The following is a 56,318-nucleotide window of genomic DNA, read 5'->3' as shown; positions in this document are numbered from 1 at the left end:
TCGTGGCCGGGGGTCACCCCGGCCCGGTGCACCGGCAGATCGCCCTCGGTGACGTGCAGATCGGTCCGGCACACCCCGCAGGCACGCACCCGCACCAGCAGCTCGTCACCCCCCGGCACCGGCACGGGCCGCTCCACCAGCTGCAGCGGATGCCCCTCGACCGGCCCCGGCCGTACCACCGACCACGCCCGCATCGTGCTCGTCGTCATCGCACCGTCGCCTCCACTCCCATTGTCCGGACGGCTCCCCGGTTCGGCGCGCGGGCCGACGGCGGGATGGCTAGCGTGAGCTTCGGGACGTAAGCCTCACAGGCGGGGGACCAATCCGTACGGGACCGAAGACCAGGAGGGCCGCCAGCATGGCCGTGCAACCCGAGGGAACGCCCTGTTGGGCCGATGCGATGTTCAGCGACGTCGAGGGAGCCAAACGGTTCTACGGCGACGTCCTCGGCTGGACCTTCGGCGAGTCGTCGTCGGAGTACGGCAACTACACGCAGGCCTACGCGGAGGGCAAGGCGGTGGCGGCCGTGGTCCCGCCCATGCCGGGCCAGGAGGGCCAGTCGCAGTGGTGCCTGTACTTCGCCTCGCCGGACGCCGCCGCCACCGCGGAGAAGATCCGGGACAACGGCGGCGAGGTGCTGATGGAGCCGATGCAGGTCGGAGACTTCGGCACGATGTGCCTGGCCCGCGAGCCCAGCGGGGCGGTCTTCGGCGTCTGGCAGGCCGGCACCCACGAGGGTTTCGAGGCGACCGCCACCCCGGGTGCCTACTGCTGGGCCGAGGTCTTCACCCGTGAGCCCGAGAAGGCCGACGCCTTCCTCTCCGCCGTCTTCCCGTACCGGATGAAGGACATCGTGGACGACGCGGTGGACTTCCGGATGTTCGACGTCGGCGAGGAGACCGTCCTCGGCCGGATGCGGATGACCGACGACTTCCCGCCCGAGGTGCCCTCGTACATCAACGTCTACTTCACCGTCGACGACTGCGACGAGGCGGTGTCCCGTGCCACCAAGCTCGGCGGTGTGCTCCGCTTCGGGCCGATGAGCAGCCCCTTCGGCAGGTTCGCGGCGCTCAGCGACCCGCAGGGCGCGAACTTCTCCGTGATCGACATCACGACCACGGAGGGTGAGATGCCCAAGGTCAAGGAGGTCTGACCGGCACGTGACGGCGTCCGGCGCGGCCGTGGCATGATCGTGCGTATGCATGAACGTGTGGTGGCCGCGTGCGACGGGGCTTCGAAGGGAAACCCCGGACCGGCCGGATGGGCGTGGGTGGTCTCGGACGGCGACGAGCGGACCCCCGCCCGCTGGGAGGCCGGCCCGCTCGGCCGGGCCACGAACAACGTCGCGGAACTCACCGCCCTGGAGCGGCTGCTTGCGGCCGTCGAGCCGGATGTGCCGCTGGAGATCCGCATGGACTCCCAGTACGCGATGAAGGCCGTCACCACCTGGCTGCCCGGCTGGAAGCGCAACGGCTGGAAGACCGCAGCGGGCAAGCCCGTCGCCAACCAGGAGCTGGTCGTCCGCATCGACGCGCTGCTCGACGGCCGCACGGTCGAGTTCCGCTATGTCCCGGCCCACCAGGTCGACGGCGACCCGCTGAACGACTTCGCCGACCGCGCCGCCAGCCAGGCCGCCTCCATGCAGGAGGCGGCCGGCAGCGCGCTCGGCTCCCCGGAGCCGCCGCCCTCGCCCGACACCCCGAAGGCGGCCGCCCCGCGCAGGAAGGCGCCCCGCCGCACCGGCGGGGCAGCCTCCTCCCGCACCATCAAGGCGAAGTTCCCCGGCCGCTGCCTGTGCGGCCGCTCCTACGCGGCCGGCGAGTCCATCGCGAAGAACGCGCAGGGCTGGGGCCACCCGGAGTGCCGTACCGCCGAGGCCTGAGGACCGGATCCGGTCAGTTGTCGAAGGTGTAGTACCGCGTGTGGTCCAGCAGGTCCGCCGGACGCACGTCGTTCCACGGCTTCATCGTCTCGTTCAGATCGACGACGTCGGGCGTGCCGTCCGTGGGCAGGTAGCCCGCGTCCGGATGCCGCCGCTGCCACTCCGCCCACAGCTTGTCGACGTAGGCGTGGTGCAGCCAGAACACCGGGTCGTTGGGGGAGACCCCGGTGCCCATCTGCCCGCCGACCCAGACGTGGACCCGGTTGTGCAGGTTGACCCCGCGCCATCCCTCCAGGTTGTTGCGGAAGCCGTCCGAGGCGCTGTTGTACGGAGCCATGTCGTACGTCGATATCGACAGCACCGACTCCACCTCCGCGCGCGTCGGCAGCTCGCGCACGGCCGTGCCGAGCGAGCGGCGCAGGAACGTACGGCCGTCCACCCGTATGTTCATCGGCCAGTTGCCGGCCGAGGCGGCGAACGGCCCGTCCATCACCCGGCCGTCCGTGCTGCGCCCGGTGCCGCCGAGGAAGTCCGGCGCCCACAGTGAGGCACGCACCGTGCGGTCGGTGCTCCAGTCCCAGTACGGCAGCGCGACCGAGGAGTCCACCGACTGCAGCGCCTGCTCGAAGTCGAGCAGGAATCTGCGGTGCCAGGGCAGGAACGACGGTGAGCGGTGGCCGGTCCGCTCACCGGTGTCGGTGTCCGACATGATGAACCCGTTGTGCGTGCGGACGAACTCGTCGTAGCGCCCGGTGCGCTTGAGTTCGAGGACGGCGGACACGAACCGCTTCTTCTCGTCGGCGGTCAAGGTGGCCTGGTTCTTGCGTACGGTCATGGTGCGCGATGCTCCGGTAAGTCCTTGCGGGGGCGGTCAGTTGGCGGGGAAGGGCAGCAGCGGGGCGCCCTGCAGCTCGTCCACCGCGGCCCGGGCGGCGGCGCGCGGGGTGGACACCGGGTCGTAATGGCTGACGACGCTGATCCAGCTGCCGTCGGCGTTGCGCATCACATGCAGCTGTACGCCGTCGATCAACACCTCGTAGCCACCGCCGTGTTCGTGGTGGTGACCGCCGGAGCCCGGGGTCATCGGCCGGCCCTGTATCCGACGGCCCTTGTAGACCTCGTCGAAGGTCTGCGGCATCGGCATGGGGTGGTCGTGGCCGGCGGCCGAGGCGGTGGGTGCCGCGAGGGTGGTGACGGTGGCCGTCGCGGCGAGGGCCGCGGTCGCGGTGAGCGCGCGGCGCCGGGTGATGTCGGGCATACGGGTCCTCCTGGAGGCAGTTCCGGTGGTGACGACGTATGCCTATCGGGGGCTCCGGGGCGGGTGGAAATCGCCCGGAACCGGTTGGCTGCGATCAGGACAATTGGCCACATGTCGTACAGCGTTGAACCAAGATGATCTTGCTGTGCGGAGTGGGTGACGCACCCCGGAACGGGGAATTCCTTGCCCCGTGCGCCCCGTTTCCGGTGATCCTTCTCGGTCGCCGACCGTCCGAGTGGCCCGGCTCACCACGGCAGACTGACGCGATCGGGTGGACCGACCGCTCTGCTACCCTGCGAATCCGGCCGACCGCACAGGGTGACTGTCAGGCTCGACCCCAGGCGGCGCGCGCCTGCACGCCCGGTCCTCGGTCGACCGCGGCCAGGTTCCCGCCGCTACCGGCGCCCCCGGTTTTCCCCCACTCCGGTTTCCCCCACACCCGAGGAGTCCCGTCCATGGCCGTACCCGTCTCGTTCGACCAGACCTCGACCGGCTACAGCCTGCAACGCGCCTACTGGCTGGCCCGCGCCGCCGACCTGGCCTACAAGGACCGCACCGTCATCGAGGACCAGGCCGCCCAGTGGGGCTTCGACCACGTGCGCCACCACGAGACTCGCTTCACCCCGCCGTTCCCGCTGCAGGACACCCAGGCGTACACCGTGGCCAGCGACCGGATGATCGTCACCGCGTTCCGAGGCACCGAACCCACCCGGATCAAGGACTGGCTGACCGACGCCACGACCCCGCCGAGGCCCGGGCCCGGCGGCAACGGATACGTCCACCACGGATTCGCCGAGGCCCTGGAATCGGTCTATCCGGCCGTCCACCGCACCCTCGCCGAACTGCGCACCGACGGCCAGAGCGTGTACTTCACCGGGCACAGCCTGGGCGGCGCCCTGGCGATGCTGGCCGGCGCCCGGATGTATCTGGAGGACCCGCACCTGGCCGCGGACGGCGTATACACCTACGGCCAGCCGCGCACCTGCGACCGGCTGCTCGCCGAGGCGTTCCACAGGGGGTTCGGCGGCCGTATGTACCGCTTCGTCAACAACAACGACATCGTTCCCCAGCTGCCGCCCGAGCCCGCCTTCACCCATGTCCGCGCCCTGCGCTACATCGACTCCCGCGGCCGGCTGCACGAGAGCATGCCCATGCTGTCGGCGCTCACCGACCGCGCGGCCGGACTGACCGCCGATGCCTTCGCGCCCGCCTCCGACGGTATCCGCGACCACTTCATGCACAACTATCTGACGGCCCTCGAAAAGAACCTCGACTGAGCGCCCCCGTGGTGCCGCGGGGTTGGTGAATGGCAATTCACCAGATAGGGTGAATGACCATTCACCGAGCAGTCGTGCCGTCCGTAGGAGCGCCGCATGGACCAGCCCGCATCGATACCCCAGCCGCCCGGCCCGGCCGTGCCGCTCCCGCTGAGGGACCGGCTCACCATCCCGGTGCTGGCGTCGGGCGGCATCCTCATGGCGGTCATGCAGACCGTCGTCGTCCCCCTGCTGCCGGACCTGCCCCGGCTCACCCGAGCGTCCGCCGCGACCGTCTCCTGGACGGTCACCGCGACGCTGCTCTCCGGCGCCGTCCTCACCCCGGTGCTCGGCCGGGCCGGCGACATGTACGGCAAGCGCCGGGTGCTCACCTGTGCGCTCGCCCTGATGACCCTCGGCTCGGTGCTGTGCGCGCTGTCCTCCGACATCGGCGTGCTCATCGCCGCCCGCGCCCTCCAGGGCGCCGCCGCCTCCGTCGTACCGCTGTCGATCAGCATCCTGCGCGACGAACTCCCGCCGGAGCGGCGGGGCTCGGCTGTGGCGCTGATGAGTTCCACCGTCGGCATCGGCGCCGCCCTCGGCCTGCCGCTCGCCGCGCTGGTCGTCCAGTACGCCGACTGGCACACCATGTTCTGGCTGACCAGTGCCCTGGGCGCGCTGGGCGTCGCGGCGACCTGGTGGGCGGTCAAGGAGTCGCCCGTGCGCGAGCCCGGCCGGTTCGACGTGCTCGGCGCGCTGGGCCTCGCCGCCGGGCTGGTGTGCCTGCTGATCGGCGTCTCGCAGGGCGGCACCTGGGGCTGGGGGAGCGCCCGGGTCCTCGGGCTGTTCCTCGGTGCCGCCGCCGTCCTCGCCCTGTGGTGGTGGCAGCAACTGCGCGCCGAACGGCCGCTGGTCGACCTGCGGTTGGTCAGCCGGCCGCGGGTGGGCCTGTCCCATGTGGCCGCCCTGCTGACCGGCTTCGCCTTCTACGCCAACTCGCTGGTCACCGCCCAGCTGGTACAGGCGCCCAAGGCCACCGGCTACGGCCTCGGCCTGTCGATCGTCGCCACCGGTCTGTGCCTGCTGCCCGGCGGCGTGACCATGCTGCTGCTTTCGCCGCTGTCGGCCCGTATCTCGGCCGCCCGCGGCCCGCGGATCACCCTCGCGCTGGGCGCCGCCGTCATCGCCTGCGGCTACGCGGTCCGCATCGCCGACAGCCGCGACCTGTGGATGATCATCCTGGGGGCCACGGTCGTGGCGACCGGGACCACGCTGGCCTACTCGGCGCTGCCGACCCTCATCCTGCGGGCCGTTCCCGCCGGGCAGACCGCCTCCTCCAACGGCGTCAACGTCCTCATGCGCACCATCGGCCAGGCCACCTCCAGCGCCGCCGTCGCCGCCGTCCTCGTGCACCACAGCAGCCCGGTGGGCGGTGTCCCGGTCCCCACCCTGCACGGCTATCTGCTCGCGTTCGCGATGGCGGGCGCCGTCGCCCTCGCCGCCTGCGCCGCCGCCCTGTCCATCCCCGGCGACGGCACCCCGGACGGCCCCCGGCGTGCCGCGGGCGCCACCCGAGGCGCCCGCGACCAGGCCATGGAGGGAGCATGAGAGGTGTGAGTACCCGATCCGCACCGAGCCTGTCCGCCCGCCGCGACGCCGAGGCCACCAAGGCGGCCATCCTCCAAGCGGCCCGCCACCTCCTCGCCCGGCACGCGCACGCCGACATCACGCTCAAGGCGGTCGCCGAACGCGCCGGGGTGAGCCCGCCGTTGATCGTGAAGTACTTCGGCAACAAGGACGCCCTGTTCGCCCGCGTGATGTCCTTCGACACCGATGCGGACGCCCTGCTGGACGCACCGCTGCCCGAGCTCGGCCGGCACATGGCCCGGCATGTCCTCGCGAGCCAGCGCGAGCGCGGCGCCGACCCGCTGCTGCGCATCGCCTTCGCGCCGCTGCACGGCGACCACGGCGACATCCTGCGCGCCAACTTCCGCACCCAGGTGACCGAACGCCTCGCCACCCGGCTCACCGGCCCCGACCCGGGCCTGCGCGCCGAGCTCGCCGTCGCCGCGCTCGTCGGCCTCGGCGTGATGTACGGCATCGCACGCGGCCCGCACCTGCGCGAGAGCGACGTCGACTCCATCGCCGACCGCTACGGGCCGCTCGTCCAGGCCCAGTTGACCCCCGGGCGGCTGATGTCAGCGAGCCTCGTCCGGCCCGGTGAGCAGGGCCTGCGCCGACTTGCGGAAGGCCGCGAGCAGCCGGCCGCTGTCACCGAGGCGACGAGTTCGAACTCGTCCTCGAAGTCGTGACGTACGGGCCGTCGGGAGCCGGGCACCCGTCGGGGCGCCGCACCTCGCCCGTCGGAGCGGCTCGCTCCGCGCGCCCCGGTGCCGGATGACACACTGGCGCCATGGACGAACGTGTAATCGGCAGGTCGGGTCAGTGGGCATCGGTGATCGGTCTCGGCACGTGGCAGCTGGGTGCCGACTGGGGCGATGTGGACGACAAGGAGGCGCTGTCCGTCCTCGAGGCCGCGGCCGAGGCGGGCGTCACCTTCTTCGACACGGCCGACGTGTACGGCGACGGACGCAGCGAGGAGACCATCTCCTCCTTCCTGCGCGGCCGGCCCGATCTGCATGTCCTGGTGGCGACCAAGATGGGCCGCCGGGTCGAGCAGATCCCCGAGAACTACGTCCTGGACAACTTCCGTGCCTGGAACGACCGCTCCCGCCGCAACCTCGGCGTCGACCGCATCGACCTGGTTCAGCTGCACTGCCCGCCGACGCCCGTCTGCTCCTCCGACGCGGTGTTCGACGCCCTGGACACCCTGGTCGAGGAGGAGCGCGTGGCGGCGTACGGGGTGAGCGTGGAGACCTGCGCCGAGGCGCTGACCGCGATCGCCCGGCCGAACGTGGCGAGCGTGCAGATCATCCTCAACCCGTTCCGTATGAAGCCCCTGTACGAGGTGCTCCCCGCCGCCCGGGAGGCCGGCGTCGGCATCATCGCGCGGGTGCCCCTCGCCTCCGGCCTGCTGTCCGGCAAGTACACCAAGGACACGGTGTTCGCCGCCAACGACCACCGCACCTTCAACCGGCACGGCGAGGCCTTCGACCAGGGCGAGACCTTCTCCGGCGTCGACTACGAGAGCGGTGTCGAGGCCGCCGCCGAGTTCGCCGCGCTCGCCCCCGAGGGGTACACCCCGGCCCAGCTGGCGCTGCGCTGGATCACCGAGCAGGACGGCGTGACCACGGTCATCCCGGGCGCCCGTAACCCGGAGCAGGCCCGGGCGAACGCGGCCGCCGCCAAGCTGCCACCGCTGCCCGAGGAGACGTTCACCGCGATCCGGGAGCTGTACGATCGGCGGATCAAGGACCAGGTCGAGCACCGCTGGTAGTGGCCGTGTCACCCGTCGTTTGAACGGACGGCCGGGCGGTTACACGCAAGCCCATGAAGGAGGAAGGGCCGCGCAGGGGGCGGCACGAGACCGAGGAGGAGCGGGCCGACCGGATGTGGGTCGAGCTCATCCAGGAGGTCCGCGTCGCCCAGACCGGCGTGCAGATCCTGTTCGGCTTCCTGCTGACCGTCGTCTTCCAGCCGAAGTACGCGACGCTGTCCCCCGCCGACCAGGTCATCTACATCGTGACCGTCGTCCTGGGCGCCTGCGCGACCGGCGCCCTGATCGGCCCGGTGTCGCTGCACCGGCTGGTGTCCGGCCGCCGGATCAAGCCGCAGACCGTGCGGCTGGCGGCCCGGATGACCTTCGTGGGCCTGCTCCTGCTCCTCGCGACGATGGCGTCCGCCCTGCTGCTGATCCTCCGGGTGGCCACGCAGGGCGGCTATGTGCCGTATCTGCTGGCGGCCGTCGTCCTGTGGTACCTGATCTGCTGGTACGGCCTGCCGCTGTGGGCCCGGCACCGGCACACGACCGGGTCGGCCACCGACCACCCCGGGCCGGGGCAGTCCCCTCCAGCACCTGGAGCCGACGCTCGTGGACGCGGCTGAGCGGCGAGGTACGGCTGAGCACCTCGCGCTCACTCGTAACGGCGCCGTCTCCGTGCGTCAGCCGAAGGCCTCCCGCAGCGCGGGCAGCAGTGTCTTCGCCGACCAGTCCAGATACTCCACTTGCGCGTCGCCGCCGATCTGCACGAGGGCGATCTCGCCGAACCCGGCCTCGGCGTACGGCCGTACGGCCGCCACGAAGGCGTCCGGGTCGTCGCCGCACGGGATGGCGGCGGCGACGTCGTCCTCGTCCACGAACCGGGTCGCGGACTCGAAGGAGTCCGGGTGCGGCAGTTCGGCGTTCACCTTCCAGCCCAGCCCGAACCAGCGGAACTGGGAGTGGGCTCGCTTGACCGCCGTGTCCCGGTCGGGGCCGTAGCACACCGGCAGCTGGCCGACCCGGGGTTTGCCGCTGCCGCCGTGCCGGTCGAAGGCCTCCAGCAGTCCCGGCTTCGGTTCGGTCGCGATGACCAGGTCGGCGAGGTGTCCGGCGAGTGTGCAGGACTGGTCGCCGGAGACGGCGATGCCGATCGGCGGGGGCTCGTCCGGCAGATCCCACAGCCGGGCCGACTCCACGTCGTAGTGCGGCCCGTGGTGGGTGACATGGCCGCCCTCGAACAGCGCGCGGATGATCCCCACGGCCTCCTCCAGCATCTCGTGGCGCACGTCCACCGGAGGCCAGCCGCCGCCCACCACATGCTCGTTCAGGTTCTCGCCGGCGCCCAGCCCGAGCCGGAACCTGCCCTCGGACAGCAACTGCACGGTGGCCGCCTGCTGCGCCACGATCGCCGGGTGGTAGCGGAGGATGGGACAGGTCACATAGGTCATCAGCGGAATCCGCGAGGTGGCCTGGGCGGCGGCCCCGAGCACGCTCCACGCGTACGGGGAGTGGCCCTGCGAGGGCAGCCAGGGAAAGTAGTGGTCGGAGATCACCGAGAAGTCGAACCCGGTCTCCTCGGCCCGGACGACGTGGTCCACAAGGTCCCTGGGCCCTGCCTGCTCGGTCATCATCGTGTATCCGATTTGCACCATACGTGGCGAGTCCCCGAGGTGGCCGCTCGAAAACGAGGCACGGGCACCGGTCAGTGCTCCGGCACCCGGAACGTCTGCAGGAACGTCCTCAGCGCCAGCCGGTTCGCGGCGTCACCCCAGGTCGCGGCCGGGGTCGTGAAGCGCAGCGAGAAGCCGTCGCCGCCGCCCGTCAGAAAGCCCCGCCCGAAGGTGTGCACCCGCGCGTCTCCCGTCCCCGCCAGCCACTCGAGGTCGGCGGCCTTGTATCCCTGGTACGTCGTGGCCCGGACGGTGCCGACGCCGTGGTAACCGGGAAGCCGCTCGAGACCGGGCTCGACGTCCTCCCGCCACACGGCCACGGGATCCGGGCCGACGTGCTCGCTGTGCGTGACGGCGAGGGTGGGGGAGGTGCCGTCCCGGCCGAAGGTGACGCGGTAGGCGCCGGTGACGCGGGAGGTGGTCAGCCGCTGCCAGCCGTCCGGCAGGGCGACGGAGAAGCCCTCGGGGGCGGTGTAGCGGTGGTAGCCGGCCGGCAGGGCGGGCGAGGCACTCGGCGCCGGGACCGGTGAGGAGGGCGCGGTGCCCGCGGTGTGCCGGCCGGCCGAGGTGGTGGGGTGGGCCGGTGCCTGCGCGTTGCCGGCGTCCGGCGACTTGTGGGTCGCGGCCAGGACGGCAGCGGCCACGGTGACCACGGCCAGCGCGGTACCGGCCGCCAGGAGCCATCTGCCCGGCTCCCGCCCGGCGAGGCGGACACCCGCGTACGCGCGGCGCAGCCGGGGCACGGGGGCCGGCTCCCGGTCGGCGTCGGCGTCCTCGTCGAGGGTCCGGACCAGAGCCTCCCGGACCACCGGCCGGGTCAGCCGCTCCCGGCAGTTCTTCCGCAGCAGCCCCTGCACCGCCTGGGTGAGCGGGCCCGTCCGCAGCGGGGTGCGCAGCGGCAGCCGGTCCACGGCCTTCAGGGTCGCGTCGGGCCGGCCGCGGTCGCGGAACGGCGGCCGGCCCTCCGCCATCGTGTACAGCAGCGCCCCCAGCGCCCACAGGTCGGCGGCCGGTCCGATCCGCTCGTCGCGGGCCTGCTCGGGCGAGGCGTACGACGGTGCCGTGAGCCGTGGCACCAGGGTCGCGCCGGCCAGCCCGAACCCGGTGACGACGACCGGCCCGCTGTCCCGTACGAAGACCTGGCCGGGGCTCAACTCGCCGTGGGTGATGCCCTCCTCGTGCGCGGCCTGCAGCACATCGAGCAGTTCCACGCCGATCCGGGCCGCCCGCGCGACGTTGAAGGCGCCCTCGCGATCGAGGAGTTCGACGAGCGGCGTGCCGTCGATCCACTCGATGACCGTCCACAGGGTGCCGGCCTCCACCACGGCGTCCACGACCGTGGCGACCTGGCCGGGGCACAGCAGCCGCATCGTCTCGGAAGTCCGGATGACACGGGCCGTGACCCGGCGCGCGGTGTCGTCGGCGGAGGGTTCCGGCAGGCTGGTCTGGGCGACCAGCCGGGGCTGCTCCGCCGCCACGTCCTCGGCGTGCCACCACAGGCGGTTCGTCTCACGGGCGAAGACCTCCAGGAGCCGGTACCGTCCGGCGACCAGCTCGTGTGCGGAGACGTGCGCCTTGGTCATGGTCATCCCTCGCTGAAACCCCTGTTGCGTGTCTCACAGAGGTACGCGGGGCGTGCGGGGGTGCGTTCAAAGAATCCGCGAGTCCGGTGCCGTTCCTGCCTTTCATTCAATTCTTCGAAAGGGCTTTCGAGTTTGGGATGGCCGCACCCGGGGGTCGTTCGACCTGCGGGTAACCGAGGGTAAATTCCCGGGTGCGGCCCTGGCTCACAGCAGTCCGAACCGCGCGGCCCAGCCGGTCAGTTCCCGTGGTGTCGTATTGCCGCCGCACACCACGAGTCCGAGCCGGGCGCCGTCGCCGACCCGGGCCACGACCTGGCGGGCCGCCGGCAGCAGACAGCCCGCGGCCGGCTCGGCCCACACCTTGGCGTGGTCGGCGAGGTCCAGCGATCCCTGCACCGCGTCCCGGTCCGGCACCACCAGCACCTCCTCCACCAGCGCCGACACATGGTCGTACGTCAGCTGGGACGCGGAGGGCGCGCTGAGCGTGGTGACCAGCGACGACAGGGGCACCGGCAGCGGTCCGCCCGCCTTCAGCGCGCCGGACACGGCCTCGGCGCCCTCGGTCTCCACACCCCAGACGCGGACCCCTGGACGCCGGGCGGCGAGGGCCGCGGCGACCCCGGCGATCAGCCCACCGCCGCCGATGCTGACCACCACGTCCGTCAGGCCGTCCTCCGCGTCCTCGGCCAACTCCAGCCCGACCGTGCCCTGTCCGGCGATCACCACCGGATCGTCGAACGGGTGGACCAGGGTCAGCCCCTCGTCCCTGAGCCGCGTCACCAGCGCGAAGGCGCTGTCCATGCCGTCGGTCAGCCGCACCTGCGCACCCGCCTGCTCGGCGAGCGCGACGGAACGCTCGGGCGCGGTACGGGGCATGACCACGGTCGCCTTCACGTCGAGGGCCGCGGCCATCACCGCGAGGGCGATCCCGTGGTTGCCGCCGCTGACCGCGACGACGCCCGCCGCCCGCTCGGCCTCGCTCAGCGACAGCAGCTTCGCCGTCGCCCCGCGTGCCTTGAACGAACCGGTGCGCTGGAGCAGTTCGAGTTTGGCGGTGACCGGGACGCCGAGCAGCTCGGTCAGGCCCGGACTCGGCACGGTCGGCGTCCGCACGACATGCCCGGCGATCCGCTCCGCCTCGGCTTCGATCTCCTTGATGCCGATCAAGGTGCTTCACCCTTCCGGCGCGGGGGTGTGGGCCGCGCCGTTCGCACCCTGACCCGTGCGGACTCCCGAGGTCAACACGGTTTCGCAGCCCGCTTACGACTCGCGGCCCACCAGGAGGCCCAGCAGCCGGAGCCGGCCCCCGGCGGCCGCCGCGGCCAACGGTGCTGCACGGCCCGTTGTGGCGAGTCGAGCAGTGGGTGGGCTGCGGAGGCCGGGTGGGGTCACAGCTCGCGGTCCGTCAGGTGGTCGAGGAGTCGGATGAGCTGTCCGGCGGCTTCGGTGGCGAGCGGTGCCTGCGCGAGCAGCGCCCGGGCGGCTGCCGTGTGCGCGCGGGCCTCGGTCAGCGCCGCCGTACGCCCACCCGCCGCCTCGATCAGCGCGGCGGCCTGCCCTGCCCGTCCCGGCGCGTCGAGCAGTTCGGGCAACCCACGGGCCGCCGGGGAACCGAGTGCGGCCAGCACCGGGTACGTCTTCTTGCGCTGCCGCAGATCGCCGCCCACGGGCTTGCCGGTGACGGCCGGGTCGCCCCAGATGCCCAGCACGTCGTCGACCAGCTGGAAGGCGACACCGAGATGCCGTCCGGCCCGGTCCAGCGCGCCGGCCGTGGCCTCGCCCGCCCCGCCGAGCACGGCGCCCAGCGCGGCGGCACAGCCCAGCAGCGCGCCGGTCTTCCCCTCCGCCATCGACCGGTACTCCTCGGGCGTGACCCGCTCCGGGCCGGTCCAGGGCCGGGTGGCGAACAGCAGGTCGTCGGCCTGCCCGCGCACCAGGTCGGCGAGGGCCGCCGACAGCAGCCGTACGGCGCCGGCGCCCTGCGGCACGGCCGCGAGGGTCTCCACCGCCAGCGCGAACAGGGCGTCGCCGGCCAGTACCGCGGGGCCCGTGCCGTACGCCTTCCACACGGCGGGGCGGCGGCGCCGGGTCGCGTCGCCGTCCATGATGTCGTCGTGCAGCAGTGAGAAGGCGTGCACCAGCTCCACGGCGACCGCGGCCGGCACGCCGGCCCCTCCGTCGGCGCCCGCCGACTCGGCGCCGAGCACCGCCAGCGCCTGCCGTACGCCCTTGCCGCCCGGCGCGGCGGCGGGTGCCCCGCCGACCTCGCACCAGCCGAAGGAGTACCCGGCCATCTCGGCCACCCACGGATGCAGCCGCCCGACCGCTTCCCGAAGCGCCGGCTGAACCAACTCCCGGCAGCGGCCGAGCACCTCGGGGGCGGAAGGCGGAGCTTGTACGGCGGTCACCGGGCGCCCTCCGCGTCGAGACCGAACTCCTCCTGGGCCCGGGCCACCATCTCCCGGGCGTGCTTCAGCCCACTCCGCTCCAACATCCTGGCCAGGTAGGCGAGTTCGGCCGCCGTCGCGGACCGGTCCCGGCCCAGCTGCGCCAGCGACTTGGCCAGGCCCAGCCGGGCCAGCGCCTCGCCGCGCGGCTCGCTCATCGCTCGGAACTCCTCCAGCGCCAGCTCGTACATGTCCCGCGCCTCGGTGTAACGGCCGGCCCGGTACAGGACGTTGCCGCGCATCTTGTGGTTGTAGGCGAGCGCGCTGGAGAGGTTCATCGCCCGGCAGGAGGTCTCGGCACGGGACAGCAGCTCCAGTGCCCGTTCGGTGTCCTTGTCGCGCACCGAGAGGATGTCGGCGAGTCCGCGCAGCGCCCAGGCGTGCCCGCGCCGGTCCTCCGCCCGCTCGGCTATCTCCGCGGCCTCCTCGAACAGCGCGTACGCCCGGTCGTGGTCGCCGGTGTTGCGGTGCATCTGTGCGATGCCCTCCAGCGCCCACACCGTGTGCCGGGCCTCCCCGCGCCTGCGCGCCTCGGCCAGCAGTTGCTCGTGCAGGCGCCCTACGGCCGCGTAGTCGCCCTGGATGCGCCCGGTCTCCGCGAGACCGGCCAGCGAGTAGCCGCGGACGACGATGTCGCCGCCCCGCTCGCCGAGTTCGGCCGCGAGTCCCAGCAGCCGCCAGGCCAGCGGGAAGGCCCCGCGCTGGCGGGCGAGGGTGCCGCCGCTCCACAGCGCCCACGCCATCGCGGCGGTGTCGCCGGCCGCGCGGGCGGCACGGTAACTCGCCTTCCAGGCCCGGTCCGCGTCTGCCGTGTGGCCGAGCCGCCGGTGCGCCTCGGCGACGGCGAGCCCGCAGCGGGCCGCCTCGGCGGAGTGCCCGGACCGCTCGGCCTCGCGCAGCTTCTCGGTGCCCTCCGCCAGCACATCGACGAGCGAGGAGTTCACGGACAGGGTGGTCAGGGCGCCCTGGTACTCGGGTGCGAAAGCCTTGCCGTACATGCATGCCTTTCTATACACGACGCGTATACATCACGTGTATACGTCGCGTGTATAGCGTCTCGGGAAAGCGCCCCGGCCGCGGGGACCGGGACGTGTCGGTCTGTTGCCGATCAAGACGCGGGTACGGCGAAGGGGGTTGCCCGTGCGACGCGGATCACCCTGTGAAGGTTCAGTGCTGCTGGGCCTTCTGCGGGGTCAGCTCGCTCGGGCGCACCACGACGAACCCCTCGCCCTGGAGCATGAGCTGCACGGCTTCGCCGGAACCGCCGCGCAGCATCGAGCCGATGGACTGGGAGCGGTGCAGTGAGGTCTCCAGGTGCGCGGTCCAGCCGACCACCGCGTCCGTGTCGACGTACACCGGGGAGTGCGCGGAGACCGGGATGACCAGCGGGTTTCCGTCGCAGACCAGACCGAGCCGGCCCTGTCCGCTGAAGACGCTGTTGAACAGGCCGCCGCCGGCGATGCCCGATCCCTTCACCGTCTTGATGTCGTACGACAGCGAGGCGTCGAAACACAGCACGTTGCGGCCGTTGACCGTGAACTGGTCGCCGGGCTCGACCTCGACGATGAAACAGTTCTGCGCCTCGTGCGCGAACCAGGCCTCGCCCTGCCCGCGCACCGCCATCAGGGGCAGCCCCTCACCGGTGACGGCACGCTTCAGCATGCCGCCGACGCCCTGGCCCTTGCGCTCGAACTTGAGGCTGCCGCGATAGGCGACCATCGCGCCCTGGCGGGCGTACATCTCGCCGTTCACGGCGTACCTGATGCACTTGGCGTTCTCGACGGACATGCCCGGCTCCACGGCCGGCTGCACCACGTGCGCACTGGAAAAGAGATCACCCTTCATGCGGGGCATGGTGTCCCGGAGGGTGTCGTTCCGCCAAGATCACGGAAGGTGCCTGCTCCACCACCCCTTGGCTGCCTTCTTCTCGCAGAACGCCGCATCCAATGCCTTCGCCAGCGCATCCGAGACCTTCGCGTTGTTGGAGGTGTTGGCGAAGGCCGTGAGACTCCGCTTTCCGTCCTTCGTGGCGAAGGCGTATGTGGAGTACCCCTGCACCACCCCCGTGTGCCCGTACACCGAGATCCCGCACGACAGGGCGCGCCGCCGCAGCCCCAGCCCGTACGCCGTCGTGCTGTTGACCGGAGTGAAGCGTTCCATCTCCTGCAGCCGTGCCGAGGACAGCAGCCTGCCCCCGAGCAGCGCGCCGTAGAACGCGTCGAGATCCCGCGCACTGGAGATGATCGCCCCCGCGCTCTGCGCCCATGACACCGTCTGCTCGGTGGAGTCCACCAGCGGGTCGCCGGCCTTGTCCGGGGTGAGGTATCCGCGGGCGTACCGGCCCGGGATGCCCGTCTCGGGATGCACGTAGAAGGTGTCCCGCAGCCGCAGCGGCTTGAAGATGCGGTTCTCGTACTCGGTTCGCAGCGAGTGCCCGGTGAGCTTCCCGATGAGCATGCCCGCCACCACGAAATTGGTGTTGGAGTAGGAGTACGCGGCGCCCGGCGCGTTGGTGCGGGGCTTCTTCAGGGCGAGGCCGACCAGCTGACGGTAGGTGAAGACCTTGTTCCGCACCGCCTCGAAGCCGGACACGGTGTCGGCGAACAGGTCGTCGGTGTAGTCGTACAGTCCGCTGCGGTGACCGAGCACGTGGCGGACCGTGATGCGGTCGTCCGGCAGCAGCTTGGGCAGATAGCGGTTGACCGGCGCGTCGAGCGCCAGCCGGTGTTCGTCGGCGAGCTGGAGCAGGACGACGGCCGAGAAGGTCTTGGTGACGCTGCCGACACGGAAGCGGTCGGCGGCGCTGATGGCCCGTCGCGTGCTCAGGTCGGCGACTCCGCTCGTCGCCTCGTACGTCCGGCCGTGGTCGTCGATGCGGGCCAGGGCGCCCGGCGCGCCCCGGTCCACCGCGGACCGCAGTACCGCGGCGAGGCCGGCGGTGTCGGGTGCCGGCAGGGCCGCCCGGGCAACCGCGGCCGCCCGGGCGGCCGGCTCTCCGGTCGCGGCCCGCGCCGGGAGCGCGAGGAGCGACAGCGCGACCGCTCCGAGGACCGCGCCCCGCCCCACCGTTGCCCTGACCATCCGTCACCCGCTTTCAGCGATACGAACCGGTACGAGGTGTGATGCGACATCGGTCACATTCCGGCTTTGGAACCTAGGGGATTGAGTCCACGTCTCCACAGCCGACACACAGTTGGTCAGCCGGTGATCACTCTGTGGCATGCATTCGTAAAGGATTGCCATAGAAGGTCGCGAAATCGATCATTCCGCCTTTACGTGGACATGACTGATCCGTAAGGGTTACGCCCTGGGGCCCGACCAGCCCCCGTGACGCGAACCGCGTCATGTCTCAAGGCGGTTGGTGATCCCGGCTGCCTTCGAAACGAAGGAACCCTGATCCTTGCGTAGACCGCACATACGCAGTGTCGCCGTCGCCATCGCGGTGACGACCGCTGCCACGGGCCTGGCAGGTACGGCTTTCGCGGGTCCCTCCACGGGGGTGGAGCGGTCCTCGGCGTCCGCCACCACGAACGCCACCGCGGTGGTTGAGGCGGCGCGCACCGCGGCCTTTGCCCACGCCACGGCGACCGGCGTCTCCCAGGGCGACGAACTGCACGCGCAGGACGTGATGATCGACCCCGAGGGCGCCCGGCACGTCCGCTTCGTGCGCACGCACGACGGCATGCCCGTGCTCGGCGGCGACCTCATCGTCCACCTCGACCACAAGCTGGCGTACGCCGGCGTGACCCGCGCCGCCGGCCACGCCGTCGAGCCGGCCACCACCAAGGCCAAGCTGACCGCGGACCAGGCCGCCGCCAAGGCCGCCCAGGCCGCCAAGGGCGACGCGGGCACCGCCCAGCTGGTCGTCGACGCGCGCGGCGGCTCCTCCGCCCTCGCCTACCAGGTGACCGTCGCCGACCAGAACGGCACCAACACCGTCGTCATCGACGCCGTCACCGGCAAGGTGCGCAGCAACACGCCCGACAGCGACGAGTTCCTGTCGCCGAAGCTGCTGGAGAGCCTGCGCAAGCACGGCGAGACCGTCGACCCGGCCACCGGCATCGGCTCCGCCTCCCCGGAGGCCGGCCTGCTCGGCTCCGGCTCCTTGGGCGCCACGACCTACCCGTCGGCCGCCAAGGGAACCGGCAAGACCCTCTTCGTGGGCAGCGTCGGCCTGACCACCACGGCGACCTCGCGCGGCCACTACCAGCTCAAGGACCCGAGCCGGTACGGCACCGAGACGCGGGACGCCAAGGGCTCGTACACGGAGAAGTTCAGCGCGGGCACGAAGTTCACCAGCACGACCAACGTGTGGGGCAACGGCACGACCAGCAACCGTGCCAGCGCCGCCGCCGACGCCCAGTACGGCATCACCCAGACCCTGGACTTCTACAAGAAGACCTTCGGCCGCAAGGGCATAGCCAACAACAGCAAGGCCGCCCAGGGCATGGTCCACTGGGGCAAGAAGGTCGCCAACGCCTTCTGGGACCCGACCTGCAACTGCATGCTGTACGGCGACGGTGACGGCCAGACCTTCAAGAAGCCGCTCGTCGTCCTCGACGTCACCGGCCACGAGCTGACCCACGGTGTGGTGGACGCGACCGCGAAGCTGGAGCCGACGTACGTCGACTCCGACGGCAACCAGTACGGTGAGCCCGGCGCGCTGAACGAGTCGCTCGCGGATATCTTCGGCTCCAACGTCGAGTTCTTCACCAACAACAAGAAGGACACGCCGGACTACCTGATCGGCGAGAAGCTGGGCCTCGCACAGAAGTTCCTGCGCCGTCTCGACCACCCGTCGCTCGACAAGCTCGAGGGCACGATCGACTACTGGTCGCCGGACACCTACTACACCGAGGTGCACGCCGGTTCCGGTGTCTCCTCGCACGCCTACTACCTCCTGGCGGAGGGCAGCGGCAGCAAGACGATCAACGGGGTCAAGTACTACTCGCCGACCTACGACCACTCCACGGTCAAGGGCATCGGCCGCGCCAAGGCCACCGCGATCTTCTACCGTGCGCTCACCCGCTACATGGTCTCCACGACCTCCTTCCACGACGCGCGCGTCGCGACGCTGAAGGCGGCCCAGGACCTGTACGGCGCGAACAGCACCGAGTACAAGACGGTGGACAAGGCGTGGGCCGCGGTCAACGTCACCGCCGCCAACACGCCGGCCGCCCGTCACTGACGCGGCCGCAGCACCACCGGATGCCCCGCCTCGCGCGGGGCATCCGCATGTCCGGGATGCGCGCGAACCGCCTCCGGCCGGAGGAGCGGACGGATGTCCCCGATGTCCCCGGACACCCTCGGGGCACGTCAGCCCGGGCGGGGGACGGCCCGACGACCGGGGGCCGGGGCCGCTCCGGGGCCCGTCGCCGACCTGCACCGGCGGGACGGGGAACCCACCGAGGTGCGCATCCGCGGCGGCGGCGGGACCATGACCTGCGTGGGATACGCAGGTCCGTCCCGGACGGTCCGCATGCGACCCGGCGGGTCCGTCACACTCCGGGACCCCGCGCGATGACCGGCCGGTTCGGCCGCGTCGGCCGCGTCGCCGCCGTCCTGCTCACGGCCGTCGTCTGCCAGTCCGCGCCCGGCCGGGCGGCCGCTCTGCCCGCGTCCGCCGAGCGGGCCTCCGGGGTCGTCACCTGGGCGGCGAGCGCCGACCGCCTGGGCGAGGGCACCGCCGGACAGGACTACCGCCTGATCGTGCACACCAGCGTCGGCGGCGAGGATCTGCGCGTCCGTCTGAGCAACGCCTTCGGCGACCGGCCGCTGACCGTCGACAGCGTCTACGCCGGGGTGCGCAGCGAGGGAGCCGCCCTGCGGCCGGGCAGCAACCGCCGGCTGACCTTCGGCCGCGCCGGTACGGTCATCGTGCCGGCCGGTGCCACCGCCTGGAGCGACCCGCTGCCCGGCCGGCTGCGCCCCGGCACGGATCTGGTGGTCAGCCTGCACACTCCGGCCCCGGCAGGACCGGCGACCGGTCACTGGCTGGCGATGCAGACCTCCTACACCGGCCAGGGCGACCACACCGCCGAGGAGAGCGGCACCGACTGGACGCAGACCACCGGGTCCTGGTGGTACCTCGACGCCGTGTCCGTACGTCCGTCCCGCGGCGCCGGCGGGGCCGTGGTCGCGCTCGGCGACTCCCTCACCGACGGCTGGCACTCCACCGTGGACCTGGACCGCCGCTGGCCCGACTACCTGGCGCGGCGCCTGAACACAGCCCACGCCGCAGTCCAGGGCGTCGCCGACGCAGGCATCTCGGGCAACCAGGTACTCGCCGACGGCGCCGGGCGGAGCGCGCTGCACCGGCTGGACCGGGACGTGCTGTCCCTGCCCGGAGTGCGCACCGTCTTCCTCTTCGAGGGGGTGAACGACCTCAAGGCGCATACCGGCGTCACCGCGCAGGACCTGATCGCCGGGTACCGGAAGCTCGCCGAGCGGGTGCACGCGGCGGGGAAGTGCGTGGTCGCCGCCACCATCGGCCCCTTCGAGGGCCGGCCCGAATGGGACCCGGCCGCCGAGGCCGTACGCCGGGAAGTGAACCGGTTCATCCGGACCAGCGGGGAGTTCGACGCGGTCACCGACTTCGACCGCGCCCTGCGCAGCCCGCACGACTCCGCACGGCTGCTGCCGTTCCTCGACGACGGTGACCACCTCCACCCCGACGACAAGGGCATGCGGGCGCTGGCCGACGCCGTCGACCTCGGCAGCCTCGACTGCACCCGCTCACCGGCACTCAACCCCTCAGCGTCTCCGCCCAGTTCGCCGGAACCCGCCCCGCCGGGCCCGGCACAGGCTGATCGGCGGGATGGCTGACGGGCGGGGCCAGCTCCGGACCCGAGGTGTACATCTCGTCCGTCGCGTAGTCCCAGAACCACTCCTCGCCCGGCTCGTAGCTCCGGATCACCGGATGCCCCGTGGCGTGGTAATGCGCGGTGGCATGCTTCGCGGGGGAGTCGTCGCAGCAGCCGATGTGCCCGCACTGCGCGCACCGGCGCAGATGGAACCACCAGCCGCCGGCCTCCTCGCACTCCACGCATCCCGGGCCGCTGGGCGGGACGCCCGGGGCGACTCCGTCGACAGTGCTCATGCGATTTCCTCCACTTCCTCCGCCGGCGTCTCGGCGGTCAGCGGCAGCAGCACCTGGAAGCGGGTGTCGCCGGGCACCGACTCCACACGCAGGCTGCCGTGGTGCTTGTTGACGACGATCCGCCAGGAGATGTCCAGGCCCAGCCCGGTGCCCTGGCCGACCGGCTTGGTGGTGAAGAACGGGTCGAAGATCCGGTCCTTGATCTCGGGCGGGACACCGGGCCCGGTGTCCCGGAACTCCACCAGCAGCCGCTCATGGTCGAGCGCGGTCCGCACGGTCAACATGCCCGTGCCGCCTGCGCTGTCGATGGCCGACACCGCGTTGTCGATCAGGTTGGTCCACACCTGGTTCAGCTCCGCCGGATAGGCGGGCACCGGCGGGAGCGTGCGGTCGTACTCCTTCACGACCTCGATACCGGGGCCGATCTTGCCGGACAGCATCAGCAGGGTGCTGTCGAGGAGTTCGTGCACGTCCACCACGCGGTAGGGCGCCCGGTCCAGCTGTGAGTACTGCTTGGCCGCGTCCACGAGATGCGAGATCCGGGTGGTGGAGTCCTCGATCTCGTTCATCAACAGCTCGGTCTCGATGGTGTAGTTGAGCCAGCCGATCGCGCCGGCCAGGATCTCCTCGTCCACCGCCGCCGCGACCTGCTCCAACCAGTCGACGTCGAGGCCGGCCTGCACGAAGGTGGGCGCCACCTGCCAGCCGAAGTCGATGCCGTGGTCGTCCAGCCAGTCGCTGAGCAGGTCCTCCCGGTCGGCGGTCTCCAGCGGACTGAGCACGGGAGCCTTGGCGACCCGTTCGGCGGTGCGCTCCTGGATCTCGATCAGGCTCGCCAACGCGTCACGGGAGAAGGGGCCTTCGGCGATCACGGCGAGCTTGCGCCGCATCTTCGCGACCCGTTCGCGGAGCGTGGCCGTCGCCCGTACGGCCGCCGCCGCGGGGTTGTTCAGCTCGTGCGTGAGCCCCGCCGACAGCGAACCCAGCGCCAGCAGCCTCTCCTGCTGCCCGACCGCCGCCTGGGTGCGCTTCGCCCCGAAGAACAGACCCTCCAGCAGATGCACGGCCATCGGGAACCACTCGGTCATGACGTCCGCGAAGATGTCCGCCGGCAGCACGAAGAACCGCGACGGCTCCGTCACCCGCATCGAGTTGTTGTAGGCCTGCCGCACCCGGTCGCCGAGGTAGGCCTGCATCGCGCCCGCGTACACCCCGCGCTGCGAGGTGCGGGAGACCTCCACATCGTCGCCGCCGACCCGGCGGGAGAGCACGGCCGTGCCCTCGATCATCACGAAGAAGCAGGTGGCCGGGTCGCCCTCGGTGTACACCGGGCCCGGCTGGAACAGCTCGATCCGCCCCTCGGCGCACAACCGGCCCAGTTGTTCGGGACTCAGCTTCTCGAAGAGGAACAGCGAGCCGATCTCCTTGGGATTGCACGGCATGATCTGCCCGCTCATGTCTGCTCCAGATCGTTCATGACTGTTCCAGATACCGGTGGACGAGCATCACGGCCATGGCTCCCTCGCCGACGGCGGACGCGACCCGCTTGGCGGACTCGGCACGGGCGTCTCCCGCCACGAACACGCCGGGCACGCTGGTCTCCAGGTGGTAGGGCGGCCGGTCCAGCTCCCAGCCGGCCGGCGGCCGCCCGTCGGCCGTCAGATCGGGCCCGGCCAGGATGAACCCGCGCTCGTCGCGCAGCACCGCGTCGCCCAGCCAGTCGGTCAGCGGGGCGGCACCGATGAACACGAACATCCACTGCGCGTCGACCCGTTCGCTCTCCCCGGTCACGGTGTCACGCAGCGTCAGCTGCTCCAGGTGGTCGGTGCCGTGCGCCGCGTCCACCGCCGTGTGCGGGCGCACGGAGATGTTCGGCGCCTCGTTGATCTGCTGGATCAGGTAGTGCGACATCGAGGCCGACAGATCGGGGCCGCGCACCAGCAGCGTCACCGACTTCGCGCCCCGGGACAGATACATCGCGGCCTGGCCCGCCGAGTTGGCGCCGCCCACGATGTAGATGTCCTGCCCCTGGCAGGAGGCGGCCTCGGTCAGCGCCGAACCGTAGAACACCCCGCAGCCGGTCAGATCCATGCAGCCGGCGGCCTCCAGCTGCCGGTACTGCACGCCGGTCGCGAGGATCACGCTGTGCGCGGCGATCGCCGTGCCGTCCGCGAACCGTACGACCCGCGCGGCGCCGTTGACCTCCAGTCCGGTCACCTCGCGGGCGGCGAGGATCTCCGCGCCGAACTTGGCCGCCTGCCGGCGCGCCCGGTCGGTGAGCTGGGCGCCGGAGACGCCGTCGGGGAAGCCCAGGTAGTTCTCGATCCGGGAGCTCTGCCCGGCCTGCCCGCCGGTCGCCGACCGCTCCACCAGCACGGTCCTGAGCCCCTCGGAGGCCCCGTACACGGCCGCACCGAGCCCGGCCGGCCCGCCGCCGATCACGATCAGGTCGTAGAAGTCGGCCGTCGGCGTGGTCGCCAGCCCCACCCGCGCGGCCAGCTCCGGCGCCTCGGGCTCGACCAGTGCGGTGCCGTCCGGCGTGATCACCAGCGGCAGCCGCCGCCCGTCCTGCCCGGCGGCCGCCAGCAGCCGCTGCCCCTCGGGCTCCTCCACCGAGTACCAGCGGTACGGCACCTGGTTGCGGGCGAGGAACTCGCGCACGTCCGACGACCGCGCCGACCAGCGGTGCCCGACGACCTTGGTGCTGGGCACGGGCCGGTAGGCGCTGCTGCGCCAGGCCTGCAGCAGGTCGTCCAGGACCGGGTAGAGCTTCTCCTCCGGCGGGTCCCAGGGCTTGAGCAGATAGTGGTCCAGATCGACCACGTTGATCGCGTCGATCGCCGCGTTGGTGTCCGCGTACGCGGTCAGCAGCACCCGGCGCGCACCCGGGTACACGTCCAGTGCCAGTTCCAGGAACTCGATGCCGTTCATCTGCGGCATGCGGTAGTCGGCCAGGATCACCGCCACCAGGTCGCCGCGCAGCTTCAGCTCGCGCAGGGCCTGGAGCGCGGACTCGCCGGACTCCGCGCGCACGATCCGGTACGACTCGCCGTAGCGCCGCCGCAGGTCGCGGGCGACGGCACGGGAGACCCCCGGGTCGTCGTCCACGGTCAGGATGACGGTTCGCGCTGCGTCGGCGGCCTGTGCCATACGTCTCCCACCCCGAGCGTCGGTTCCACGGGGCGATGTCGTGGGGACCACCGCACCGGTTCGCAGCCATCGTATGTTCGATGGCCCCGGTTCGCCCTGGGATACATCGGGCAGTGCCAGCCCGGGGGATCGCCCGACGGCTCGTGGAGGAGATCGTCGTGCGTGCGCGCGGCGGTGCCCGATAGTGGGCACCAGCAGCACGAGAGCGGCGACGACGAGGAGGCCCACGCATGACATGCCCGATCACGGCAGGGGTGGACGGCACCGAGGAGAGCCTGGCCGCGCTGAACTGGGCGGGTCGGGAGGCCGTACGCCGTGGGCTGCCCCTGCGGGTGGTGCACGCCTGGCGGTACGCCGAGTCGCTCGCCACCGCCGACCGGAGCACCCAGCAGCGATGGGTGTCGAAAGGGGTGGCGGAGGCCGTGCGGGCCGTCGCCGAGCGGCATCCGGAGCTGGAGGTGGGCGTCGACGTGGTCGAGGGCGAGCCCGTGCACGCGCTGGCCCGTGCCGCGGCGGAGGCGGAGATGCTGGTGCTGGGCTCGCGGGGGCAGGGGCCCGTCCTCGGTTTCCTGCTGGGCTCGGTCGGCCGGCAGGTGATCGCCGAGGCGACCCGGCCGGTGGTCCTGGTGCGCGCCGGGGACCAGCCGGCCGCCGAGGCCGCCGGGCGGGACGTCGTCGTCGGCCAGCACGGCGACCCGGAGGACAGCGCGGCCACCCTGCGGTTCGCGTTCGAGACGGCGGCGGCCCGCGGCGCGGCCGTCCGGGCCGTCCGGGCGTGGACCCTGCCGCCGGTCTTCGCCTACAGCCCCGGCTCGCTCAGGCTCCTCGACGACGCGGGCGGCCTCGAACCCTATGAGCGGCAGGCGCTGACCGAGGCGCTCGGGCCCTGGCGGGAGCGGTTCCCGGAGGTGCCCGTGGCCGAGCACGTCGAGATGGGCAGCGCGGGCCAGGTGCTGCTGTCGGTGGCCGATCGAGCCCAGCTGATGGTCGTCGGGCGCCGTGCGCACCGTACGGCCGTGGGCGGCCGGATCGGCTCGGTCGCCCACGGGATGCTGCACCACGCCGAGTGTCCGGTCGCCGTGGTCCCGCACGGGTGAGCTACCCGGCCTCGGTCGGCTCCAGACCGGTCCGCGCCTTGGGCAGGACGTTCTCGATGTAGTCCTCGACGGCCGTGTCGAGGCCTATGTCGTGCTGGGCGCGCTCGGACAGGTACCAGCGGTGTTCCAGGAGTTCGTGGTAGATCTCGGCCGGGTCCATCGAGCCGCGCAGCCGAACCGGTACGGCCCGCACGGTGGGCCGGAACACATCCCGCACCCAGCGGTGGGCCAGCACCTCCGGGCGGGCGGCGAGGGGGTCGCCCGGGGCGTAGTCGTCCTGGGTGGCCATCCAGCTCTCCAGGTCGTTCAGCAGCCGCCGCGCCTGGTTCTCCTCGGCGTCCAGGCCGGTCAGCCGCAGCAGCTGACGCTGGTGATGGCCGGCGTCGACGACCTTCGGCACGAAGGTGACGGTGTCGCCGTTCGAGGAGTGCTCGATCTGCATCTCGGCCACGTCGAAGCCGAGGTCGTTCAGACGGCGGATCCGGCGTTCGATGTAGTGGTACTTGCCCGCCGGGTACACCGAGGTGCGGGTCAGCTCCTGCCACAGGCCCTGGTACCGGGTGCAGATCTCGTGCCCGAACTCGACCGGGTCGACGGACGGGTGCAGCGCACCGGACGCCTCGAGGTCCAGCAGCTCTCCGCTGATGTTCACCCGGGCCAGATCCAGGTCGTACTCCCGCTGCCCGGGGCTCAGCCGCGAGTGCAGGTCGCCGGTCTCGGCGTCGACCAGATAGGCGGCGTAGGCGCCCGCGTCCCGCCGGAAGAGGGTGTTGGACAGCGAGCAGTCGCCCCAGGCGAACCCGGCCAGATGGAGGCGGACCAGCAGTACGGCGAGGGCGTCCATCAGCCGGTGCATGGTGGCCGGGCGCATGGTCGTCTCGAACATCGAGCGGTACGGCATCGAGCCGCGCAGATGCCGGGTGATCAGCACCGGCTCCAGCGGGGCGCCCGAGCGGTCGGTGCGGCCGGTGACCACGGCCAGGGGGTCGACGGCGGGGATACCGAGCCGGTCCAGGTCGCGCAGCAGCTCGTACTCGCGCAGCGCGGGGCGCTGGGCGAGCTCCTTGACGGCGATCACCTCGTCGCCGGCGTGCGCGTACCGCACGACGTGCCGGGAGATGCCCCTCGGGAGCGGCACGAGGTACTCCTCGGGCCACTCCTCCAGGGGCACGTCCCAGGGCAGGGCGAGCAGGAGCGCGGGGTGCTCCGGGTTCGTGGCACTGATCTGCAAGGCCATGGCACGAACCCTAAGGCCCCGTGCGAGTGTTCTAGGAGGCCCGGTCCCGGGCCTGCTCGGCCGCCGCGCGCACCGAACCCCGGTGGACCGGCCCGTGGCCCGGCAGCAGGGTGTCGCCGTCCAGCGCGCCGATCGTCTCGAGGGAGGCCACGACCCCGGCCCGCTCGTGGTGGAAGAAGTCGAGCAGTATCTGCGGTCCCTTGACCCGCGAGGTCGCATGGCCGCTGACCAGGGCGTCGCCGGAGATGACGATGCCCGCCTCGGGGAGGTGGTAGACGCAGTGGCCGTCGGTGTGGCCCGGGGTGTGCACGGGCACGGGGCGGCCGGGCAGGTCCAGCGGGCCCTCGCCGGGGAACGGCTCGGGAGCGGTGACCGGGTTGTGGTCGGTGCCGCCGACGCGGATCACATGGGCCGCCCAGGGCAGGACGCCCGGCCGCCAGGCATTGCGCACCACGTCGCCGATGGAGGCCTGCTGCAGGAACTCCCGTCGCGCGTGCGGCACTTCGGCCGGGTGCAGGTACACGGGGGTGCCGTGGGTGGTGCGCAGGTACTCGGCCGAACCCAGATGGTCGTTGTGCGCGTGGGTGATCAGCACGGCGGCGACCGCCTCCGGTGAACTGCCCACCTCGGCGAGGGATTCGAGGAGTCCCTGGCGGTCTCCCGGATAGCCGGTGTCCACCAGGGTGACGGCGTCCCCGTCCTTCAGGATCACCCAGTTGACGTGGTTGCCGTGCACCAGATGGATGCCGTCGGCGACTTGGTGTACCTCTGCCCGCATGATCTCCCCGAACCCTGTGCGGCTGACCGTCCGGGACAGCCAACCAGATGTGTCGGTGCCGCGCACCGGCGGGGCGCGTCACTGCACGCCGTGCGGCCGGAACTGGATGCTGATGCGCGGGCCCGCGGCCCGGGCGGTCTTCGGTACGCAGTGTTCCCAGGTCCGCTGGCAGGAGCCGCCCATCACGATCAGGTCGCCGTGGCCGAGCCCTCGCCGCAGCGTCGCGCCGCCTCCGCCCGCCGGACGCAGCAGCAGGTCCCGGGGCGCGCCCACCGAGAGAATCGCGACCATGGTGTCCTCGCGGGCACCCCGCCCGATCCGGTCCCCGTGCCAGGCCACGCTGTCCCGGCCGTCCCGGTAGAAGCACAGCCCGGCGGTCGTGAAGGGCTCGCCCAGCTCCTCGGCGTAGTGCCGGGACAGGGCGTCACGGGCCTCGTCCAGCACCGGATGGGGGAGCGGGTCGTGCGCCGCGTAGAAGGCCAGCAGGCGCGGCACGGCCACCATGTTGTCGTACATCCTGCGGCGCTCCGCGCGCCATGGCACGTCCGCCGCCAGCTTCTCGAACAGGGCGTCGGCCCCGCTCAGCCAGCCCGGCAGGACGTCGATCCAGGCGCCGGCGCCCAGCTCGGTCCGGCGCAGCCCGTCGAGCGGTCCGAGCCGCAGCTCGTCGGTCTGGTCGAACAGGGAGCCCTGGAGGTGCGTGGACATGAGCCCAGCGTACCCCTAATCGAAAATATGTTCCCTTGATTGGCGTGGAGCCTTGCCGCTGCACAAGCCTTTCGATACATCGGTGTATCCGATACATTCACGTATCGAACTTGGGAGGTGGCTGCCATGGAGGAGACGGCCAAGCGCGTCACCCGGCGCCGGGTCCACACCCGGGCCCGGCTGCTTCAGGCCGCGTTCGAGGTGTTCGCGGCCAAGGGCTTCGGGCGGGTCTCCATCGAGGAGGTCTGCGAGGCGGCGGGCTTCAGCCGGGGCGCCTTCTACTCGAACTTCGCCACGCTGGACGAGCTGTTCTTCGCGCTCTACCAGGAGCGCGCCGAGCTCATCGCCTCCCAGGTGGCCGAGGCGCTCGCCCAGGACGGGCCCGGACTCGACGTGCCGACGGCCGTGGACCGGGTCACCGAGGTACTGCTGCTCGACGTGGACTGGCTGCTGGTCAAGACCGACTTCCTGGTGCACGCCGCCCGCGACCCCGAGATCGCCCGGGCCCTCCTCGACCACCGCGCCCGGCTCCGCGAGGCGGTCGCCGACCGGCTCTTCCAAGCCCGCGGCCACACCGAACTGCCCGCCGTGCTCGGTGACGTGGACGGCGCCGCGCACGCGGTGGTCGCCGCGTACGACGGCGTCACCGTCCAGCTCCTGCTGGACAAGGACGTCGAGGCCGCCCGGGCCTGGCTCAAACAGCTGGTCACCGCCCTGCTCACGGACGGCAGCCCCGCCCCCGCACCACCCCGCACGACCCCCGCATGAGGATCGTCAGGAAGGACACAGTCACGATGGACGCGGACGTCATCGTCGTCGGAGCGGGCCTCGCCGGCCTGGTCGCGGCGCATGAACTCACCAGCCGGGGCCGCAGGGTGGCCCTGGTCGACCAGGAGAACGCGAACAACCTCGGCGGACAGGCGTTCTGGTCCTTCGGCGGGCTCTTCCTCGTCGGCTCGCCCGAGCAGCGCCGCCTCGGCATCAAGGACTCCTTCGACCTCGCCTGGAACGACTGGCAGGGCAGCGCCCAGTTCGACCGGCTCGACGACGAGGACTCCTGGGCGGTGCGCTGGGCCCGCGCCTATGTCGAGTTCGCGGCCGGCGAGAAGCGGTCCTGGCTCAAGGGGCACGGCATCGAGCTGCTGCCGACCGTCGGCTGGGCCGAGCGCGGCGACCTCAGGGCCGCAGGGCACGGCAACTCGGTACCCCGCTTCCACATCGCCTGGGGCACCGGCACCGGCGTGGTCGAGCCGTTCGTGAAGTACGCCCGCCAGGCCGCCCGGGACGGACTGCTGACCTTCCACCACCGCCACCGGGTCGACGAGCTGGTCATAGCGGACGGCACCGCGCGCGGGGTGCGCGGCACCGTCCTGGCCGAGGACCGCTCGCCGCGCGGAGTCGCCTCCAACCGCGACCGTGCCGGCGACTTCGAACTCACCGCCCAGGCGGTCGTCGTCACCACCGGCGGCATCGGCGCCGACCACGACATCGTCCGCCGCCACTGGCCCGCCCGGCTGGGCACCCCGCCGGCCGAGATGGTCACCGGCGTTCCCGCCTACGTCGACGGCCGGATGCTCGACATCAGCGCCGAGGCCGGCGTCCGGCTGGTCAACCGGGACCGCATGTGGCACTACACCGAGGGCCTGCAGAACTGGGACCCGATCTGGCCCGGCCACGGCATCCGCATCCTGCCCGGCCCGTCCTCCATCTGGCTGGACGCCCTCGGCCGCCGGCTGCCCGACCCCTGTCTGCCGGGCTACGACACCCTCAGCACTCTCAAGTACCTGCGCACCACCGAGGACATCGCCGGATACGACCACTCCTGGTTCATCCTCACCCGGAAGATCATCGAGAAGGAGTTCGCGCTCTCCGGCTCCGAACAGAACCCCGACATCACCGCCAAGGACCGCCGGGCCGTCCTGCGCGACCGGCTGGTCGGCAAGAGCGCGCCCGCACCGGTCAAGGCCTTCCTCGACAAGGGCGTGGACTTCGTGACCGCGGGCAACCTGGAGCAACTGGTCGGGAAGATGAACGCGCTGACCGACAAGCCGCTGCTGGACGCGGCCGAGGTGCGCCGCCAGATCGAGGCCCGGGACCTGCAGATGGCCAACCCCTACAGCAAGGACTCCCAGGTCCAGGGCATCCGCAACGCCCGCCGCTACATCGGGGACCGGCTCGGCCGGGTCGCCACCCCGCACCGCATCCTCGACCCGGCCGCGGGCCCCCTCATCGGCGTCCGGCTGCACGTGCTCACCCGCAAGACCCTCGGCGGCATCCAGACCGACCTCGACTCCCGCGCCCTGGCAGCCGACGGCACGCCGATCGAGGGACTGTACGCGGCCGGCGAGGTGGCCGGCTTCGGCGGCGGCGGTGTGCACGGCTACAACGCGCTGGAGGGCACCTTCCTCGGCGGCTGCCTGTTCTCCGGCCGGGCCGCGGGCCGGCACGCGGCCGGGCACACCGGCTGACCTCAGCCCCTCAGCAGCTCCAGCAGGACCTGCGCGTGGCTCTGCTCCGGCGTCCTGGACGCGGTCAGCAGGGTCACGCGCTTGCTGCGGGCCGCCTTGCGCAGGCCGTCGAGGAGCCCGGCGGCCTCCGGAGCGTCGAGCTCCGCCTCGTAGCGGCCCCTGAACTCCTCGTAGGAGCCGCCCCCGTGGTACCACTTGCGCAGTTCGTTGGACGGCGTGAGCGCCTTCGGCCACTCGTCCACCTGGGCCGCGTCCTTGGCCAGGCCGCGCGGCCACAGCCGGTCGACCAGGACGCGCAGGCCGTCCTCGGCCTCGGGCGGGTCGTAGATGCGGCGCACACGCACGCTCACGGTCGGGCCTCTCTCGGGTCGCGGTCGGTGCCGCGAGCGTACTGCGGCTGCCCCGGCCACCGGGTTGCGACGCGGGGCGAGTTGACCTGAACCAGGCGTAAATCGGGGGCTCGCCACCCCTAGCCTGTATCACCCGGCACTTCCTCCAGGAGCCGCATGTGACGCCACCCAGCAGACAGCACCTCCGACGCCGTACCGCGGTCCTCGTCGCCGTCCCCGTCGCCCTCGCGGCACTCGTCGGCGCCGCCGGACCCACGGCGCCGGGCACGGCCGGTGCCCCCGGTGCGGGCGACCCCTACTTCCCGCTCAGCGGCAACGGCGGCTTCCACGTCCGGCACTACGACCTCACGCTCCGATACGACACCACCTCCCGGCATCTCGACGGCAGGGCCGTCCTCGCCGCCCGCGCCACCCAGCACCTCAGCCGCTTCGACCTCGACCTGAAGGGCCTGAAGGTCACCGGCGTCACCGTGGACGGAACGCCCGCGGTGTTCCGGCGCGACGGCCAGGAACTCCTCGTCACGCCACGCCACACCCTGCCCGCGGGCGGGGACTTCCAGGTCACCGTCACCTACGACGGCACCCCGAAGCCGGTCACCGACCCCGACGGCAGCGCGGACGGCTGGATTCCCACCGACGACGGCGCCTTCGTCGCCGGCGAGCCACAGGGCGCGATGACCTGGTTCCCGGCCAACAGCCACCCCAAGGACAAGTCGTCGTACGACATCACCGTCACCGTCCCTGAGGGGCGCACGGCCGTCGCGGGCGGCGTGCTGCTCGGACAGCGCACCGAGCACGGCCGTACGACCTTCCGCTGGCGCGAGACCGAGCCGACGGCCGCCTACCTGGCCACCGTCACCATCGGAAAGTTCAAGGTCGAGCAGTACACCACCCCCGACGGCATGCACGTGTACAACGCCGTCGATCCGCGCGAGGCGAGCGCGGCCGCACCGGTGCTGAAGCAGCTGCCGTCCGTACTCGCCTGGGAGAGCAAGCTGTTCGGGCCGTACCCGTTCCGCTCCGCCGGGTCGATCGTCGACCACGCCCCGGGCGTCGGCTACGCCCTGGAGACCCAGACCCGGCCGCTCTACGACTCCGCGCCCGACATCGGCACCCTCGTCCACGAGAACGCCCACCAGTGGTTCGGCGACTCCGTCTCGCTGACGGCCTGGCAGGACATCTGGCTCAACGAGGGCTTCGCCACCTACGCCGAGTGGCTGTACACCGAGCAGCACGGCGGCGACAGCGCTCAGAAGACCTTCGACGCCCTCTACGCCCGCCCGGCGAGCGACCACCTGTGGGCCTTTGCGCCCGGCGACCCGGGCAGCGGGAAGAACATCTTCGACACGCCCGTGTACGCCCGCGGCGCCATGACCCTGCACGAACTGCGCGAGGCCGTCGGCGACCGGGACTTCTTCCGGATCCTGCGCGCCTGGACGGCAGGGCACCGCGACGGCCACGGTACGACGGCACAGTTCACACAGCTGGCGGAGCGGATCTCGGGGAAGCGTCTGGGCGGGCTGCTGCGCACCTGGCTGTTCACGAAGGGCAAGCCGAACAGCGCCTGAACCCTGACCGGTTCCAAACAAGTGTCGGCCAGGGTCGACACCATGATCCATCGCAGAACCGCCGTCGCCGTTCTCGCCTCCCCGCTGCTGCTCACCGGCTGCGGCGGTGGAGCCGAGGCGACCGAGCGCGCGACACCCCCCACCCGCCCGGCACCCACCGCCACGCCCACCACCGCGGTCCAGGCGGAGCAGGCGCGCCAGGGCATACCGGGTCTCGGCCCGGCCAGGTCGGCGGCGATACCCCAGCGCTGCGAGCAGGCCGTCGTCGTCACCGGGCGCGGCAAGGACTCCCCGCTCTGCACGGTCGTCCTGCACGAGCGCACCGCCGCCGGCTGGCAGTCCGGCCCCGCCTGGCCCGGGCACAACGCCCTGCGCGGCTGGAGCGCCTACCACGTGCTGGGCGACCTGCGCTCCCCGCTCGGCGTCTACGCCCTCTCCGACGCCGGCGGCCTGCTCCCGGACCCCGGCAGCAAGCTGCCCTACCACCACTCCGGCGGCTTCCACTCGCCCGGCACCGGCTTCGAGGGCGAACCGCTCGAAGGCTGCTTCGACTACGTCATCGCGATCGACTACAACCGCGAGCCCGGCACCTCCCCGCTGGACTGGACCCGGCCGCTCGGCCCCAAGCGCGGCGGAGGAGTATGGCTGCACGTCGACCACGGCGGCCCCACCCACGGCTGTGTCAGCCTCGCCAAGGCCCATATGAAGGAACTGCTGCGCACCCTCGACCCGCACCGGCATCCGGTCGTCGTCATGGGGTACGCCGACTGGCTCGCCGCCTGAGCCGCCTAGGATCCGAACTCGTGTGCGCACATGTACTGGTCGCCGAGGACGACGAGAAGCAGGCCGAACTGATCCGCCGCTCCCTGCTGGCCGAGGGACACACCGCCACGGTGGTGCACGACGGGGCCGCCGCGCTGGAGGCGGCCCGCAGTCTCCGGCCCGACCTCGTCGTCCTGGACCTGATGCTCCCGGTCCTCGACGGCTTCGGCGTGTGCCGGGCGCTGCGCGGCGGCGCGGCCCCGGAGATACCGGTCGTCATGCTCACCGCCCGCTCCGCCGAGGACGATCTGCTGCTCGGCCTCGGACTGGGCGCCGACGACTACATGACCAAGCCGTACAGCCCGCGCGAGCTGATGGCCCGCATCCGTACGGTGCTCAGGCGCAGCGGGCGCGGCGTCGGCACCCGGGACGACGACCCCGTGGTCCGGGCCGCCGGGATCAGCGTCGATCCCGTACGGCACGAGGTGCGTTGCGACGGCGCGACCGTGGACTGCACGCCCGCCGAGTTCCAGATCCTGCTGGCCATGGCCGCGGAGCCGGAACGGGTGTTCACCCGGCGGCAGTTGCTGCAGTGCACCCGCGGCTTCGACCGGGCCTCGACCGAGCGGGCCGTCGACGTGCACATCATGAACCTGCGCCGCAAGATCGAGCCCGACCCGCGTCGGCCGGTGCGGCTCCTGACCGTGTTCGGCGTCGGCTACAAGCTGAGCGGCACCCGGCCGTGAAGCGGGGGTGCCGAGGTTGGTGGGGGTGGCTGCGGGGTGCGGGCGGTGATGAGGTTGGTGGGAGTGCCTGCGTGGCGGCGGGACCCGAGGTCGGTGGCGGTGTCTGTGTGTGCGTGTCGGTGCGGAGTGGGGGCGAGGTGCCCGTGGCGAAGCGGTGCCAAGCGGGGCGGGAGGCGCCTGTGTGGCGTTGCGGTGCCGAGCAGGGTGGGGATGGCTGTGTGGTGCGGCGGTGCCGAGTCGGGTGGGGATGGCTGTGTGGTGCGGCGGTGCCGAGTCGGGTGGGAGGTGTCGGCGGGTGCCAGCCGGTTGGGGGGCGTCCTTGAGGCGCCGGCAGTTTCGAGAAGGGCGGCGGTCCCTGTGAGGCGACGGCAGGTCCGAGGCGCGCGGGGGTGCCCGTGAGGTGTCGGCGGCTCCGGGGCCGGTCGGGGACGTCCGTCCCGCGTGGGGAGGGCGGCGCCGGCCGGAAAGCCGCCGTGAAGCGTCGGATCCCGCTGCGCAAGCGGCTTCTCGTCCGGCTGCTGTCCGTCTCCGCCCTGATCGCGGTCTGTTCGGTGGCCGCCACCGCCTGGCTCGCGGTGACCACCACCACCAGCGCACTGAAGGAGGAGCAGGGCCAGGACCTCGCGGCCGACAACCGCATCCTGGCCCGGCTCAGCGGATACGCGGCCACCCACTCCGACTGGACGGACGTCCGCCGTACGGTCCGGCAGTTGGCCGCCGAGACCGGACGCCGGATCGCGCTCACCACCGCCGACCGCACCCTCGTCGCCGACTCCGCGCCCCGCGGCACCCCGCTGCCGCCCCGGCCCGCCGCCACCGTCGACCCGCTGCGCACCGACACCTACAGCGAGACCGGCGCCCAGCTCAGCGGCATCGACCCGCGCGTGGTCGGCCCCTACCGGCTCCCGGCGAAGGAACGCGCGAAGCTGGACGCGCTGGCCGCCAAGCGCAGGCAGTGCTACGAGCGTTACGGCCTCCAGCCCGGCGTCGTCCGCACGGTGGGCGGGCGGCCCGTCGTCACCCTCCCGGACGGCACCGACCCGGCCGGCTACGGCGCGGCGGTGTGCGAGGACGGACAGCTCAACACGCCCACGCCGACGGAACACAAGGCCCTGGCCGACCTCACCGACCTCGCCCGGCCCTGTCTGAAACAGGCCGGCCTGGACCTCGGCGGCCGGCTCTTCCTCACCTACGACCCCAGCGGCAAGGACCCCTTCGGCGGCGGCTACTTGGTCGCCAAGTACGCCAGGGCGGGCAAGGCGGCGACGGCGCGGGCGGCCCAGCACTGCATGCTGACCGCCCGGCGTACCCAACTGGAGCCCTATGTCGCCCCGGTGGCCGACCTGTTCCTCGGCATCGGCGACCAGAACCCCTCCCGCTTCGACATGTCCCCGGCCAACAAGGCCAAGGTGATCGGCGCCGCCGGACTGGTCCTGGCCGTCACCGTCGCCGTGACCGCCCTCGTCGCCACTCGGCTGGTACGGCCGCTGCGCGCGCTGACCGAGGCCGCCCAGCAGCCACCCGACCTGCACGTACGGGTCCCGGTGACCACCCGGGACGAGACCGGCATCCTCGCCGAGGCCTTCAACGACCTGACCGAGCGCCGGGCGCGCCTGGAGGCCCAGCGCAAGGCGATGGTCAGCGACATAGCGCACGAACTGCGCAGCCCGCTCACCAACATCCGCGGCTGGCTGGAGGTCGTCCGCGACGGAGTCGTCGAGCCCGACCCGCCGCTGCTGGACTCGCTGCACGAGGAGGCGCTCGTCCTTCAGCGGATCATCGACGACCTGCAGGACCTCGCCGCCGCCGACGCCGGCACCCTGCGGCTGCACCGCGAGCCCCTGCGGGCCGGCGAGCTGCTGGACCAGGTGGCCGCCGCCCACCGGGTCGCAGGCAGAGCCGCCGGGGTCGCCCTGCGCACCGAGGCCGACGCCACCGCCTGGCTCGACGCCGACCCGGTGCGAATGCGTCAGGCCCTCGGGAACCTGGTCTCCAACGCGCTTCGGCACACCCCGGCCGACGGCACGGTCACGCTCGCCGCCCGCCGTGACGGCGCCGACGTCGTGCTGACCGTCACCGACACCGGCACGGGGATCGCGCCCGAGGACCTGCCGCACGTCTTCGACCGGTTCTGGCGCGCCGAGAAGTCCCGCAGCCGCCGCACCGGCGGCAGCGGCCTGGGCCTGCCGATCGTGCGCCACCTGCTCGCCGCCCACAACGGCACGGCCGAGGCCGCGAGCCGGCCTGGCCGGGGCGCGGTCTTCACCCTGCGGCTGCCCGCGGCCGACCCACCCGCGGACCACACCTGATCGCCTCCGATTCCCCGCGCGCACCAGGGGTACTCCGGTCGCGCGGCGCAGTCGAGGGAGATCAGGCCATGAGCGCACCGGAGGACCTGCCGGTCGTGTCCACGCTCGCCGAGCTGGCCCGCCTGGTGGGCGAGCAGCAGGGGCTGTACGTCCGCTGGTCCCAGGGGCCCGGCACCGACCTCGTCGAGGTCTCCAGCACCGACGACCTCACCGGCGTACCCATGCCCGGGCTGTCCGCGAGTCCGCTCGACATCGAAAGCTGGTGGGCGGACCGGTCGGTGGAGCTGTGGGTGGCGCGCCGTCTCTACGACTATGCGCACCTGCCGCACGACAAGGGCCCCGGTGTACGTCCCTGGGTCCTGCGGGGCCGGGAGACCGGCCGGGGCCCAGACAACGAGCCGCTCGTCACCGATGCCGAGCCGCTGTGCTGGATCGCGGACGAGGTGATCGACGCGGCGAAGGAGGAGGTGGCCCGGCAGGAACGGGCGTGGGGGACCCTGCGCCGCAGCGGTCGCTGAGGCCCGGACCGTGGGCGCCGGGGTCAGCGGAAGCGCGGCCGGGAGCGGGCGTGGCGGTGCAGGTCCCGGCGCTCCGGCTCGGTCGTCCCGCCCCAGATGCCGATGCCCTGGCCGGTTGCCAGCGCCCAGTCCAGGCACTCCTCCCGGACGGGGCACCGGCCGCAGACCGCCTTGGCGTGCTGGGTCTGCACATGCGCCGGACCGGTGGTGCCGATGGGGAAGAACAGGTCGGGATCCTCGTGACGGCACGCGGCATGGTCGCGCCAGTTGTCCATGGAAGTCTCCTGGATCCGATCGAAGTCGTCCGTGCCTGCCGAATGCGTACTGCGGGTTCGGGTGACCGGTCGGGGCGGTGTGAAACGGTGTGTGCGGCGGGGGGATCGCGCGACGACCGCGATCCGGCCACGGGCGCGCCTACGGTCCGGGGCGAGCCGTACGCGTTCGACGGGCCGGGGAACGGGGGCGGACGGGCCACCGGGCCGTGGGCACCCGTACCCGACCAGGCACCGGGGGCGCGGAGTTGGGGGCGGGAACCGGCCGGGACCGCCGTTCGCCGCGCCACCGCCCGACCACCGTACTCCGCGGCGCCCTTCCGCCGGTGCGAAACGGATAAAACGTAACCGGACGAACGTGCGTGGCCGTCAGCGGCGCAGTGCCTCGGCCGCCGTCGCTGTCACCGCCTCGGCGAGCGCGGCCAGCGCGGGGGAGTCCAGCTTCCACTGCTGCCAGTACAGCGTGACGTCCATCCATTCCTCGGGCGCGAGGAGCACCAGCCGGTCCTCCTCCAGCAGCGGACCCGCCTGGACCTCCGGCACCATGCCCCAGCCGAGCCCGGCGGCGACCGCGTCCAGGAAGCCCTCCGAGGTGGGCACGAGGTGCCTGAGCGGGCCGGCGGAGCCGCGGTCCAGCCGGCGCACGAAGGCGTCCTGGAAGTCGTCCTTGCGGTCGAAGACCACGACGGGGGCCTCGGGCAGTGCCTCCGGCAGCGGCCGCCCGCCCAGGTGGGTCGTGGTGAACTCCGGTGCGGCGACCGGCAGATACCGCATCCGGCCGAGCGGCCGGACCGTGCAGCCGGGCACTGGATCGGCGGCGGTGGTCACCGCCGCCATCACCAGACCCTCGCGCAGCAGTGCCGCCGTGTGGTCCTCGTCCTCCCGGTGCAGTTCGAAGCAGAGCCCCGCCACCCGGGTCAGCGCCGGCAGGAACCAGGTCGCCAGCGAGTCCGCGTTCACCGCCACCGACACCCGCGTCGGCTCCCCGGCACCGCTCAGCCCGAGTTCACCCCAGGCGTCCCGTTCCAGCCGGGCGAGCTGCCGGGCGTACCGCACCAGCACCGCGCCGGACTCCGTCGGCCGCACCGGCTTGGTGCGCTGCAGCAGCACCCGGCCGGTGCGCTGTTCGAGCGCCTTGACCCGCTGGCTGACCGCCGACGGGGTCACGTGCAGGGCGGCCGCGGCGGCGTCGAAGGTGCCCTCGTCCACCACGGCGAGCAGGGTCCGCACGTGCTCCAGGGGAAGCTGGGTCATCACAACTTCTAAGGGTACTTAAGAATCTTTAGCTGTACTTGTGGGGAAGGGCTTCCTAGGTTCGAGGCATGCACCACGCCCTGACCGCCGCGGCCGCCGGATTCGGCACCGGCCTCTCCCTGATCGTCGCCATCGGCGCCCAGAACGCCTTCGTCCTGCGGCAGGGGGTGCGCCGCGACGCGGTCCTCGCCGTGGTGGGCATCTGCGCCTTGTCCGACGCGGTGCTCATCGCGCTGGGCGTCGGCGGGGTCGGGGCGGTCGTGGTGGCGTGGCCGGGCGCGGTCCGGGCGGTCGGGATCGTCGGCGGTCTCTTCCTGCTCTGCTACGGGCTCCTCGCCGCCCGCCGGGTGCTCAGACCGGGCTCGGCCGGGCTGAGCACCGAGGGGGAGGCCGCGGGCTCCCGGCGCCGGGCGGTGGTCACCTGTCTGGCGATGACCTGGCTGAACCCGCACGTCTACCTGGACACAGTGTTCCTGCTCGGCTCCCTCGCCGCCGACCGGGGCGCGCTGCGCTGGACCTTCGGGCTCGGCGCCGCGCTCGCCAGCCTGTGCTGGTTCGCCGCGCTCGGCTTCGGCGCCCGGCTGCTCGGCCGCTTCCTGGCCCGTCCGGCGGCGTGGCGGGTCCTGGACGGCCTGGTCGCCGTCACCATGCTGGCGCTGGGGGCGACACTCATGGCCGGATCCTGACGCCGGATGCCGCGCGGCACCCGTTCGGCGTGCACAGGATCGGTCCAGATAGTTAGGCTCTCGAATCGAACAGATGTAGCGAGCAACCTCTATCGGCAACAGGACACCCGTGGACACCAGCGAGAGCAGCAGCACCACCGAATCCGAGGCCGCTCCGGACGCCGCGGCTCCACCCCGGCGCGGCTGGCGCCGCTGGGCGATGGACACCCGTCCGCTGAGCATCCCGGCCTACCGGCGCCTGTGGACGTCGACCATCGTCACCGCCGTCGGCAGCCAGCTCACCGCCGTCGCCGTGCCCAAGCAGGTCTACGACGTCACGCACTCCTCGGCATGGGTCGGCTACGCGAGCCTGGCCGGTCTCGTGCCGATGGTGGCGTTCGCGCTGTGGGGCGGCGCGGTCGCCGACACCGTGGACCGCCGCAAGCTGCTGCTGGTCACCAACACCGGTATCGCGGTCACCTCGCTGCTGTTCTGGGCACAGGCCGTCACCGGGACGGACTCCGTCGCCGTCCTCATGGTGCTGCTCGCCTGCCAGCAGGCGTTGTTCGGCCTCAACTCCCCGGCCCGCAACGCCTCCATCGCCCGGCTGGTCCCGGCCGAGCAACTGCCCGCCGCGGGCGCGCTCGGCTCCACGGTGATGCAGACCGGCATGGTCGCGGGGCCGCTGCTCGCCGGTGTGCTGATCCCGGTCATCGGGCTGCCCGAGTTGTACCTCATCGACGCCGTGGCCCTGTGCGTGACCGTGTGGGCCGTCTTCCGGCTGCCCGCGCTGCCCCCGCTCGGCGAGGCCACCGCCCGCCGGGCCGGGGTGCGCCAGATAGCCGCCGGGTTCCGGTACATCTCCGGGCACAAGGTGCTGCTGCTGTCCTTCCTCGCCGACATCGTCGCCATGGTCCTCGGCATGCCGCGCGCCCTGTTCCCGCAGCTCGCGGCGCAGACGTACCACTCCTACGGCGAGGGGCTCGCGCTCGGTGTGCTGTTCGCCGGCATCCCGGTCGGCGCGGTGCTCGGCGGTCTGTTCTCCGGGGTGTTCTCACGGGCCCGCCGGCACGGCTGGATGGTCATCGGGGCGGTCGTCGGCTGGGGCGTGGCCGTCGCAGGGTTCGGGCTGAGCCGCAATCTCTGGGTGGCCCTGGCCTTCCTCGCCGCGGCCGGGGTCGCCGACATGGTCTCGATGGTGTTCCGCGGCGCGATCCTGCTGTCGGCCGCGACCGACGAGATGCGTGGCCGGATGCAGGGCGTGTTCACGGTGGTCGTCGCGGGCGGGCCGCGCCTGGCCGACGTACTGCACGGCACGGCCGGCTCGGCCTTCGGCCCGCGCGCCGCGGTGGCGGGCGGTGGAGCGCTGGTGGTCGTGGTGATGCTGGCCCTGGCCGCCGCCGTACCGGCGCTGCGCCGCTACCGGATCTGAGTCACACCAGGCCGCCGCGCCCCCTGGTCATGTACTGGTCCATCAGCTTGCCCCTGGTCGTCTCCAGACGGTGGGCGAGGACCTCGGCCACCGTCCGCACCAGCGAGAGCCCGAGCAGCGGGTCCTCCACGCACAGCGCGAGCACCGAGGGCCCGTCGAACTCGTAGGCCCGTACGTTGCTGAAGGCCACCGCGCCGAAGTCCCACTGGTACGGCGGGAACAGCCAGGACCAGCCGAGCATGTCGCCCGCGCCGAGCGAGGCGACGGTGACCCGCTGCCGCGAGGTGACCTGCTGGTCGAGGTGGACCGCGCCGGAACGGATCACCCAGAACCGGTCGGCGGTGCCGCCCGCCTCGAAGATGCGGGTGTCCTCCGGGAACGAGACCTCCTTGGCCAGTTCCATCAGGCGCTCGCGCTGCGCATGGGGTAGGGCGGTCAGCAGTTTTATCGCTTTGGTCATGGCGCGGGGCTCCTCGCCGAGGGGGTTCGGGGGTGCTTTCCCTAAGCCCATTTCAGCCGCTGCCGCCCCTCCGGGCACCTCGAAGGACCTGGATTTCCTCGCTGCGCGCCCGGTCCCGCGCCGGTTTCCGGACAGCAAGAAGCCCTGGCTGGACGGGGGAGGCCAGCCAGGGCCGTCTGCGGTGACGCCATGGAGGGAGGAAGGACGGTTCCGGTCACCTCCGGCATCACGTATGTATGAACGATAAACCATCCGGCGGGTGTTCTACCAACCGGTAGCAGGTCACGTGACCTGTTTCACGCCTTCCGTGGTGTCCCGCGGTCCACCCGGGCAGACGACCTCCTCCAGCACCCGCGCCACCGCCTCGAACGCCCACGCGCGGGCCGTCGCCTCCCGGGCGCCGTCCGGATCCGTCGCCGTCAGGTTCCGCGCGCGTTCCCGCCAGGCCCGCTCCTCCGCAGCCGCGTGCTCCCGGCCGCGCTGGATGCGCCGCAGCAATTCGTCCGCGTCCACGACATCGGTCATACCGGTCTGGTACCCGCATGGCCGCGGTGATGACACGGGCACCGGCGGTGTTTGACGGCTTCGGAAGGGGTGAGGCGGACAGGAGGAAGCCCGCAAACCGGGTATCCGTCCGGGCATCGCCTGAAGGAGGAAGGGATGCGCGACAAGCACCGGACCAGCTGCCGCGCGACGCTGCGGGAACCGCGCCGCCGTATGCCGTGCCGGCCGGCCGAAGCCCGCAGAACCGTGGAACGCGTGGTGGCCGAACGGTGCCGGGCCCGCGCCATCCCCTGCGCTCACACGGCCATGGAGGACGCCCTGCTGGTCACCTCCGAGCTCACCACCAACGCCATCCTGCACGGCGGTGGCATCACCGGCTTCGACGTCGATGTGGACTCCCGCGGCGTACGGGTGTCGGTGAGCGACCGCAGTGACGAGCTGCCGGTGGCCGCCCCGCCCGTCGACGAGCCTGTCCCCACCCGGCTCGGCGGCCGGGGCTGGCCCATCGTCTGCCGCCTGTCCCGGGACATCCGGGTCGCGCAGCTGCCCTGCGGCGGCAAGCGCATCACGGCCGTCGTACCGCTGCGCTGAAACCATGCGGAAGGTTCACGTCCGGCGTGTTTGCTCCCCGGAGCGAGGGGCAGGCGGAGTCTCGTGCTTCGGACCGGAGGCGCGCGCCCCGTGGGAACCGTACGACTGCCCGGATCCCCCTCCCGTCGGACCGGGCGAGCGACCCGCGGCGAACCCTGACACCACCGTTCGGGCCCGGCCCCAGAACCCCTTTCGGCCGCGTGCCCTGAAACCACGTTCAGGAGCGAATCCGCATGCTGACCGACATGCCGACAAGCCGTCCCGGCACAACCACCACGGACTCCGCCGCTGCCGCTCCCACGCGGCGGCCCCATGACGACGCCCCCGACACCGCGGCGCTGTTCGCCCGGCTGGCGCAGCTGGACGACGGCCCCGAGCGGGACGGCGTACGCGACGAACTCGTCACCGCCTGGCTGCCCATGGCCCACCGGATCGCCGGCCGCTTCCGCGACCGGGGCGAGTCCGTCGAGGACCTGCGGCAGGTGGCCGCGCTCGGGCTGGTCAAGGCCATCGACCGGTTCGACCCGTCCCGCGGGGCGTTCGAGAGCTACGCCGTGCCGACCATCACCGGCGAGGTCAAGCGGCACTTCCGGGACCGGATGTGGGCCCTGAGGGTGCCGCGCCGGGTGCAGGAACTGCGCAACCGGGTGCGCGTGGCCCGGCGCGAGCTCACCCAGCACCCGGGCAGCGCCGAACCCACCGTCGCCGCCATGGCCGCCCACACCGGTCTCACCGAGGAGGAGGTCGGCGCGGGCATGGAGGCCCTGGAGAGCTTCAGCACCCTGTCCCTGGACGCCGAACTGTCCACCGGAGACGACGGCTACAGCCTCGCCGACACCCTCGGCGCGACGGACACCTCGTACGACGTCGTGGTCGACCGCGAGGCCGCCAAGGAGGGACTGCGCCGGCTGCCCGAACGGGAACGGGCCATCCTCTACATGCGGTTCTTCGAGGACATGACGCAGAGCCGGATCGCCGACCGGCTCGGCATCTCCCAGATGCACGTCTCCCGGCTGATCAGCCGCAGCTGCGCCCGCGTCCGTGACGAGGCCATGGGCCGACGCGCGTGCGGGACGGACCCGGCATGAAGGCACGGGCGACGAACCGTCACTTTTTCGGCCGGTCCGCGCCGGTGGTGAGGCCCAGCGGCCGGGCCAGGCCCGAGACCGCCTCGTCCAGCCGCTGCAGATGGCGCAGCACCCGGTCGGTGACCCGGCCGTAGCGCGGGGTGCGCAGAGTTCCCGGCTCCAGCATCGAGGCGATGCTGGGGCCGGTCTCGATCTCCGCCGTGGCACGCGGGTCGGCGACATGCGCGGCGATCGCCTCGATGTTGTGCACGATCCTCCCGCACGTCCCGCGCAGCCGGGGATCCGCCGCGATCGACGGATGCGTCGGCAGCAGCTCGGCCGTGGCCGCGAGCGAGCGCGCGTGGTAGGCACAGGTCTCCAGCAGCGCCACCACGTACCGGGCGGTGTCCCGGCGGGAGCGCAGCGGGGTGATCGGATGGGTCAGCGGCTGGGTGGCCGCGCGCAGGTCGGCCAGCGCCTGGTCCAGATCGCGTGCCTGCTCCACCAGATCGGCGCCCGCCCCGCCGCTCAGCTGGTCCACGGCGGCCCGGGTGACATCGGCGAGCCGGTCCAGGACCGTCACGAGCAGTTCGTTGGTACGGCGGTCGGTGCGGATCGGCAGCACCACCGCCGCCGCGATCACCCCGCAGGCCGCGCCGAGCGCCGTCTCCTCCACCCGCAGCACCAGCACCGCCATGCTGTAGGTGTTCAGCAGCGTGTACAGCAGCCCCAGCATCGCCGTCACGAAGAACGACATCAGCGTGTACGACAGGGGCGCGCTGTAGAACATCGCGAAGATGAACACCAGCACCAGGCCGAACGCCGTCCATGTGTGGTGCCCGACCAGACCGGCGAGCACGATGCCGGCCACCACGCCGAGGACCGTACCCAGCAGCCGCCGGTAGCCCTTCACCAGGATCTCGCCGGTCGAGGCGGTGTTGATGAACACGATCCAGCAGGTCAGCACCGCCCAGTACCAGCGCCGGCCGGACAGCAGCTCGCCGCCCGCGATGGCCAGCGCGGAGCCGACGCCCACCTGGACCGCGGCCCGTGTCGTGGGCCGCATCAGACCGCTCGGTCCCGGCTCCTCCGCCTCGGCCTCCTCGCCCGCCTCGATCGCGGCGTCCTCCGCGTCCAGCTCCTCGCGCGAGCGGGTCGTCGCCGGAGTGTCGTCGGACTCGTCCTGCGGCCCGTCCAGCGCGACCCGCAGACCCAGCGAGGCCCGGGCGGCCTCGCCGAGCCCACGGAAGACGTCCTGCACGGCCGGCGAGGCCTTCGGCAGGTTCTCCTCCTCGCGGTAGCCGAGCAGCCGGTTGCGCACCTGGGCGAGCGCGGTGCCCCGCGCCTCGCCGACCGGCCGCAGCATCAGCAGCCGCAGCGCCTGCAGATCACGGCGCAGCGCCGCCGTGGCCTCGTCCCGCACCGGCAGCTCCCCTCCGGAGGGCAGCACGGCGCCCGGCAGATGCAGGGTGAGGGTGTCGGTCCGCTCGGCGCTGCGCGCGGTGAGCAGCAGCAGCCCGAGCCGCTCGGAGGCGATCTCGGCGTCCGCGACCCGGCGCTGCAGCAGCCGCGCCGCCGCCGCGTCGGAGGTGCCGTCCTCCAGCCGCCCCTGGATCAGCAGCGCCGTCTCGTGCAGCCGCGCGGTGGCGGTGCGCAGACCGTCCAGGACCTTGTCCACGTCGTCCGGTCCGGCATCCAGCAACTCGGTCTGGACGGCGATCAGCTGCGCGAGCCGGGCGCGGAACGCCCGCCGCAGCCGGTCCAGGGTGCCCGCCGGGGTCTGCGGCAGCAGCACGAAGCGCGCGGTGGCGCTGCACGCGAAGGCCACGCAGATGACCCCGTACAGCACGGGCAGCGCCGCGGTGGTCGCGTGCACGAACAGGGAGAGGAAGTAGATCTGAAAGCCGATCAGGCCGAGCGCCGTGCCGCGGTCGCCGAACCGGCGGCTGTAGACGGCACAGAAGATGAGGACGACGAAGAACAGGTCCCCGACGACGACCCACTGGTTCAGCAGTGCGCCCAGCGACACCGACGCCAGTGCCACCGGCAGGCCGAGCGCGAGCGTCACGGCCTGCGCCGAGCGCTGCTTCTCCCGGATGGCGAAGGTCGACACCATCGCCGCCATGGCACCGGCGACCAGGTGGGGCACCGGCACCCGCAGGGCGGCCAGCACGGCGAGGGTGAGCGCGATCGCGGTGACGGTGCGCAGTCCCGCGATGAGCCGGAGCAGCCCGGGATCGGACGCCGCGAGCCGGTCCCGCATGCGTACCCGCCCAGGTCGTCCCGCTGTGCTCACGCCGCCGCGCTCTCTCCCGTGCCGGAAATCGATCTCCGACCCAGCATCGCACGGCGGCCTGAGCTGCCTGTGATCGGCGGTCCTCGGCGATCAGCGGCACATCAGGCGCTGCCGGCGCCCGTGCCCTCCACCCGGGCCCGTACCTGCTCCGGTGACAGATACGCGTCGGTGAACTCGAAGTCCTTCAGCCGGGCCGGCTTGCGGGCCTGGAAGCCGGTGCGGACGAAATCGTCGCCGGCGACCGCGTTCAGCAGCCAGTTGGTCATCACCCGGGTCTTGGCGACATTGGTGCGTAGCGCCGCCCAGTGGTAACCGCGGGCCACCGCCTGGGCCGGCACCCCGCGCAGTTCGATGCCGAGCGGCTTGGACACGGCGTCCTTGCCGCCGAGGTCGACGACCAGACCCAGATCGTGGTGCACATACGGCGTCAGCGGCTGCCCCCGCAGGGTCGCGATGACGTTGTCGGCGACCTTCTTGCCCTGGCGCATGGCGTGCTGCGCGGTGGGCGGGCAGACCGCGCCCGGCTCTCCCTTGGCCTCGTCGGGCACGGCGGCCGCGTCCCCGAGCGCGAACACGCCGTCATGACCCGGGAGGCACATCTCGGCCGTCACCGCCAGCCGGCCGCGGACCGTCTCCGCGCCGAGCGTGGCGATCAGCGGGCTGGCGACCACGCCGGCCGTCCAGATCAGCGTGTGCGTCGGCACCACCCGGCCGTCGGTGAAGGTGACCTCCTCCGCGCCGGCCTTGTCGATCGACACGCCCAGCGACACCTCGATGCCGCGCCGGCCGAGGATCTCCTGCGCGCTGCGGCCGAGCTTCTCGCCCAGCTCCGGCATCAGCTTGGGCGCGATGTCGATCAGATGCCACCTGATCAGGCCGGGATCCAGCCGCGGGTACCGCTGTACGGCGGCGTGCGTCAGCCGTTGCAGACAGGCGGCGGTCTCCGTGCCGGCGTATCCGCCGCCGACCACCACGAACTGCAGTCGCGCCGCCCGCTCCGCCGGGTCGTCGCTGGCGTCCGCGAGGTCGAGCTGCGAGATGACGTGATCGCGGAGGTAGGCGGCCTCGGCCAGGGTCTTCAACCCGAAGGCGTGCTCGGTCAGCCCCGGGATGTCGAAGGTACGGGTCACGCTGCCGGGTGCCAGCACGATGTAGTCGTAGGGCTCGTTGACGGTCTTGTCGGTGATGGTGCGGACGACGCACACCTTGGACCTCAGGTCCACGCCGATCGCGCCACCCGGGATGATCCGGGTGCGGTACTTCTTGCTGCGGCGCAGGCTCAGGGCGATCGACTGCGGCGTGAGCACGCCGGAGGCGACCTGGGGCAGCAGGGGCAGATACAGCTGGTAGGAGTACGGCGTCACCAGGGTGACGTCGGCCTCGGCGGGGGCGAGTTTCCGCTCCAGGCGGCGGACGCACGCGACTCCGGCGAAGCCTGCGCCAACCACCAGGATCCTGGGTCGTGTCACGGTGTTCATCCCTTTCTGCGGCTCCAGGCGGTCCGACTCGACGCCGTTCGCCTGCCCTGGATCGGTGCGCACCACCCTTGATCCCACCGTGCCCCGAGCCGTTCCGCCAGCCGGGTGCGGCAGGCAGACGAACGCGTGGGCACCAGCATGCCCCCGCTGTGGCTGGAGTAACCGGTTGTCGCACAGATACACGTCGTACACCTGCCGCGGTCACCACGGCAGGAACACGTGGATGTCCTTGCCCTCGTCGTCGACGACGACGCTGACCTGCGTGCACAGCGTGTGCACCAGATGCCAGCCGATGCCGCCGCCGCCCGTGCGCGGATGGAAGGGCCGCGGTTCCGGCTTGGTGGTGCTCGTGTCGCGCATCGTCACATGCACACCGTCGAAGGTGCGGCGCATCCGCAGACCGAACGGCCCGGGCGCGTACTGGATCACGTTCGCGGCCAGCTCCGTCACCACCAGCAGTATGTCGTCCCAGTACTCGGGCGCGGCGGGCGGCGCCTGCGTGGCGAGCGCGCAGAGGAAGTCCTCCGCCGCGAGCCGGGCCTCCGTGACGTTGCACAGTTCACCGGCGAAGGAGAAGGTGCGCTCGTACCCGTCCTCCGAGTGCGGTGTGTCGTCCCCACGTGGCTGCGTCGCCATCTCGCAATCCCCGGTCCTGGGCGGTCGGGGGCGTGGCGGTGATCCCCCGGCCAGGACGGCTGTCGGTGCTGATCTCATCCCACGCCTGCGAGTTCCCGCAGCCGGGCGGGATATCCGTCCACCTCGGCTCATCACTCCTGCGGATGCCCCGACCCGGCGGACGGCGTCAGCGGAAGACGTCGTCCGGCTCGTCCCAGTCCGCCGGCTCCTGCGGGAGACGTGCCGCCCGGGACCGCGCCTGGTACATCGCGTCGATCTCGGCGGCGTAGTGCCGCACGATCACGTCCCGGCGCAGCTTCATCGACGGGGTGAGCAGTCCGTTGTGCGGTGCGAACGGCTCCGGGAGCACCCGGTAGACCCGGATGGACTCCGCGCGGGAGACGGTGCTGTTGGCGGAGGCGACGGCCCGCGCGATCTCCTCCCGCAGCGCGTTCTCCTCACGGCTCTCCCGGCCCGGACTGTCGCCCGGGAGTGCCAGGGAGACCCGCCAGTGCGCGAGGAAGTCCGGGTCCAGGGTGATCAGGGCGCCGACACAGGGCCGGTCGTCGCCGATCACGACCGCCTGGTGGACCAGCGGATGCATGCGCAGCCGCTGCTCCAGGGGCGCCGGAGCGACGCTCTTGCCGCCACTGGTGACGATGACGTCCTTCTTGCGCCCGGTGATCGTCAGATAGCCCTCGGAGTCCAGCTGCCCGATGTCCCCGGTGGCCAGCCAGCCGCCGCGCAGCGCGGCCCGTGTCGCCGGCTCGTCGCCGACATAGCCCTGGAACACCGACGGGCCGCGCACCAGGATCTCCCCGTCGTCGGCCACCTGGACCTCGGTGCCCGGCAGCGGCCGGCCGACCGTACCGGACTTCTCCCGGCCGAGCGGCTGCATGGTGATCCCGCCGGAGGACTCGGTGAGGCCGTACCCGTCGTGGACGAACACCCCGATGCCCTCGTAGAACAGGCTCAGTTCGCGGCTGAGCGAGGAACCGCCGGAGGTGCCGCGCACCACCCGCCCGCCGAGGGCCGCGCGCAGCCTGCGGTACACCGTCCGCTCGTACAGGGCGTGCTGCAGCCTCAGCTCGAAGCCGGGCCCCGGCCCGGTGCCCAGCCGGTGCCGCTCCAGTGCCTGGGCGAAGTCCCGCGCGGTCTGCGCGGCCCGCTCGAACAGGGCGCCCCGGCCCGCCTTTTCGGCCGCCTGCAGGAACTTCTTGTAGAGCTTCTCGAACACCGACGGCACGCCGTACAGATACGTCGGCCGGAACGTGGTCAGCGCCGAGGCGAGCGATGCCTCGGTCAGCTCCGGCTCGTGCGCCATCAGGACGCCGCCGCGCACGCACATCAGCATGATCATGAGGCCGTACACGTGCGAGAACGGCAGATAGGCCAGAACGGAGGGCTGTTCGCCCGGCGGGGCCGCAGTGTGCCGCCAGCCGGCCAGCAGTGTGTCGCAGGGGTAGGCGAGGCCGCGATGGCTCAGCGCGCAGCCCTGGGGACGGCCCGAGGTGCCGGAGGTGTAGACGACCGCCGCCGTGGCGTCCGGCAGCACGATCCGGCGCAGCGACTCCACCGTGGTGTCCGGCACGACCGTGCCCTGCTCGACGAGTTCGGACAGTGCGCCCGCGTCCAGCTGCCAGACGTGGGCCAGCCGCGGCAGCCCGGTGCACACCGTGCCGACGGTCATGACGCCCTGCTCGTCCTCCACGACCACGGCCACACACCCGGCGTCCCGCAGGATCCACTCGACCTGGTCCCTTGAGGAGGTCGGATGGATGGGCACGACCTCGGCGCCCACGGCCCACAGCGCATGGCTGAACACGGTCCACTCGTAGCGGGTGCGGGACATCAGGGCCACCCGGTGGCCGGGGGAGATCCCGGCGGCGATCAGCCCCTTGGCCAGGTCGACCACCTCGTCGCGCAGCTCGACGGCCGTCACCTCCTGCCACACGGTGGCGGCGGAATCCGCGCGATGGGCGAGTACCGGCAGGGTGGGACTGCGCTCCGCGGTGTCGAAGACGCTGTCGGCGAGGCCGCCGGTGAGCGGCGGGGCAACGGCGGGAGCGAGGGCGACGTCGCGCATGCGCTGCTCCTGGATGTACAGAGGGTCACCGCCGATCGGCTCAGTGTCGGCGGTGCTCGAATGTAGCCCAGGTAACCGCGTTCGGTGCCGGGAACGGGGAAGTCGTGATCGACTGATGATGTTGGCGTGTCCTGGGGACTCGGCAGACATGAGTCATGTGAACCCTGATCCGGAACCCGAGCGGACCACCGGGCTGGAGCCGGGTGGCTCGGTACCGCCCGGCGAGACACCGCCCGCCGAGAGCAGCATGCCCGAGGCCGGGCCCCGCGAGACGCACAATCCGCCCCGGGGCTGGGCCAAGGCGCCGCTGACGCTGATCCTCGTGCTCGTCGCCCTCGTCGCGCTGTTCTTCCTGGCGTACGCCCTGGTGCTGATCGTCTGACCACGGGCGGTCAGCCCTGGGTACGCCGGACGCATTCGGTGACGACCTCCCGCAGGCCGCCGCCGTGCTCCAGCAGTCGGCGCTGCTCGCGCGCCCCGTTGCCGCGCCGCAGCAGCTCCGCGACGCCCTGTTCGGCTCGGTCCGCGTCGCCGGCGGCGGTGAGCGCGTCCTGGGTGTACGTCAGCAGCGACCGCAGCACCTGCGGGGCGGGTTCGGGCCGCATGGCCGCCGGGTCGAGCAGGTTCTCCTCCAGCCCGAACCGGGCGGCCTGCCAGTCGGCGAGCCGCAGCAGGCTCACGCTGTGGCCGGGCGCCGGCCGGCCCGCCCGCCAGTCCCGCGCGGCCGTCTCCACGAGCGCTCGGGTCAGCGTCGCGATCAGCATGGCGGTGTCCGCACCGAGACACACGTCCGCCACCCGGATCTCCACGGTGGGGTAGCGGGCGGACAGCCGTGCGTCGAAGTAGACCATCCGCGTGTCCAGTACGGCACCGGTGGCCACCATGTCCGCCACCCGCCGGTGATACCGCTCGGCCGACGCGAACGGCTCGGTCGGGCCGGCCGACGGCCAGCGGTTCCACACCTGGCTGCGATAGCTGGCGTAGCTCGTGTCCCGTCCCTGCCAGAACGGCGAGTTCGCACTGATCGCGCGCAGTACCGGGAGCCATGGGCGGATCCGGTCGAGGACGGCGATGCCCTCGTCGTCGGACTCCACGCACACATGCACATGGCAGCCGCACACCAGCTGCTCCCAGGTCGGTATGCCGTAGTGCTCGGCCAGCCACTCGTAGCGCTCGTTCACGCTGAGGGAGGGGCTGACCGGCAGGGGGGAGGTGGCCAGCGCCGCGACCGCGCAGCCGAGCTCCCCGGCGTGCCGCGCCGCCTCCTTGCGGCAGCGCACGATCTCCTCGCCGAGGTCCGCCATGTTCACCTGTGGATGCGTGGCGAACTCCAGCATCTGCCGGAACAGCTCCTTCTCGAAGACGTCCTGCCCCGGATCGTCATGGGCGACCCGGGCGAGGACGGCCGCCGCCAGCGCCTTCGGTTCGCCGCTGTCCGGGTCGACCAGAAGGAGTTCCTCCTCCACTCCCACGGTGCGCACGTGGTGCCACCTTCCGTGTCCATGCCATGACGGGCAGTCGAGGTTCTACGCCCCCCGACTGCCCCTGGGCGGGCCGCCGACACCTGTGGTTTTCAGTGCTCCGGTGCCAGCCAGACCGTGGCGAGCGGCGGCAGTGTGAGCTTCAGGAACCCGTCCTCGGGCTTCAGCAGCCCCTTGTCGCCGACCCCGCTGCCGCCGTAGCGGACGTCGTCGGTGTTCAGCTCCTCCTGCCAGGCGGGGATCTCGTCGGGGACCCACAGCCGGTAGTCGTGCCGCACCACCGGGGAGAAGTTCGACACCGCGAGCAGGGGGGAGCCGTCGGCGGCGAAGCGCAGGAACGCGAAGACGTTGTCGTCCGCCGCGTCGCACAGCACCCACCGGAACCCGCCCGGATCGGAGTCCCGCTGCCACAGCGCCGGCGTCGCCCGGTACGCGGTGTTCAGGTCCCGCACCAGATCCTGCACGCCCCGGTGGTCCCCGGCCGAGTGGTAGTCGTCGCCGAGCAGCCACCACTCGGGGCCGTGGCCCTCCGACCACTCCGCACCCTGGGCGAACTCCTGCCCCATGAACAACAGCTGCTTGCCCGGATGGGCCCACATGAAGCCCAGATAGGCGCGGTGGGTGGCCCGCCGCTGCCACCAGTCGCCGGGCATCTTCGACACCAGCGCCTGCTTGCCGTGCACCACCTCGTCGTGGGAGATCGGCAGCACGTAGTTCTCGCTGTAGGCGTACACCATCGAGAAGGTCATCTCGTTGTGGTGGTACTTGCGGTGCACCGGCTCCTTCTGGACGTACTGCAGCGAGTCGTGCATCCAGCCCATGTTCCACTTCAGCCCGAAGCCGAGCCCGCCGCTGTCCGTCGGCCGGGTCACCCCGTCCCAGGCGGTGGACTCCTCCGCGATGGTCACCACGCCCGGGCAACGCCGGTAGACGGTGGCGTTCATCTCCTGCAGGAAGGCGACCGCGTCCAGGTCCTCCCGCCCGCCGAACACATTCGGCTCCCACTGGCCGGAGTCCCGCGAGTAGTCGAGGTAGAGCATCGAGGCGACGGCGTCCACCCGCAGACCGTCGATGTGGAACTCCTGGCACCAGTACACCGCGTTGGCCACCAGGAAGTTGCGCACTTCCGTGCGGCCGTAGTCGAACTCGTACGTCCCCCAGTCCGGGTGCTCGGCGCGCGTCGCGTTCCCGGGCTCGTACAGCGGATCCCCGTCGAACCGGGCCAGCGCCCAGTCGTCCTTGGGGAAGTGCGCCGGCACCCAGTCCATGATCACCCCGAGGCCGGCCCGGTGCAGCGAGTCCACCAGGTACCTGAAGTCGTCCGGGGAGCCGAGGCGGGGCGTCGGCGCGTAGTACGAGGTGACCTGGTAGCCCCAGGAGCCGCTGAACGGATGCCCGGCGACCGGCATCAGCTCGACATGCGTGAAGCCCATGTCCTTGACGTAGGCGGGGAGTTCCTCGGCCAGCTGTCGGTACGTCAGTCCGGGCCGCCAGGACGGCAGATGGACCTCGTACACCGAGAACGGCGCCTGGTGCACGGGCGTGTCGCCCCGGTGGGCCATCCACTGCGCGTCGCCCCACTCGTACCGCGAGACCGCGACGACCGACGCCGTGTCCGGCGGCGCCTCCGTGCACCGCGCCATCGGGTCGGCCTTGAGGAACCGATGGCCGTAACGCGACGTGATCTCGAACTTGTAGCGGGCGCCCTCGCCGATCCCGGGCAGGAACAGCTCCCACACACCGGACGCGCCCAGCGACCGCATCGGGTACTGCGTGCCGTCCCAGTACGTGAAGTCCCCGGCCACCCGCACTCCTTGGGCGTTGGGCGCCCACACGGTGAAGCGGGTGCCGGTCACGCCCTGGTGCGTCATCGGCTGGGCACCGAGCGCCTGCCACAGCTGCTCGTGCCGGCCCTCCCGGATCAGATGCAGGTCCAGCTCGCCCAGGGCGGGCAGGAAGCGGTACGGGTCGTGCACCTCCTGCTCGGTGTCGTCGTAGGTGACCAGCAGCGTGTACGACGGGATCTCCGGGTAGGGCAGGACGGCCGCGAAGAGACCGTCGCCCTCCGAGCGAAGGGGGTTGCGCATCCCGTCGACCACGACGCTCACCGCGCGCGCGTTCGGGCGCAGGGCCCGGAACAACGTGCCGCCCGGCACCGGATGAGCGCCGAGCAGGGCGTGCGGATCGTGGTGGGCGCCGCCCAGCAGCCGGCCGCGATCGGCCGCGTCCAGGGGCAGGGCCGCGGCCGGCGCGCGGCCGGCGGCCTCCGGGAGCGAGGTGTCGCGCAGAGCCATGACGTCATCCTCCCCACACGGCGAGCCGCTTGATCGCCGCCATCGGTACCGGCAGCCAGTCCGGCCGGTGTCTCGCCTCGTACAGCACCTCGTAGACCGCCCTGTCCGTCTCGTGCGCGCGCAGCAGCGCGTGCTTCTTGCGTGGATCCCAGCCGGCGCGGGCCGCGTAGCCCGCGCAGAACGCCTCCCGGCAGCGGCGCGCCCATTCGGGTCGCCAGGGGCGGCGCTGCCGGGCCGCGTAGTCGAAGGAGCGCAGCATCCCCGCCACGTCCCGCACCGGGGACTGCGGGACCTGCCGCTCGGCGAGCGGCCGGGACGGCTCGCCCTCGAAGTCGATGACGAACCAGTCGCGGCCGGCCTGCAGCACCTGCCCGAGGTGCAGATCCCCGTGGATGCGCTGCGCGGGCGGCCCGGAGTCACAGGTGGCGAGCGCCCCGAACGCCGCCCGCAGCCCCGGCACGAAGGGCAGCAGCCCGGGCACGGCGTGCGCGGCCGCGTCCAGCCGTGCGCACATCGCCTCGGCCGTATGGCCGTTCTCGCTCGGCCCGGCCGGCGGGAACGCCTCGGCCAGCGCGAGGTGCACCTCGGCCATGGCCCGGCCCAGTGCCCGGGCCTCGGCGGTGAAGTCGTCGCCGGCGGCGAGTGCGCGCAGCGCCAGCGTCCAGCCGTCGGTCGCGTCCGGCAGGAAGGGCTGCAGCACGCCGAGCGTGGCCGGCTGCGGCGCGGTCGTACCGAACCAGGCCACCGGTGCCGGTACCCGGGTGCACCCCTGTGCGGCCAGCGCGGCCGTCACCTCCAGATCCGGGTTGACCCCCGGCTGGATCCGGCGGAAGACCTTCAGGATGTACGCGTCGCCGTACACGATCGACGAGTTGGACTGCTCGGCGTCCAGCAGGCGCGGCGGCAGACCGCCGGGCAGGTGGGCGGCCGGGTCGGCCTCGAACCGCAGCGGGCCGGCCGTGCCGGGCTGCCGCAGCCGCTCCAGCAGCAGGTTGGCCGAGCGCGGGTCGTGCAGCGCGTCGTACACCGCGAGCCCGGCGAACGGGCCCTGTTCGGCCCGCCCGATATAGGCCCGCTCCAGTCGTGGGTTGAGGTGTTCGCGCAGGCCGAGCAGCAGTTGGTAGCAGTCACCGGGCGGGGGAGTGCCGCCCGGTGCGGGCACGGGCGCGTGCGAGGCGTGCACCAGCAGATGCAGACATCCCGGGAACAGCTCGGTCAAGGAGAGCGCTGTCAGATCGGTGACGGGCCGGTCCTTGCCCGCGAACCAGCGTTGCCTCGGCAGCCATTGGCGCAGCAGCTCGCCCAACGAGACCAGCGGCCCGTCGAGGCCGACCGCGGTTCTCGGTCGGTCGGTGATGGTCTTCGGCATGGTGACGCGTCCTTTCCTCGGCGCCGGTCGTTCAGCGACGGCGGCCGATGCGGGATGCGACTCGGGTGAGCCGGAACCAGTAGAAGCCGTGGCCTTGCAGCGTCAGCAGGTAGGGAAGTTCACCGATGGCGGGGAAACGCACCCCGCCGATCAGCTCGACCGGGTGCCGGCCGTCGTAGGCCCGCAGATCGAGCTCGGTGGGCTGGGCGAAGCGGGAGAAGTTGTTGACGCACAGCACCAGGTCGTCGCCGTACTCGCGCAGGAACGCCAGGACCGCCGGGTTGGAGGACTGCAGTTCGGTGAACGAGCCGAGACCGAAGGCGGGGTTCTGCTTGCGGATCTCGATCATGCGCCGGGTCCAGTGCAGCAGCGAGGAGGGCGACGACATCGACGCCTCGACGTTGGTGACCTGGTAGCCGTAGACCGGGTCCATGATCGTCGGCAGGTACAGGCGTCCCGGATCGCTGGTCGAGAAGCCGGCGTTGCGGTCGGGGGTCCACTGCATGGGGGTGCGGACGGCGTCGCGGTCGCCGAGCCAGATGTTGTCGCCCATGCCGATCTCGTCGCCGTAGTAGAGGATCGGCGAGCCGGGCAGCGCGAGCAGCAGCGCGGTGAAGAGCTCGATCTGGTTGCGGTCGTTGTCGAGGAGAGGCGCGAGGCGGCGGCGGATCCCGATGTTGGCGCGCATCCGCGGGTCTTTCGCGTACTCGGCCCACATGTAGTCGCGCTCTTCGTCGGTGACCATTTCGAGGGTCAGCTCGTCGTGGTTGCGCAGGAAGATGCCCCACTGGCAGCCGGTCGGGATGGCCGGGGTCTTGGCGAGGATTTCCGAGACCGGATAGCGGGATTCACGTCGTACGGCCATGAAGATGCGCGGCATGACCGGGAAGTGGAACGCCATGTGACACTCGTCGCCACCGGACTGATAGTCCCCGAAGTAGTCGACGACGTCCTCCGGCCACTGGTTGGCCTCCGCCAGCAGCACGGTGTCCGGGTACATCGCGTCGATCTCGCGGCGGACCCGCTTCAGGAACTCGTGGGTCGCCGGCAGGTTCTCGCAGTTGGTGCCCTCCTCGGCGTAGAGGTAGGGGACCGCGTCGAGCCGGTAGCCGTCGATCCCGAGGTCCAGCCAGAACCTGAGGGCCGCCAGGATCTCCTCCTGCACCGCCGGGTTCTCGTAGTTGAGGTCGGGCTGGTGGGAGAAGAAGCGGTGGAAGTAGTACTGGCCGCGCACCGGGTCGAAGGTCCAGTTGGAGGCCTCGGTGTCGACGAAGATGATCCGGGCGTCCTCGTACTGCTTGTCGTCGTCGGCCCACATGTAGTAGTCGCCGTACGGACCGTCCGGGTCCCGCCTCGACTCCTGGAACCATGGGTGCTGGTCGCTGGTGTGGTTCATGACGAAGTCGATGATCACGCGCATGCCGCGCTGGTGGGCGGCGTCCACGAACTCCACGAAGTCGGCGAGGTCACCGAACTCGGGCAGTACGGCGGTGTAGTCGGAGACGTCGTAACCGCCGTCCCGGAGCGGTGACTTGAAGAACGGCGGCAGCCACAGGCAGTCCACGCCGAGCCACTGCAGATAGTCGAGCTTGGCGGTCAGACCCTTCAGGTCGCCGATGCCGTCGCCGTTGCTGTCCTGGAAGGAGCGGACCAGGACCTCGTAGAAGACGGCCCGTTTGAACCACTCCGGATCCCGGTCCTTGACCGGCGTGTCCTCGAAGGTGTCGGGTACGGGTTCGTTGACGGTCATGAGGCCGCGGGCCCTTCGTTCTGGGGCGTCGACTGCCCGACGTGGAGCACATGCGCCGGCGCGCTGCCGGGCGTCAGGCGCACGTAGTTGGTCCTGCCCCAGTGGTACGTCTCGCCCGTCAGTTCGTCGTGCACGGACAGGGCGGAGTTCCAGTCCAGGCCGAGCTGCGGCATGTCCAACGAGACCGAGGCCTCCTGGGTGTGGTGCGGATCGAGATTGACGACCACGATGACCGTGTCGGTACCCGTGCTCTTGCTGTAGGCGAGCACGGCATCGTTGTCAGTCTGGTGGAAGCGGAGGTTCCGTAGGCGCTGTAGCGCGGGGTGCTGCCGTCGGATGGTGTTGAGCCTGGTGATGAGGGGCGCGATGGTACGGCCCGCACGCTCGGCCGCCGCCCAGTCCCGCGGCTTGAGCTGGTACTTCTCCGAGTCCAGGT

General features: G+C 72.0%; 51 protein-coding genes and 1 pseudogene (1 of these 52 running past the window's edge). 22 read left to right on the top strand and 30 right to left on the bottom strand.

Annotated features, from left to right (window positions below; genetic code table 11):
* On the bottom strand, nt 1–194 hold the beginning of the coding sequence (locus tag ACZ418_RS30040; RefSeq protein ID WP_468369612.1) for a zinc-binding alcohol dehydrogenase family protein. The gene continues 814 nt to the left of window position 1, outside the view; 194 of the gene's 1,008 nt are visible here — the first part of the coding sequence; the start codon lies at nt 192–194; its stop codon lies off the left edge, out of view.
* 164 nt (nt 195–358) lie between these two features.
* Between ACZ418_RS30040 and ACZ418_RS30035 the strand changes: the two genes are divergently transcribed.
* On the top strand, nt 359–1,153 hold the full coding sequence (locus ACZ418_RS30035; protein ID WP_468369093.1) for a VOC family protein: 795 nt from the start codon (nt 359–361) through the stop codon (nt 1,151–1,153).
* A 33-nt stretch (nt 1,154–1,186) separates the two neighbouring features.
* A complete protein-coding gene (locus ACZ418_RS30030) occupies nt 1,187–1,882 on the top strand; it encodes a ribonuclease H family protein (RefSeq protein ID WP_468369090.1) in 696 nt (231 codons plus the stop codon).
* A 13-nt stretch (nt 1,883–1,895) separates the two neighbouring features.
* Here ACZ418_RS30030 and melC2 read toward each other — a convergent pair whose 3' ends face one another.
* Both melC2 and melC1 read right to left on the bottom strand, forming a co-directional pair.
* On the bottom strand, nt 1,896–2,717 hold the full coding sequence (melC2, locus tag ACZ418_RS30025; protein WP_468369087.1) for a tyrosinase MelC2: 822 nt from the start codon (nt 2,715–2,717) through the stop codon (nt 1,896–1,898).
* A gap of 36 nt (nt 2,718–2,753) precedes the next feature.
* Nucleotides 2,754–3,140: an apotyrosinase chaperone MelC1 gene (gene melC1 / locus ACZ418_RS30020; RefSeq protein WP_468369084.1), complete on the bottom strand. Its 387-nt coding sequence runs from the start codon at nt 3,138–3,140 to the stop codon at nt 2,754–2,756.
* Nucleotides 3,141–3,595: 455 nt separating this feature from the next.
* Between melC1 and ACZ418_RS30015 the strand changes: the two genes are divergently transcribed.
* The 5 genes and pseudogenes from ACZ418_RS30015 (at nt 3,596) to ACZ418_RS29995 (ending at nt 8,401) form a co-directional block, all read left to right on the top strand.
* Nucleotides 3,596–4,417, top strand: a complete 822-nt coding sequence (locus tag ACZ418_RS30015; RefSeq protein WP_468369081.1) for a lipase family protein — start codon at nt 3,596–3,598, stop codon at nt 4,415–4,417.
* A gap of 96 nt (nt 4,418–4,513) precedes the next feature.
* Entirely contained in the window at nt 4,514–6,004 is a 1,491-nt protein-coding gene (locus ACZ418_RS30010; protein ID WP_468369078.1) for an MFS transporter, read from the top strand.
* Nucleotides 6,001–6,582 (top strand): annotated as a pseudogene (locus ACZ418_RS30005) (TetR/AcrR family transcriptional regulator); the annotation flags it as partial. The gene ACZ418_RS30010 and the pseudogene ACZ418_RS30005, both read left to right, overlap by 4 nt.
* Before the next feature lie 227 nt (nt 6,583–6,809).
* Entirely contained in the window at nt 6,810–7,793 is a 984-nt protein-coding gene (locus tag ACZ418_RS30000) for an aldo/keto reductase (protein ID WP_468369075.1), read from the top strand.
* 53 nt (nt 7,794–7,846) lie between these two features.
* On the top strand, nt 7,847–8,401 hold the full coding sequence (locus ACZ418_RS29995; RefSeq protein WP_468369072.1) for a DUF6328 family protein: 555 nt from the start codon (nt 7,847–7,849) through the stop codon (nt 8,399–8,401).
* 57 nt (nt 8,402–8,458) lie between these two features.
* On the opposite strand, the gene ACZ418_RS29990 is transcribed toward ACZ418_RS29995, so the two are convergent.
* The 7 genes from ACZ418_RS29990 to ACZ418_RS29960 form a co-directional block, all read right to left on the bottom strand.
* A complete protein-coding gene (locus ACZ418_RS29990) occupies nt 8,459–9,430 on the bottom strand; it encodes an LLM class F420-dependent oxidoreductase (RefSeq protein ID WP_468369069.1) in 972 nt (323 codons plus the stop codon).
* A 50-nt stretch (nt 9,431–9,480) separates the two neighbouring features.
* A complete protein-coding gene (locus ACZ418_RS29985) occupies nt 9,481–11,037 on the bottom strand; it encodes a protein kinase domain-containing protein (RefSeq protein WP_468369066.1) in 1,557 nt (518 codons plus the stop codon).
* Nucleotides 11,038–11,235: 198 nt separating this feature from the next.
* Complete coding sequence (locus tag ACZ418_RS29980) at nt 11,236–12,198, bottom strand: threonine/serine dehydratase (RefSeq protein WP_468369064.1); 963 nt, start codon at nt 12,196–12,198, stop codon at nt 11,236–11,238.
* 221 nt (nt 12,199–12,419) lie between these two features.
* Nucleotides 12,420–13,439 (bottom strand): polyprenyl synthetase family protein, encoded by a 1,020-nt coding sequence (locus ACZ418_RS29975; protein ID WP_468369061.1) that lies wholly within the window; start codon nt 13,437–13,439, stop codon nt 12,420–12,422.
* Complete coding sequence (locus ACZ418_RS29970; RefSeq protein ID WP_468369058.1) at nt 13,436–14,476, bottom strand: tetratricopeptide repeat protein; 1,041 nt, start codon at nt 14,474–14,476, stop codon at nt 13,436–13,438. Before ACZ418_RS29970 ends, ACZ418_RS29975 begins: the two co-directional genes overlap by 4 nt.
* A 169-nt stretch (nt 14,477–14,645) precedes the next feature.
* Nucleotides 14,646–15,323, bottom strand: coding sequence for an AIM24 family protein (locus ACZ418_RS29965; RefSeq protein WP_468369056.1), 678 nt, complete (start codon nt 15,321–15,323; stop codon nt 14,646–14,648).
* A gap of 39 nt (nt 15,324–15,362) precedes the next feature.
* The gene (locus ACZ418_RS29960) at nt 15,363–16,559 is read right to left on the bottom strand and encodes a serine hydrolase domain-containing protein (RefSeq protein WP_468369053.1); all 1,197 of its coding nucleotides are present in this window, start codon (nt 16,557–16,559) and stop codon (nt 15,363–15,365) included.
* Nucleotides 16,560–16,878: 319 nt separating this feature from the next.
* Here ACZ418_RS29960 and ACZ418_RS29955 point away from each other — a divergent pair, with 319 nt between their 5' ends.
* Complete coding sequence (locus ACZ418_RS29955; protein ID WP_468369051.1) at nt 16,879–18,666, top strand: M4 family metallopeptidase; 1,788 nt, start codon at nt 16,879–16,881, stop codon at nt 18,664–18,666.
* A gap of 332 nt (nt 18,667–18,998) precedes the next feature.
* Nucleotides 18,999–20,303 carry an SGNH/GDSL hydrolase family protein gene (locus ACZ418_RS29950; RefSeq protein ID WP_468369048.1) on the top strand — a complete coding sequence of 435 codons (1,305 nt, stop codon included), beginning with the start codon at nt 18,999–19,001 and terminating at the stop codon, nt 20,301–20,303.
* Here ACZ418_RS29950 and ACZ418_RS29945 read toward each other — a convergent pair.
* The 3 genes from ACZ418_RS29945 to ACZ418_RS29935 are packed head-to-tail and all read right to left on the bottom strand — an operon-like array spanning nt 20,224 to nt 23,727.
* A complete protein-coding gene (locus ACZ418_RS29945) occupies nt 20,224–20,577 on the bottom strand; it encodes a UBP-type zinc finger domain-containing protein (protein ID WP_468369045.1) in 354 nt (117 codons plus the stop codon). The two genes, ACZ418_RS29950 and ACZ418_RS29945, sit on opposite strands and share 80 nt — an antisense overlap.
* Entirely contained in the window at nt 20,574–22,034 is a 1,461-nt protein-coding gene (locus ACZ418_RS29940) for an ATP-binding protein (protein WP_468369042.1), read from the bottom strand. The genes ACZ418_RS29945 and ACZ418_RS29940 overlap by 4 nt, the downstream gene beginning before the upstream one ends.
* 16 nt (nt 22,035–22,050) lie before the next feature.
* Nucleotides 22,051–23,727, bottom strand: coding sequence for an NAD(P)/FAD-dependent oxidoreductase (locus tag ACZ418_RS29935; RefSeq protein ID WP_468369039.1), 1,677 nt, complete (start codon nt 23,725–23,727; stop codon nt 22,051–22,053).
* A 230-nt stretch (nt 23,728–23,957) separates the two neighbouring features.
* On the opposite strand from ACZ418_RS29935, the gene ACZ418_RS29930 reads away from it, so the two are divergent.
* Complete coding sequence (locus ACZ418_RS29930) at nt 23,958–24,824, top strand: universal stress protein (RefSeq protein WP_468369036.1); 867 nt, start codon at nt 23,958–23,960, stop codon at nt 24,822–24,824.
* A gap of 1 nt (nt 24,825) precedes the next feature.
* Here the strand turns inward: ACZ418_RS29930 and ACZ418_RS29925 are convergent, their stop codons facing one another.
* From ACZ418_RS29925 to ACZ418_RS29915, 3 genes are all read right to left on the bottom strand, one after another.
* Complete coding sequence (locus ACZ418_RS29925) at nt 24,826–26,061, bottom strand: DUF4032 domain-containing protein (protein WP_468369034.1); 1,236 nt, start codon at nt 26,059–26,061, stop codon at nt 24,826–24,828.
* Nucleotides 26,062–26,092: 31 nt separating this feature from the next.
* Entirely contained in the window at nt 26,093–26,839 is a 747-nt protein-coding gene (locus tag ACZ418_RS29920) for an MBL fold metallo-hydrolase (protein ID WP_468369031.1), read from the bottom strand.
* A 78-nt stretch (nt 26,840–26,917) separates the two neighbouring features.
* On the bottom strand, nt 26,918–27,547 hold the full coding sequence (locus ACZ418_RS29915; protein WP_468369029.1) for an alpha-ketoglutarate-dependent dioxygenase AlkB: 630 nt from the start codon (nt 27,545–27,547) through the stop codon (nt 26,918–26,920).
* Nucleotides 27,548–27,673: 126 nt separating this feature from the next.
* Here ACZ418_RS29915 and ACZ418_RS29910 point away from each other — a divergent pair, with 126 nt between their 5' ends.
* Nucleotides 27,674–28,315, top strand: coding sequence for a TetR/AcrR family transcriptional regulator (locus ACZ418_RS29910; protein WP_468369026.1), 642 nt, complete (start codon nt 27,674–27,676; stop codon nt 28,313–28,315).
* Between the two features lie 26 nt (nt 28,316–28,341).
* Entirely contained in the window at nt 28,342–30,015 is a 1,674-nt protein-coding gene (locus ACZ418_RS29905) for an FAD-binding dehydrogenase (protein WP_468369611.1), read from the top strand.
* Nucleotides 30,016–30,017: 2 nt separating this feature from the next.
* Here ACZ418_RS29905 and ACZ418_RS29900 read toward each other — a convergent pair whose 3' ends face one another.
* Nucleotides 30,018–30,365 (bottom strand): DUF488 domain-containing protein, encoded by a 348-nt coding sequence (locus ACZ418_RS29900; protein ID WP_468369023.1) that lies wholly within the window; start codon nt 30,363–30,365, stop codon nt 30,018–30,020.
* 158 nt (nt 30,366–30,523) lie between these two features.
* Between ACZ418_RS29900 and ACZ418_RS29895 the strand changes: the two genes are divergently transcribed.
* The 5 genes from ACZ418_RS29895 to ACZ418_RS29875 all read left to right on the top strand — a co-directional run bounded on the left by ACZ418_RS29895 (nt 30,524) and on the right by ACZ418_RS29875 (nt 36,268).
* Nucleotides 30,524–31,933 carry a M1 family metallopeptidase gene (locus ACZ418_RS29895; RefSeq protein WP_468369020.1) on the top strand — a complete coding sequence of 470 codons (1,410 nt, stop codon included), beginning with the start codon at nt 30,524–30,526 and terminating at the stop codon, nt 31,931–31,933.
* 42 nt (nt 31,934–31,975) lie between these two features.
* Nucleotides 31,976–32,716 (top strand): L,D-transpeptidase family protein, encoded by a 741-nt coding sequence (locus ACZ418_RS29890; RefSeq protein ID WP_468369017.1) that lies wholly within the window; start codon nt 31,976–31,978, stop codon nt 32,714–32,716.
* A gap of 20 nt (nt 32,717–32,736) precedes the next feature.
* Nucleotides 32,737–33,441: a response regulator transcription factor gene (locus ACZ418_RS29885; protein WP_468369014.1), complete on the top strand. Its 705-nt coding sequence runs from the start codon at nt 32,737–32,739 to the stop codon at nt 33,439–33,441.
* Nucleotides 33,442–33,914: 473 nt separating this feature from the next.
* Entirely contained in the window at nt 33,915–35,750 is a 1,836-nt protein-coding gene (locus ACZ418_RS29880; RefSeq protein WP_468369012.1) for a sensor histidine kinase, read from the top strand.
* Between the two features lie 68 nt (nt 35,751–35,818).
* On the top strand, nt 35,819–36,268 hold the full coding sequence (locus tag ACZ418_RS29875) for a DUF6098 family protein (protein WP_468369010.1): 450 nt from the start codon (nt 35,819–35,821) through the stop codon (nt 36,266–36,268).
* Between the two features lie 23 nt (nt 36,269–36,291).
* On the opposite strand, the gene ACZ418_RS29870 is transcribed toward ACZ418_RS29875, so the two are convergent.
* Entirely contained in the window at nt 36,292–36,543 is a 252-nt protein-coding gene (locus ACZ418_RS29870) for a WhiB family transcriptional regulator (protein WP_468369008.1), read from the bottom strand.
* A gap of 366 nt (nt 36,544–36,909) precedes the next feature.
* A complete protein-coding gene (locus tag ACZ418_RS29865) occupies nt 36,910–37,797 on the bottom strand; it encodes a LysR family transcriptional regulator ArgP (RefSeq protein ID WP_468369006.1) in 888 nt (295 codons plus the stop codon).
* A 65-nt stretch (nt 37,798–37,862) separates the two neighbouring features.
* On the opposite strand from ACZ418_RS29865, the gene ACZ418_RS29860 reads away from it, so the two are divergent.
* Complete coding sequence (locus ACZ418_RS29860; RefSeq protein WP_468369004.1) at nt 37,863–38,480, top strand: LysE/ArgO family amino acid transporter; 618 nt, start codon at nt 37,863–37,865, stop codon at nt 38,478–38,480.
* A 109-nt stretch (nt 38,481–38,589) separates the two neighbouring features.
* A complete protein-coding gene (locus ACZ418_RS29855; protein WP_468369002.1) occupies nt 38,590–39,891 on the top strand; it encodes an MFS transporter in 1,302 nt (433 codons plus the stop codon).
* Nucleotide 39,892: 1 nt separating this feature from the next.
* On the opposite strand, the gene ACZ418_RS29850 is transcribed toward ACZ418_RS29855, so the two are convergent.
* Together ACZ418_RS29850 and ACZ418_RS29845 are read right to left on the bottom strand one after the other, a co-directional pair.
* Nucleotides 39,893–40,351, bottom strand: coding sequence for a cyclic nucleotide-binding domain-containing protein (locus ACZ418_RS29850; RefSeq protein WP_468369000.1), 459 nt, complete (start codon nt 40,349–40,351; stop codon nt 39,893–39,895).
* 282 nt (nt 40,352–40,633) lie between these two features.
* A complete protein-coding gene (locus ACZ418_RS29845; protein WP_468368997.1) occupies nt 40,634–40,876 on the bottom strand; it encodes a hypothetical protein in 243 nt (80 codons plus the stop codon).
* 135 nt (nt 40,877–41,011) lie between these two features.
* On the opposite strand from ACZ418_RS29845, the gene ACZ418_RS29840 reads away from it, so the two are divergent.
* Nucleotides 41,012–41,446, top strand: coding sequence for an ATP-binding protein (locus tag ACZ418_RS29840; RefSeq protein WP_468368994.1), 435 nt, complete (start codon nt 41,012–41,014; stop codon nt 41,444–41,446).
* A 233-nt stretch (nt 41,447–41,679) separates the two neighbouring features.
* On the top strand, nt 41,680–42,534 hold the full coding sequence (locus ACZ418_RS29835; protein WP_468368992.1) for a SigB/SigF/SigG family RNA polymerase sigma factor: 855 nt from the start codon (nt 41,680–41,682) through the stop codon (nt 42,532–42,534).
* Between the two features lie 19 nt (nt 42,535–42,553).
* On the opposite strand, the gene ACZ418_RS29830 is transcribed toward ACZ418_RS29835, so the two are convergent.
* From ACZ418_RS29830 to ACZ418_RS29815, 4 genes are all read right to left on the bottom strand, one after another.
* The gene (locus tag ACZ418_RS29830) at nt 42,554–44,776 is read right to left on the bottom strand and encodes an FUSC family protein (RefSeq protein ID WP_468369608.1); all 2,223 of its coding nucleotides are present in this window, start codon (nt 44,774–44,776) and stop codon (nt 42,554–42,556) included.
* A gap of 134 nt (nt 44,777–44,910) precedes the next feature.
* Nucleotides 44,911–46,287 (bottom strand): NAD(P)/FAD-dependent oxidoreductase, encoded by a 1,377-nt coding sequence (locus ACZ418_RS29825; protein ID WP_468369605.1) that lies wholly within the window; start codon nt 46,285–46,287, stop codon nt 44,911–44,913.
* A gap of 201 nt (nt 46,288–46,488) precedes the next feature.
* Nucleotides 46,489–46,923 (bottom strand): ATP-binding protein, encoded by a 435-nt coding sequence (locus ACZ418_RS29820; RefSeq protein WP_468368989.1) that lies wholly within the window; start codon nt 46,921–46,923, stop codon nt 46,489–46,491.
* 166 nt (nt 46,924–47,089) lie between these two features.
* Nucleotides 47,090–48,988 (bottom strand): AMP-dependent synthetase/ligase, encoded by a 1,899-nt coding sequence (locus tag ACZ418_RS29815; RefSeq protein ID WP_468368986.1) that lies wholly within the window; start codon nt 48,986–48,988, stop codon nt 47,090–47,092.
* Nucleotides 48,989–49,136: 148 nt separating this feature from the next.
* On the opposite strand from ACZ418_RS29815, the gene ACZ418_RS29810 reads away from it, so the two are divergent.
* A complete protein-coding gene (locus tag ACZ418_RS29810) occupies nt 49,137–49,370 on the top strand; it encodes a DUF6480 family protein (RefSeq protein WP_468368984.1) in 234 nt (77 codons plus the stop codon).
* Between the two features lie 10 nt (nt 49,371–49,380).
* On the opposite strand, the gene ACZ418_RS29805 is transcribed toward ACZ418_RS29810, so the two are convergent.
* The 5 genes from ACZ418_RS29805 to ACZ418_RS29785 form a co-directional block, all read right to left on the bottom strand.
* Nucleotides 49,381–50,469 (bottom strand): glutamate--cysteine ligase 2, encoded by a 1,089-nt coding sequence (locus tag ACZ418_RS29805; RefSeq protein ID WP_468368981.1) that lies wholly within the window; start codon nt 50,467–50,469, stop codon nt 49,381–49,383.
* A 92-nt stretch (nt 50,470–50,561) separates the two neighbouring features.
* Nucleotides 50,562–52,763 (bottom strand): 1,4-alpha-glucan branching enzyme, encoded by a 2,202-nt coding sequence (glgB, locus tag ACZ418_RS29800; RefSeq protein ID WP_468368978.1) that lies wholly within the window; start codon nt 52,761–52,763, stop codon nt 50,562–50,564.
* Nucleotides 52,764–52,767: 4 nt separating this feature from the next.
* On the bottom strand, nt 52,768–54,132 hold the full coding sequence (locus tag ACZ418_RS29795; RefSeq protein WP_468368976.1) for a maltokinase N-terminal cap-like domain-containing protein: 1,365 nt from the start codon (nt 54,130–54,132) through the stop codon (nt 52,768–52,770).
* A gap of 31 nt (nt 54,133–54,163) precedes the next feature.
* Entirely contained in the window at nt 54,164–55,882 is a 1,719-nt protein-coding gene (gene treS, locus ACZ418_RS29790) for a maltose alpha-D-glucosyltransferase (RefSeq protein ID WP_468368974.1), read from the bottom strand.
* Nucleotides 55,879–56,318, bottom strand: a 440-nt coding sequence (locus ACZ418_RS29785; RefSeq protein WP_468368971.1) for an alpha-glucosidase C-terminal domain-containing protein, incomplete at its 5' end; no start/stop codon positions are given. The genes treS and ACZ418_RS29785, both read right to left, overlap by 4 nt.

This window comes from Streptomyces sp. NPDC030820, assembly GCF_055572075.1.
The sequence above is the reverse complement of the archived record's forward strand: the minus strand, read 5'-3'. Positions and strand labels throughout refer to the sequence as shown.

Bases quoted from the DNA above. Each gene is read 5' to 3' on its own strand.
- ACZ418_RS30015 (WP_468369081.1), top strand. From the start codon at position 3,596: ATGGCCGTACCCGTCTCGTTCGACCAGACCTCGACCGGCTACAGCCTG.
- ACZ418_RS29920 (WP_468369031.1), bottom strand. From the start codon at position 26,839: ATGCGGGCAGAGGTACACCAAGTCGCCGACGGCATCCATCTGGTGCAC.
- ACZ418_RS29840 (WP_468368994.1), top strand. From the start codon at position 41,012: ATGCGCGACAAGCACCGGACCAGCTGCCGCGCGACGCTGCGGGAACCG.
- ACZ418_RS29835 (WP_468368992.1), top strand. From the start codon at position 41,680: ATGCTGACCGACATGCCGACAAGCCGTCCCGGCACAACCACCACGGAC.
- ACZ418_RS29915 (WP_468369029.1), bottom strand. From the start codon at position 27,547: ATGTCCACGCACCTCCAGGGCTCCCTGTTCGACCAGACCGACGAGCTG.
- ACZ418_RS29845 (WP_468368997.1), bottom strand. From the start codon at position 40,876: ATGACCGATGTCGTGGACGCGGACGAATTGCTGCGGCGCATCCAGCGC.
- ACZ418_RS29940 (WP_468369042.1), bottom strand. From the start codon at position 22,034: ATGAGCGGGCAGATCATGCCGTGCAATCCCAAGGAGATCGGCTCGCTG.
- ACZ418_RS29990 (WP_468369069.1), bottom strand. From the start codon at position 9,430: ATGGTGCAAATCGGATACACGATGATGACCGAGCAGGCAGGGCCCAGG.
- ACZ418_RS29995 (WP_468369072.1), top strand. From the start codon at position 7,847: ATGAAGGAGGAAGGGCCGCGCAGGGGGCGGCACGAGACCGAGGAGGAG.
- melC2 (WP_468369087.1), bottom strand. From the start codon at position 2,717: ATGACCGTACGCAAGAACCAGGCCACCTTGACCGCCGACGAGAAGAAG.
- ACZ418_RS29910 (WP_468369026.1), top strand. From the start codon at position 27,674: ATGGAGGAGACGGCCAAGCGCGTCACCCGGCGCCGGGTCCACACCCGG.
- ACZ418_RS29795 (WP_468368976.1), bottom strand. From the start codon at position 54,132: ATGCCGAAGACCATCACCGACCGACCGAGAACCGCGGTCGGCCTCGAC.
- ACZ418_RS29850 (WP_468369000.1), bottom strand. From the start codon at position 40,351: ATGACCAAAGCGATAAAACTGCTGACCGCCCTACCCCATGCGCAGCGC.
- ACZ418_RS29860 (WP_468369004.1), top strand. From the start codon at position 37,863: ATGCACCACGCCCTGACCGCCGCGGCCGCCGGATTCGGCACCGGCCTC.
- ACZ418_RS29970 (WP_468369058.1), bottom strand. From the start codon at position 14,476: ATGTACGGCAAGGCTTTCGCACCCGAGTACCAGGGCGCCCTGACCACC.
- ACZ418_RS29875 (WP_468369010.1), top strand. From the start codon at position 35,819: ATGAGCGCACCGGAGGACCTGCCGGTCGTGTCCACGCTCGCCGAGCTG.
- ACZ418_RS29825 (WP_468369605.1), bottom strand. From the start codon at position 46,287: ATGAACACCGTGACACGACCCAGGATCCTGGTGGTTGGCGCAGGCTTC.
- ACZ418_RS29890 (WP_468369017.1), top strand. From the start codon at position 31,976: ATGATCCATCGCAGAACCGCCGTCGCCGTTCTCGCCTCCCCGCTGCTG.
- ACZ418_RS29870 (WP_468369008.1), bottom strand. From the start codon at position 36,543: ATGGACAACTGGCGCGACCATGCCGCGTGCCGTCACGAGGATCCCGAC.
- melC1 (WP_468369084.1), bottom strand. From the start codon at position 3,140: ATGCCCGACATCACCCGGCGCCGCGCGCTCACCGCGACCGCGGCCCTC.
- ACZ418_RS29905 (WP_468369611.1), top strand. From the start codon at position 28,342: ATGGACGCGGACGTCATCGTCGTCGGAGCGGGCCTCGCCGGCCTGGTC.
- ACZ418_RS29930 (WP_468369036.1), top strand. From the start codon at position 23,958: ATGACATGCCCGATCACGGCAGGGGTGGACGGCACCGAGGAGAGCCTG.
- treS (WP_468368974.1), bottom strand. From the start codon at position 55,882: ATGACCGTCAACGAACCCGTACCCGACACCTTCGAGGACACGCCGGTC.
- ACZ418_RS29820 (WP_468368989.1), bottom strand. From the start codon at position 46,923: ATGGCGACGCAGCCACGTGGGGACGACACACCGCACTCGGAGGACGGG.
- ACZ418_RS29950 (WP_468369048.1), top strand. From the start codon at position 18,999: ATGACCGGCCGGTTCGGCCGCGTCGGCCGCGTCGCCGCCGTCCTGCTC.
- ACZ418_RS29965 (WP_468369056.1), bottom strand. From the start codon at position 15,323: ATGAAGGGTGATCTCTTTTCCAGTGCGCACGTGGTGCAGCCGGCCGTG.
- ACZ418_RS29925 (WP_468369034.1), bottom strand. From the start codon at position 26,061: ATGGCCTTGCAGATCAGTGCCACGAACCCGGAGCACCCCGCGCTCCTG.
- glgB (WP_468368978.1), bottom strand. From the start codon at position 52,763: ATGGCTCTGCGCGACACCTCGCTCCCGGAGGCCGCCGGCCGCGCGCCG.
- ACZ418_RS30035 (WP_468369093.1), top strand. From the start codon at position 359: ATGGCCGTGCAACCCGAGGGAACGCCCTGTTGGGCCGATGCGATGTTC.
- ACZ418_RS29815 (WP_468368986.1), bottom strand. From the start codon at position 48,988: ATGCGCGACGTCGCCCTCGCTCCCGCCGTTGCCCCGCCGCTCACCGGC.
- ACZ418_RS30010 (WP_468369078.1), top strand. From the start codon at position 4,514: ATGGACCAGCCCGCATCGATACCCCAGCCGCCCGGCCCGGCCGTGCCG.
- ACZ418_RS29960 (WP_468369053.1), bottom strand. From the start codon at position 16,559: ATGGTCAGGGCAACGGTGGGGCGGGGCGCGGTCCTCGGAGCGGTCGCG.
- ACZ418_RS29935 (WP_468369039.1), bottom strand. From the start codon at position 23,727: ATGGCACAGGCCGCCGACGCAGCGCGAACCGTCATCCTGACCGTGGAC.
- ACZ418_RS29810 (WP_468368984.1), top strand. From the start codon at position 49,137: ATGAGTCATGTGAACCCTGATCCGGAACCCGAGCGGACCACCGGGCTG.
- ACZ418_RS29985 (WP_468369066.1), bottom strand. From the start codon at position 11,037: ATGACCATGACCAAGGCGCACGTCTCCGCACACGAGCTGGTCGCCGGA.
- ACZ418_RS29945 (WP_468369045.1), bottom strand. From the start codon at position 20,577: ATGAGCACTGTCGACGGAGTCGCCCCGGGCGTCCCGCCCAGCGGCCCG.
- ACZ418_RS30000 (WP_468369075.1), top strand. From the start codon at position 6,810: ATGGACGAACGTGTAATCGGCAGGTCGGGTCAGTGGGCATCGGTGATC.
- ACZ418_RS29830 (WP_468369608.1), bottom strand. From the start codon at position 44,776: ATGCGGGACCGGCTCGCGGCGTCCGATCCCGGGCTGCTCCGGCTCATC.
- ACZ418_RS30030 (WP_468369090.1), top strand. From the start codon at position 1,187: ATGATCGTGCGTATGCATGAACGTGTGGTGGCCGCGTGCGACGGGGCT.